Consider the following 47154-nt stretch of genomic DNA (forward strand, 5'->3'; position numbering starts at 1 on the left):
GGAAGCGCCGGACTCGGCGCCTGGCACGCAGCCCGCCAGCACACCGACAAGCTGGTGCTGATCGAGTCGGGGGCATTCGGCACGACATGTGCGCGGGTGGGATGCATGCCGTCGAAACTACTGATATCGGCAGCCGATGTAGCTCACCAAGCCAACGACGCCGAAGGCTTCGGTATCAAGGTCAGTGGTGTCAGCGTCGATGGCCGGGCGGTAATGGAACGCCTGAAACGTGAGCGCGACCGCTTCGTTGGCAGCGTGATGTCGTCAATGTCCCGCATCGAGGATGAAGATCGCATCCTGGGAGCGGCTCGCTTTGAAGATGCCACCACGCTGGTGGTGGGCGAGCACACGCGCATCAAGGCCAAGCGCATTGTCATTGCCACCGGCTCTCGCCCTTCCTGGCCCGATTTCCTCAATGGTGCAGGTGACCGACTGATCATCAATGACGACCTGTTCGAGTGGCAGGATCTGCCGGAGTCGGTGGTGGTCTTTGGTCCCGGCGTCATCGGGCTTGAGCTGGGCCAGGCGCTTCGTCATCTGGGCGTCAGGGTGCGCATGTTCGGCGTGGGTGGGGCGATTGGTCCGCTGGGTGACCCTGAGCTCAAGCAGGTAGCCGACAGAACCTTCAATGACGACTTCCCGCTGGATCCGGATGCCACGGTCAAACGCGTAGCGCGTGAGGGAGACCAGGTGGTGGTGACCTTCCACTGCCGCGACAGCGACACCGAAAAGAGCGAACGTTTCGACTACCTGCTGGCCGCCACGGGACGCAGACCGAATGTGGATCGCCTGGACCTTCACAAGACGGGGCTCGAGCTTAACGAGCGCGGTGTACCGCTGTTTGACCGGCTTACCATGCAGTGTCGCTTTGATGACGGCCAAGCGGCTCCCATCTTTATCGCCGGCGATGCCAATCAGGACCTGCCCTTGCTGCACGAGGCCTCCGATGAAGGACGTATCGCTGGAGACAATGCTGGTCGCTACCCGGAGATCCGAGCCGGACGGCGACGCACACCGTTGGCAGTTGTCTTTACCGATCCACAGATGGCAAGCGCGGGGATGGGCTACGCTGAACTGAAGCGTCGGGATGAACACCTGAGCAACGTGGCCATCGGAGAGGTCTCCTTTGAGGATCAGGGACGCTCCACGGTGATGCGTCAGAACCGGGGCAAGCTGCGGCTCTACGCTGAACACGGCACAGGAATTCTCCTCGGCGCGGAAATGTTCGGCCCTCGGGCGGAACACCTGGGCCACCTGCTGGCCTGGTCCATCGACCAACGACTGACCGTTGACCGTCTGCTGGAAATGCCTTTCTACCATCCGGTGGTGGAGGAAGGCCTGAGAACTGCGCTGAGGGATCTGAATGTCAGCCTGCGCAGAGGTCCAGCCATCACCGAGCGCTGTCTGGAATGCGGCCCCGGGGCTTGACGGTCAAGCACACAGGAGAGCGGCTATGCCACACAAGGCACCTCCATCTATCGTCCGCGACATCATGTCGAAGGACTGCTACCGCGTCAGCGGCCAGACGTCCATCTCTACCCTCGCGGAAGGACTGGCGCTGCATCGATTGCCAGGTGCACCGGTCGTGGATAGCGGCGATCACCTTGTCGGCTTCATTTCGGAGCAGGACGTACTCGGCAAGGTGATAGAAAGCCTGTATCTGGACCATGAAGCCCCACTGGTCAGTGAACTGATGCGCAACGAAGTCCTTTCAGTGTCACCCACCAAGAGCATCGTCGACCTGGCCCAGGAAATGCTCGGTGCTAAGCCCAAGGTCTACCCGGTGACCGAACAGGGCCGGCTCGTCGGCATCGTGACGCGTCGCGACGTGCTTAACGCGGTGCTATCGATGCGTCGTCATCAACGTAGCGCCTGACGCACTTGCTGACTGTCCTCTTCCCCTGCTGGGTCGCCCCTGTGGGGGAAGAGGGTTTTCAGTCTCCCAGCGCAGCCCCCTGAAAGATGGCGTGCCGCTTGCTCGGCCCTTCCTTTCTCCCCCAGACCTTCTCGCCCCGCCCTTGGCGCCAAACCAGCCCCTGATGCCTTGAGCAACGTCCTATGGCAGGACTCATCCCGGTCTATTATCCTGTCGTCCGGCTGTGCGCAGAAGGCTGCTCGCCCCTCGTCTCCCGCCATTCGCGCCAGGCCCTCGGTCATAAGCCCTTGGACATAAGCCCTGGGCCAGCCAACCTTGGTCTCTGTCGACCTGCCGTCGGCGCACGCCCGTGGCTCAGCTGGCGCAAAAAAAAACGCCCCATGGAAGCCATGGGGCGCAACGATCGATTTAGCAAACCAGATCAACACTGCTAACGACTGCCATCGCGCATGCTGTCTGTACCACATATGACAGTCGTCACCAGAAAAGTTCTCCTTTCACCAGAATTTTTTTTTCCTGCTTTCTGGCAAAACCAGCACAGAAGCGCACGAACGGACCTCACCCTCCCCTCCCACTGCGTACCCAGATCATGGCAGATGGCGACATCAACGCCGCTATGAAGTGCTTACCCGCCGACGCTCCTGGGGTGATCTCTACCGCTGCGACGGGCGGTTACCCATCGTTCGTATCGCGAGGCGCCAACACCAGCGCAGGTGGGCACTAACACAGGTGGGTATCAACGCAGGTGGGTATCAACGCAGGCGGGTATCAACGCAGGCGGGCAGAGACGCCCCCTGCGCCGTTTCGTTGCCAGCACTCAGAGCGGCGGCGGAATACAGCTCAGCGTTCACGTTGACGACACGGCACAAAGGCAGCTATGTTCCATTTATCGAACGTTCTATTTATCGAACGCTCTGCTTTTCGAGCGCCCAGGTGACGAACGCTTCGTTGAGCGAACACGTTAACGTCATAGTGAACCATCCATCGAGCGATCGCCTAATGGAACGCGCCCATGATTGACGACCACCTCCGCCTGGACCCCATACCGGAAGCCTCTATCGACGCTGAGGCCCTGGGTCGCCACCTTCAGCAGTTGCGGGAAACCCGAGGCTGGTCCTTGTCACGTCTCGCTAACGACGCAGGGATTGCTAAATCGAATCTGTGTCGTCTGGAGCAGGGAAACGGCAATCCCACGCTGGATACCCTCTGGCGACTGGCGGCACAGTTGGAGGTGCCTTTCGGCACGCTGATCAAGCCCGTCACTGCTGTACTCGACGACCAGGGCGTGCAGATCCAATTGATCGACCAGGGACACGACCGCCCCAGCGTCGATATCTACTGGATGCACCTGGACGCTCAGGTAGAACGCTGGAGTCTCGGTCACCCCAAAGGCGTTAGAGAGACCATCACCGTGATCTCGGGCAGCCTCTGCACCGGCGCAGAGGAGCTGACAAGGACGCTAGCACCCGGCGACAGCCACAGCTTTGCTGCAGACGGCCCTCACCTGTACGCCACCGAGGATCAAGCCTCTTCGGCAATCGTCACCATCGTCTACCCAACAAGGACTGTACCGACATGACGACCACCTCTCCCCCGTTGACCGCGAGCGCCTGGCTGGTCGGGGTACGCGAAGCCATTCCGCTGCTGGGTGGTTACATTCCCATCGCTATCTCCTTTGGGCTGGTGGCCGTACAGGCCGGGTTCACTACATGGGAAGCTGTCGCCATCTCGACGCTGATCTACGCCGGAGCGTCCCAGTTTGTCTTTGTCGGCATGGCAGCAGCAGGAGCTCCGCTGTGGCTGGTGGTCGGGATGACGCTGCTGATCAACCTGCGTCATGTGGTCTACGCACCCAATCTGGCGGCTCACATGTCTTCCAGCCGATGGTGGCCTGCGCTGATGCATGGCCTGACCGATCAAGTCTTTGCATTGGCATTGACACGCTTGCCACAGCTGGCCAGCGAGCAGCGGCTGGGCTGGTACAGCGGTGCGGCGCTGCTCGCCTGGTTCGCCTGGATTGCCGGAACTGCCGCTGGCGCGATAGGAGGAGAGTGGGTCGTCCAGCGCTGGCCATTGCTCGGCGAGGTAATGCCGTTCGCCTTGCCGGCTCTGTTTCTGGTTCTGGTAGCGCCCCGCATGAGCAACTTTCGCTGGGCCTGCGCCACCGTTGTTACCGTGCTTGCCGGTCTTGCCCTCGCCCTTGGCGGGATTGCCAATGCGGGTATCCCCTTGGCCGCCTTGACTGGCGCGCTGTGCTTCTACACCGTCAAGCATGCCCCCACCCGGAGACGCTGCGCATGAGCATGGAACTCTGGCTGGCAGTCGCCGCCACCACCGTCGGTACCCTGCTGATGCGCATGCTGCCGCTCATCTGGATGCGCAAACGTCTGTCGCGTTCAAGCGCTGAAGCGGGCGTCGATACGTTGCCACAGTGGCTGTCTGTACTGGGGCCTCTGATGATCGCTGCCGTGCTGGGTGTGTCGCTTGCACCGAGCCAGAACACCCTGGCTGGTTGGACCGCTACCCTGCTGGGAGTCCTGGCGACCTTGATCACCTGGCGTCGGACTCGATCCCTTGGCTGGCCAGTCGCCATGGGCGTCGCGACCTATGGCGCAACGTTACTGTTGTCGGGGCTATAACGCGGTCGGCCAAGCAGTGCACTGCCTTGACGCCAACCCTATCTCTTCTTCCTAACCATGACTAATGCTTAAGCATGAATCACTTCATTTATCTAATACTTTAGCAGCACAGCCAAAGCGTGAGTCACAACATCGCCACCGATGACGTTTGCAACGTTTACGCGTGATTTTTCCCTGATATGCTATAAATAGCTGACATATCAAAAGAAAAGCCCTTCAGGCCTGCGCCCTGCCGCCGATACCTCGGAAGCATCCCCTTTTCGCTTCCGAGGCTTTCCCATGGTTATGGCAAGAAGAACAAGCGCGCTGCGATATGCGCTCAACAGCCACACCGCCTGCATCACCTTTCTCCCGAACGGCACCATCCTCGACGCCAGCGCCCACTTTCTCAGCACGGTTGGCTATCGGCTCGAGCAGGTCAAAGGGCAGCATCACCGCATGTTATGTCCTGACAGTGTGGTGTCATCGCCTTCCTATCAGGCGTTCTGGCAAGCACTGGCCAACGGCAAGCCTGCCAGCGGTACCTTCGAGCGCATCGATGCCGACGGTAATACGCTCTGGCTAGAGGCAAGCTACCTGCCCATCAAGAACCGCCGGGGTAAGGTGAAGCGCATTCTCAAGATCGCCAGCAACGTCACTCGGCAACGGCTTTCAGCGGCCGGCCAAAGTGCCATTCTCGACGCCCTGGATGGCTCCATGGCGATGATCGAATTCACTCCCGATGGCTATATCACCAACGCCAACACCAACTTCCTGTCGGCAATGGGTTACACGCTCGAGGAGATTCAAGGCCAGCATCACCGCATGTTCTGTGACGACGCCTTTTACCTTGAATACCCACACTTCTGGCAGGAGCTAAGCAGCAACCACTACAAACAGGGAAGGTTCCAGCGGTTCACTGCCACGGGGCAGCCCATCTGGCTGGAGGCCACCTACAACCCTGTGACCGATGCAGCAGGCAGGGTATGTCGCATCATCAAATTCGCCACCGATATTACCCGAGCGGTGGCAACCGAGGATGCTGCGAGAGCTGCTGCACAAGCGGCTCGCGTCACGGCGGAGCAGACCGAGTCGATTGCCGCAGGAGGGCTTGAGCAGCTCCAGCAAGCGGTAGCCGCTGCCCGGCAGGCCAGCGCGGATATCAAGGCAACCCAGGCCATCGTGACCGCTTTAGAGGAACATACGCGGGCGATCAATGCCATTACGGCATCTATTTCCTCCATCGCACATCAAACCAACCTGCTGGCCCTTAACGCCGCCGTGGAAGCCGCAAGAGCAGGCGACCACGGGAAGGGGTTTGCCGTGGTCGCCCAGGAAGTTCGCTCACTGTCCCAGGGGTCTACCCAGGCGGCATCGAGAATCGCCGACGTACTCCACGAAAACAACGAGCGGATACGCCTCGCCAGCAAGAAGATGACCGAGATCGTCAGCGTAAGTGAATCGAGTCAAGCGAGCGTCAGCGACGCCCAGCAGGTCATTGAGGAGATCATGGAGGGTGCTCGTCGCATTTCCACTGCGGTAAGTGCGCTCTAACCATCATAGAACCTGGCGAAGCGGCCTTGAGCCCTTTGCCGGGCATTCGGTCAGCGATCCCGTCAGGCGTCCCCTCAGTAAAAGGGACCCTCAGGGACCACATCCTGCATGCTGGAACAGGACAGCATGTCGGCAACATCGGCGGCAAGATCGACGACAAAGGCGACTCTCGCGTCAGCCACATAGCGACCAGGCGGTCGCGATGATGATAGGCCGAAGCCGGCATGCCCCGTCTTTTTCTTGCAGGCTTAAGCAACTGAGTTTACTATCGAAACCGCCTTGCGGGTGTAGCTCAATGGTAGAGCAGAAGCTTCCCAAGCTTAAGACGAGGGTTCGATTCCCTTCACCCGCTCCAGCGCCCTCGTCTTCCCGGTCCTCTCGCACCACCTCTTACCTTGTTTAACCAACACCTCGCCATTGGCAAGAAGCAGCGCGTCAGTTACGACGACTCCGCAGTGTCTACCGAACGCCTTTCAGGCTTATTGAGTCATCAATGTACCCTCGCCCAGGTAGCTGTGATATCGCCAACCTTCCTGGCATGCATAATCTTTCCCAGCATCACCTCGCAACGAATGGCAGTTCCTTGAGCCAAATAATAGTGAAGGCCCCATCATTCCCCCCGTATCGATGCCTGCCACTCGACTAGCATATTCAAGGAATGTGCTGGCCGCCCCCTGCCGTTATATGCTTGTTCTCCCAAAATCAGTCTCTTAATATTCAATAACACCAATGTTCAACAACACCTTTTCTCGGCGACGTTGAATGACGACCTATCGGAAGGGGAAAGATATGAGTGATCAAAACATAAAAGAAGCCAGATCACATCTTCGTGAACGCGTACAGGCTCTCGTGCTTGATGCGATGCATCGCCATGGCTGGAGTCAGGCAGAACTGGCTCGCAAGGCAAACATGCCAAGAAATTGCATCAGCCTTTATGCCAGAGGAAAGTCTATACCCAGTAGTGAGTATGCAACACGTCTGGCAAAGGTTCTTGCGGTAACACCGGGCGAACTCACCGGCATTACACAGGCTGATGAAAAAGCGCCGCACGCCGAATGGATTGATATACGAAACACAGAGAATGGCTATTACTTGCTATCCTTTCAGAAAGAGCTGACCGCCTCACAGCTGACTCAGTTTCTGGAACTGATCGACAAGATCGATCAGAAAAAAGGGGCGACATGACACATGTAGCCCCTGGCGCGTTATCCTGTAACCCCTATAAGGGATAGTTCTCCCATGGAAGCTGAAAATGCGGCCCATCCTTGAGACTCTTCCAGTCCCCTCCCCACTCAACGGGTACGCCCAGCCGCGAGGAAGAGGCTTTCATTGCATCAGCAATCACTCGATAGTCGGGCCACTCCCAAGAGGCGCGGCCATCCTTGAGTGCCACAAGATCTACAGCATGCCCGGTAAGATGCCGGCTATTGAGCGTCTTCGTCACCCCCAATGCCAATAACGCCCGCTGTCTCTCCAGCGATCGAACCCCTTCATTCACAAAGAAATCGATCTCGCTTAGCGTAATGCAGCGGTACACCAACGCTTGCAGGTCAGGATGAACGCCAACAAGGTTGTCGACACTCCGCTTGCCAAGCGAAAAACCTGAAGGCCTATCGTGCTGCCCAGCGTTGTAGTCACTACTTCCTTTGCTATTTCTTCTGTTTCGCTCTAATGTCGTCATCATGACACCACCTGCTATCACCGTATCATCTACATACAACAAACTCATTCAAGATCACCTTTTTAGCATTACCGCACCACTCGAACATTATCACCTCATCAATCACTGCGCTGTGTGCCGTCGGCTTCAAACATGTCACCAGGAAGTCCTCGATCACACGGCATCAGTACGTTAGTCCTAGATTGACCGTCGACGGTCACCATGGCTTACCATGCAAACTACTTTACGACCATACGCTCGATCAGATGAATCGCCCACCGGCCGATAAAGGAAGGACCGACTCTTCCTAACATCACCGCCACAGCGATTTCTGTCCAATTCTTGAGATAGAAGTAATCACTTAATCCTATACTTACGACTACTAACAGGATCCCACCGCAGACTTCCGTTGCAACAAGAGGCACATTTAACTTGGTCATGTCTCTTTTGCGAAAGCTATCCAACCATCTGACGATGGAACCAAGCGCTACCGCGCCGCTGGTATAAAGCAGCATCACCGCATCATGAGTTCCATCCATTTTGATATTCCTGAGGTTCGTCCAACCTAGATGCCTCAGACGTGCAGCGGGCAGCCATCACCTGCCAGGTGGCGACTGCCCCTCCGTCTAGTCAATGAACATCCTCTACGACCGCCAGTTTCCTGACCCTTCCCGACATATCCTTGATCTCGATGGATCCTGTGATAGCAGCCGAGGTAGTTGGCGAAAAGCGCCCGAACCTGACATGCCCTGCTCCCGATGATAGGAGCGCGATATCCTGGTCTGGATAGGCATCATCTGTGCTCGTTGCCCTGATACCCACCCAGCGCTTATCAGCCCCCGTAGAAAACGCCTCAAGCTGATTGACTGCCTGCCCTTTTCCAGCACCATTTATTAGCTTAAGCACTGGCCCTGCTTCGACTGAGAATAGAATATTACGGGAAGACAACGACCACCCGTTTACCTCTGAGCGTGTCAGCGAGACATCCCCGGGCCCCTGCTCCAGAGCATTTCCCTGGACAGCTGAGTCCACAACGCCTTCCGTTACCACGTTGGTAATGACATTATCTCTAGACGCCATCGTGTCCACCGATATACCCGATCGAACACACACGATGTTCGACAGGACATTACATTCCCCGCCCTGCAGCTGAATGCCGCGATTTTGGTCGAGATCAGGCCGAAAGTCATCGCCAAGTCTACTCAACACCACCACATCAGATAGAGTACTGTAACTTGTCGTCATTAACAGTGCACAATACTCCTTCATTGCCTTGCCATTGGTGCTGTTAGCCCTGCTACCATCACACCTCCGCTGAAGAAAAAAGCAGTTAGAGATATTATTGTATTTGCTCATATGGTGTAGACCTGCTTGAGAGGCCTCCATCCAAATGCCATACTGCTCACAGGAATAATGCCCACCACGTATACTAAAGTTATTCGATGGCGTTATCAGGTCATGGAAGTGAATTCCCACATTAGCTGCAACCACTACTCCATCGATCCAATTATCTCCTTCACTCTGTCCGGATATTGAAAACCCAGTCTTCATCCGATAGACATCGACTTTAGAGAATACTACTCCTGTACTACTGCAGACATCTACGCCAATAGTGTTGGTATCGTAGTTGTCAATACTGGAGCGCTCTTTACCATATATAAAGACAGAACTAAGAATAGACTTATCGGCATTCTCCATCCGTATTGCCGTCTTCCATTCGTAATTATTCACACCCACTGAAGACGTATCAAACCCATGAAACTTCAGGTTTTGGAGGAAGAAGGCTGGGGGTTTCGGACCAGATTGGTCATGTGACACTAGCGTTAAGCCAGTATGAATGCCTCTCGACTTGGCAAGAAACCCTAGCTCCGAGATAACAGCAGTATCCCTTCCCTTATCTGTCGTTGTGCCTAGGGTAATCCCACCCTGCAAGAAAACAAGTTCGGTTGAACGTGACCCATCTCCTTTAAGAGAGACCACCTTGTTGATCAGCAGCGGCGCACTGACAAGGTAAACGCCACTGGGAAAGTACACCGTTTGCCCGATGCCCGCGGCCTCAATGGCCGCTGCAATGGCGGGACCATCATCGGTCACACCGTCAGCCACGGCTCCGTAGTCCTTCACATTGATGTACTCGTGAAATCTCTCGGCCAAGGTCCTTGGCACGCCGCCGTCAGGTGTAGTGACAGTTACGCTACCGATATCTCCTACCTCGACAGTCCCAGCGCTAGCTGCCCGCGCCGACGCTGGCGCCCTGACGGTATCACGAACAATAATCGGAGATCCTTCAGACAACAGTTTATCAATATGATGTGTAGCCATTTCCGTACGCTCCCGACATTCTCGCTAGCGCGAATGTCGTTTTCTCGCCGGTGCCAAGCGAGTTATTGCCAGGCCAGTTCAACCAGCACCACACCTTTCCATTTCCCGTTAGCTTCATAGGCCATGGTTAACGTCAAACTGGCAAGGTCGTGCTTCAGAGATATGCCCTCCAATACCCAATGACACTCTTCCCAACTGACAATGGCATACCGACTTCTTCACGATGATGATGTCGCATTGATGACGCGACACTCTGAAATGTATTATGCAAAATACACACTGTAAACCTCACCACCACTAACAGGGTAGCTACATCTATCCTTTACTTACCCAGGTGGCAGCACGCCAGTTAGCGAACAATCCATAAGTGCGATACCAAGCCGCAGATATACAAGCCTCTGAAAGGCAAAGGATATATTCATTCCACCTTGGCCATCATGATGACGTAAAGCCCTGAAGGTAAAGCACGCTGTACTTTTCAATGAGATAACACTCACCTACCACTGGGCTCGGCCAGGAGACAGCCACGTCAAGGCGATAAGTTGCTGAAAGTCCATGCATCTAAGATGACTTGTTGACGGGATGTGTTACATAGGAATTCGAACCATCGCCCATCAGAGCGATGTATGACGCGCAAGATGGTAGGCTGACTAGCCCACGTTGATAGCGCCACGTTACCTCACTTGGCCACCGCTTTTAGACTCCTTCCACCAAACGATATGTGCAGCTTGATGCGAACTTGTATGCGACTGCAATGCTAACCCACAGCGCAGCGGGCCAGCGACAAGCTTGCTCCCTCCCCACACCTCTGGCCCGCTCTCACCGACAAGAATAGGGATTCATGACACTCTCACGCCCAGCCAATAGCTGTATTATACAAAATACAACTTCCACATATTTCCACATGACCACCTCACCTATACTTCAAGAATGGAGCGAATTTTACTGACATGGCGGCGAAGGTCTGCAGGACATTTGTCAGCCTATGGCCCCTTAGAAGAACTTGTGTGCACCAAGAGTTAGCGGCGGCGAATGCTGTCATGGAAGTTTGACGGACTTACCTAGACTTTCGAGACACTAGCCAGTGTGTCACTCCCAACGCAAGCACGACGGCAGCGGTTGCCAACACATACTGGGGAGTGACCGCATCGAAATCCATGACAATCACCTTTCTTGCAATTGCCATTAGCGCTGTCGCAATAACAAGCTGAATGGGAAGAACATCCGTACCCAGATAGAGGCGAATATTAATAAATATTTCTATCGCGATAAGCACTACCATAAAAGCGCCAAAAAGCCGAAAGATATCTCCGACCTCCAGCAGCAGTATCGGCGGAGACGATAGCTGTTGGTAGAGTACATAGACAACATCAATAATGCCCCAGAGGATGACAAACACCATTAGCACAGCGAGGATCTTGACACCGAAGCGAATGATACGATGCAGCGCACTGATGAGGGGGTCCTCATGCTCCTTAGGCAGCTCATCATGAATCAATTGTTGGCGCTTATCCGCAACATCCTTCTGGGAGGTATCGCCTGGCGTCGTGGTCATAGTTCACCTCTGAACCGCATTGCGGGGCTTGGGGAAACGGTGCCGATGATATTGCCGATGATAGTGCCAATAGCGCTGGCGATGTCGGTGGCCGTTTATCGTGGCGGTAGCGCGGCGCACGTATGATCAATAGGAACGTAGTCTGTTTGGCCTGGGCCTACCGTCAAAGGTATCAACGTGACTGCCTGAGACGTTTCCCCATACCCGCCACTGGCCAGAGGTTTGCTGTATGCCGCCTCAACGGGAGCGCTGGGTGAAACGCTCTTCCAACACCAATCCGAGCCATATCCCCAATATCATGAACAGGAGGGCGACGACCGCGCCGGGTGAACCGGCCGGGAGTGCGATCAGTAGCTGCAGGTCATTTCCTCCTAACGCCAGCGCAGCGCCGACCCCCATCCCCACCCCGGCGACAAGGTGTTTCATCCAGCGCGCCACCATGAAGGGCTCAGGCTCCTTGCGTCCACGACGCGGCGCTGCAGCCATCATTCCCGCCACGATCAACAGGCTGATCAACACTCGTGAGACGCTTGGCCAGTCAATGGGCATATGTTCCATCAATGGCCTCTGGGCGATATCGCGAATCAGTTGACTGGGTGACCAATGGGGTTCGAGCGCGCCGAGTACGCCACCAATAGCGCCAAACACCACCACGCCAGCATAGATACGGCGATGACCAGGAGAAAGGCGCCAGATCGCAAGCAGTGATAGCGCGACGACCCCCATCACCGCCCACCAGGCAGGCGCGAAGGTCATGTTCAGAGTGGTATAGGAGATGTCGCGGGATAGCCAATACAACAGCCACCATCCCAGGACCCAGCCGGCAATAGTGGCCAGCATATGCCACTGGCCTCTGGCCAGCGCCGACAGGGTCGAGATCGAGCAGCCATGATTGACCGCTGCTGCCAGGCCGAACAAGCCTCCTCCCAGGACGAAGGGCCAACCGGCGGCATGCCGCATCAACACGTCACCCAGGGGAAAATGCACCAACCATGGACTGATCATCCAGAACCAGGCGCCACAGCCCAGAATGGTCAGTAGCAGTCCAGGGCGCCACATGCGCAGGCCTTGTACCGCTCGGACCATACATAGCCCAGTTCGCTGGGCCAGCCAACCGAGCAGCACTGCCAGTACCAGCGTTACCCCTAAGACCATCAGCACCCCTCGTTGTCTCGGTATCCCCACCACGGATGCGACAGAGGCAACCTTGAGTCATCCATCAGGCAGGCCGTCTCCCGTGATGCCGCCGCTCTTAGCCAACGCATGTGCCCTGCGTAGGATCATTCATTCATCATGTAACAATATGCAATCCACGATGGGTGTACCACAGTCCCCCAGCGCGTAGGCGCGTCACGGGACATTCACGCCAAGATATGAGAGGCTGTCCCAGCGTCGCTCGCTTCCACCACTCTTGCGCAGCTCCACCATGACCTTGTCCTTGTTTCTCCTCGTTTTTGCCGTCTGCTTGGTTATCTTTCTGGCGGTGCTTGCGGTACTGATGTTATCGGGTACACCGCGATATAGGACGGAACCCCGCCACTTGCTGGACCTGTTCGACCGTGCCCTGGACAGCACAGTCAGCGAAGATGAGTGGAACGCGGTCATCCTCTATCCGATTCGCCACGACGAGTATCTGGAAGGCATCCGACGGCGGGCCCGCCACCTGGTTGAAGAGCACGGTCGGTTTGGGCGCGTCAGTCGAGGCAAGTCGCTGCTGGATCCTGCTGGGCATGAGGACCTGCGAGCATTGCGGGACCACCTGGCCGCTCACACGCGTCTGCAGGAACGCCGCCAGCAGCCGTAAGCCAGGATCGTAGCGAAAGACGGGTGTGCGATGAGAATTGTGCACCGATGAGTTATGATAGCCCCTTCATGAGCCTAGGCGGGAGGCATGGGATGAGCAGCGCCATCAGGCGAATTCCCCTGGATACCGCGACGCAACACCATTCTCACGACTACCACCAGATCGTTATCGCCCTGGCCGGTCGTGCTGACTTCGATATCGAGGGCCTTGGCGGCACCATAGAGCCATTCTGTGGTTGCATCGTTCCTGCCAACCATCTGCACTACTACGCTGGCACTGGCAACAACCGCCAACTGATCGTCGACCTCCCCCATGACGCCCTCGCCTTGACCGGCCATCATCACGAGCTATCGCGCCTGTTCGACGCACCGCGCTTCTTTACGCTGGACGCACCGCTGAGACGCTACCTGGATTTCCTGGTGGCAGAGCTTGACCATCTGGCCGAAGAAGGCCCGGTGCCAGCGCTCCACCAAGAGCGACTTGCCACGACCTTTCTCGGCTCTCTTCATGCGCGCTTAGCGGCTGACTGCGGAACCAATGCCCAGCACCGACGCATCGACCTGCGCGCCCTCGACCGCTACATCGATGATCACCTGGCAAGGCGCTTCAAGGTCGCTGATCTGGCGGCCTTCGCCTGTCTCAGCGAAACCCACTTCACCGAGCGTTTCCGCGCCCAGACAGGGTTATCTCCCTGGCAATATGTCATGCGCCGACGCCTTCAGGCCTCGCAACGGCTGTTGCTGCGAAGCCGCCTGCCTCTTTCCGAGATTGCAGCCCTCACGGGTTTTGCCCATCAAAGCGCCCTGTCACGTGCCTACCGCAAGCACTTTGGCCACCCGCCCAGCCAAGCACGACGCCACCTGAGCGGCGCTGCCGCGTTGAATCACGCTCACCTCTCTGCCAACACGGCTCAACCTGCCAAAACTGCACAACAAGGCTAGGGTTAAGACACAAGGACCGGGGATTTAGCAAATCCTTCGGTGGATATGGCAAGCATGAAAGATGTCTGCCACCTAGGCTTGCCACCATGCCCAAGTTTCGCGACTCGGTTCGCGATTCGCTCTTCCCGCCCCCTGGCGGTTCACTCTTTGGGGACTGACATGCTCAACGCCAACAACATGCTCGACAACGCCACCTGGCAGCAGGATCTGGACACCCTCTTTACCCGTATCAGCGACCATTACGTGGTCGCGGAAGACGCTTATGTGGGTGAGCTGATCGCGCTGATCGATGGCAAGGACGAGCACATCGAGCGCGTCGCACAGAAGACAGCGTCACTCGTCCGCGAGGTCCGCGAGATGGATACCGCGGTAGATACCATCGACGAGCTGCTGCAGCAGTACAGCCTGGACACCCATGAAGGCCTCATGCTGATGTGTCTGGCTGAAGCCATGCTGCGCATCCCCGACAAGGAAACAGCGGACGCGCTGATCGAAGATCGTCTGGGTCCCGCGGACTGGAAAGCGCACCTCGGCAAGAGCGAGTCGTGGATGGTCAATGCCTCTACCTGGGGGCTTCTGATGACCGGGCGCGTGGTCAGCCTGGACAAGCCCAAAGACGGCAAGCCCAGCGGCTTTATCAACAAGATGGTCAATCGCATGGGTGAGCCGGTGATTCGCCGAGCCATGGTTGAGGCGATGAAGGTCATGGGCAAGCAGTTTGTCCTCGGCCGCGACATCGACGAAGCGCTCAAGCGCTCCAAGCCGCTGTTCGACAAGGGCTACACCTATTCCTATGACATGCTGGGTGAGGCCGCTCGTACTCGCCGTGATGCCGGCCGCTACTACGAAGACTACGCCACCGCCATCCGTCAGGTCGGCAAGACCAGCCGCCAGCTGGCTGACAAGACCCCAGCACCGTCTGTGTCCATCAAGCTTTCGGCGCTGCACCCCCGCTACGAATTCGGCCGTCGCGAGCAAGTGCTGAACGAGCTCGTCGGCACCGTCAAGGAACTCGTGGCACTTGCCCGCGAGAACGACGTCGCCGTTACCATCGATGCCGAGGAAGTCGACCGCCTGGAGCTCTCCCTGGAGGTCTTCCGCGCCGTCTACGAAAGCGACGTTTGCAAGGGCTGGGGCCATTTCGGACTGGTCGTACAGGCATACTCCAAGCGCGCCTTGCCGGTCCTTCACTACCTCAACCGTCTGGCCGACTTCCAGGGCGACGAAATCCCCCTGCGTCTGGTCAAGGGCGCCTACTGGGATACTGAAATCAAGGAATCCCAGCAGCTGGGAGTCGACGGCTACCCGGTCTATACGCGCAAGGCCTCCACTGACGTGGCCTATCTCGCCTGCGCCCGCTTCCTGCTGTCGGACGCCACCAAGGGCCGCATCTTTCCCCAGTTCGCGACCCACAATGCCCACACCATCTCCACCATTCTGGAGCAGGCCAACCACACGCGCAGACCGTTTGAATTCCAGCGCCTGCATGGCATGGGTGAAGCGCTATACGATGCCGCACTTCAGCGCGCGCCCGAAGGCACCTACTGCCGCATCTATGCGCCGGTAGGGGCACACAAGGACCTGCTGCCCTACCTGGTCCGCCGGCTGCTGGAAAACGGTGCCAACTCATCCTTCGTGCACCAGCTCGTCGACCCGAAGGTGCCGGTGGAGTCTCTTTGCGTACACCCCATCGAGACCCTGCGTCAGTACAAGACCATCGCCAACCCGCAGATCCCTCTGCCGCGTGACATCTACGGTGCCCATCGCCCCAACTCCAAGGGCGTCAACCTGACCATCAACAGTCAGTACCAGCCGCTGATGGAGGCCATGTCCGCGCACATGGACACCACCTACAAGGCCCAGCCCCTGCTGGCCTTCGACATTGCCGAGGACGCCGCACAGACGCATCAGGTCACCAGCCCCTATGACCGCAGCAAGACCGTCGGCAGCGTGCAGTGGACCACCCGCGAACAAGCGGAGAAAGCCATTGATGCTGCCTGGGCAGCCTTCCCCGACTGGGAAGCCACCCCCGTCAAGCAGCGCGCCGATATCCTGCGTCGCTTCGCCGACCTGATGGAAGAGCACCTGGCGGAACTGATGGCGCTATGTTCTCGCGAAGGGGGCAAGCTGCTGACCGATGGCGTGGATGAAATCCGCGAGGCCGTCGACTTCTGTCGTTACTACGCCGTTCGCGCCGAAGAGCTGTTTGCCGAGCCTACTGATCTGCCCGGCCCAACCGGCGAGTCCAACCGCCTGCACATGGGTGGCAAGGGGGTATTCGCCGCCATCAGCCCCTGGAACTTCCCTGTCGCCATCTTCTGTGGGCAGCTGGTGGCTACCGCCGTTGCGGGCAATACGGTACTGGCCAAGCCAGCGGAGCAGACGTCGATTGTGGCCCATCGCGTGGTCGAGCTGCTCTATCAGGCCGGCATGCCCCGCCACGTCGTCCAGCTATTGCCGGGTGATGGACCTACCGTGGGTAGCGTGCTGACCAGTGATCCTCGCATCACCGGGGTGGTGTTCACCGGTGGAACAGACACAGCACAGATCATTAATCGTGCCCTGGCCGAGCGTGAGAACGCTGCACTGCCTACCCTGGTGGCAGAGACCGGGGGAATGAATGCCATGATCGTGGACTCTACCGCCCTGCCAGAGCAGGTCGTTGCGGACGTGATTCACTCTGCCTTCCAGAGTGCCGGTCAGCGCTGCTCGGCACTGCGCGTTCTCTACCTGCAGGACGACGTTGCCGACCGCGTGCTGGAAATCCTTGATGGCGCCATGGCAGAGCTGCACGTCGGCGACCCCCGTGACCTGGGTACTGACGTAGGCCCGGTGATCGACGAGGATGCGTCTCGCAACCTTCAGGCACACATCGACAAGCTCAAGAGCGAGGGACGCCTGATCAGTGAGACGCCGCTGAAGCCTGAGCACACCCGCAATGGGACCTTTATCGCCCCCGCCGCCTTCAACATCGACAGCATCGATGCCCTGGAGCGCGAGCAGTTCGGGCCGGTATTGCACGTAGTGCGCTGGAAGTCCAAGGACCTCGACAAGGTCATTGCCTCCATCAATGGCCGTGGCTACGGGCTGACCTTTGGTGTTCACAGCCGCAACGAATCCTTTGCCGCTGAAATAGCGCGGAAAATGCGAGTTGGTAACGTCTACATCAATCGCAATATCATTGGCGCAGTCGTAGGCGTTCAGCCCTTCGGCGGGCAAGGTCTGTCCGGCACAGGCCCCAAGGCCGGTGGGCCGCACTACCTGCTGCGCTTCGCGACCGAAAAGACGGTAACGAACAACACTGCAGCGCTGGGAGGCAATGCGTCGCTGCTGGCACTGGGAGACGAATGACCGGTCGGCCACGGCCGCTGGCATCGGTGGTCTTCTCCGTTACCCCGGGGAAGGCCACCACACCGCAGGGACGCGAACGACCACCGCGCCCACTGAAGGGGTCATCGGTCTTGCTATAAAGACGGTGACGAGAGAACGCCATTCACCCACGACAAAAACCACAAGGAACGCACCCCATGGTCGAAAATAACGCCACGATTGGCATTACGTTCGCGCTCTACCTGATACTGATGCTGGTCATCGGCATCATCGCCTACAAGCGCACCACCAACCTGTCAGACTACATTCTTGGCGGCCGCTCCCTGGGTCCCTGGACATCGGCCATCTCGGCGGGTGCCTCGGACATGTCGGGCTGGCTGTTGCTGGGTCTTCCCGGCGCCGCTTACGTCAGCGGACTGTCTGCATCCTGGATTGCCGTCGGCCTGCTGATCGGCACCTGGCTGAATTGGCTCATCGTCGCACGTCGCATGCGCATCTATACCTTCAAGGCCAGTGATGCGCTGACCCTGCCGGACTTCTTTGCCAAACGCTTCCGCGAGAAGGCGCCTCTGCTGCGGGTCATCTCGGCGGTGTTCATCCTGCTGTTCTTCCTGTTCTATACCAGTTCTGGTCTGGTGGCAGGCGGCAAGCTGTTCGAGACCGTATTTGGTTTCGACTACACCATCGCGGTCACCGTCGGCACCCTCGCGATCATCTCCTACACCTTCTTTGGTGGCTTCCTGGCGGTATCCTGGACGGACCTTATCCAGGGCCTGATGATGGCCGCCGCGCTGCTGATCGTTCCGGTCATCGCCTTGACTGAGCTGGGCGGGCTCGGTGCCAGCGGCCAGCAGATCCTGGCAGAGAACCCCGACATGCTGAGCTGGTTCGTCGATGCTTCCACCGGCGAAACTCTCAGTGCCATCGGCATCATCAGCTCCTTGGCCTGGGGTCTTGGCTACTTCGGTCAGCCCCACATTCTGGCGCGCTTTGCCGCCATTCGCTCCGAAGCGGACATTCCCACTGCACGCCGCATCGCCGTCACCTGGTCAGGACTGTGCCTGGTCTGCGCCATGGCCGTGGGCCTGCTGGGCCTGGTCTACATGACCCGTGACCTGGGTGACGGTGAGACCATCTTCATGGTGATGGTCAACGCCATCTTCCACCCTCTGGTCGCAGGCGTTCTGCTGGCAGCCATTCTGGCGGCGGTGATGTCCACCGCGGATTCGCAGCTGCTGGTGTCCTCCTCTGCCCTGACCGACGACTTCTACAAGGCGCTGTTCCGCCCCGATGCCAGCCAATCAGAGCTGGTCTGGGTGGGACGCCTGGCTGTCGTGGGTATCGCCATCGTCGCCTACCTGCTGGCCATGAACCCTGACTCCACCGTACTGGGTCTGGTGTCTTATGCCTGGGCAGGTTTCGGTGCCGCCTTCGGTCCTGCCCTGATCATGTCGCTGTACTGGCGCCGCATGAACCAGTGGGGCGCCCTGGCCGGCATCGTGGTCGGCGGCGTCACCGTCGTGGCTTGGGCTGAACTGTCAGGTGGCCTGTTTGATCTGTATGAAATCGTACCGGGCGTGATCTTTGCCTACATCGCCATCGTGGTGGTCAGTCTTGCCACTCAGGAGCCTAGCCGCGAGATCACCGAAGAGTTCGATACACTGGAAGATGCATAAGCGCTGAATGACAGCCGTCACGCAGAAGGCCGCCCAGATGGGCGGCCTTCTGCATATGGGACGGCCTTCTCATATGGGGCGGTATTTGGCCTGTCACTAGTCACTGGTCACTGCTCACTGCGCCTCGGCCGTTGCATCACTCGGATGCCGTTATATCACGCCAATGGAGCGGGCCAACAACAAGGTGACGAAGGTCGCCAGGGCCAAGGGGTACCAGGGCGCGGCGCTCGCTCTCCGCAGCCACATGAGCATGCGAGACGCGCCGACAGTGGGCGCTGTGACCAACGGGTAGCACAATGGCAGTGCCAAGCCGACGCCGACTACCCAAAGCCCTAGCCCCACCATCAACACACGAGCAGGCAGTGTCAGGCCACTGATCAGCCAGGGCTCCAGCAGCAGCCACACCGCCAACAAGGCGGAGGCGCCCAGCGCCAAGGCTGCCATCCCCCAAGGCACGTTGGAGACGCCCAGCAACCGGCTTCGGTTACGTCTGATCACAATGCCGCCCCCGCCATTGGTAGATGATTACCTCACAGTGAAGACGATTTCCGTCCGTTCAGCGAGGTTTCGCGTGGACCACCCGTTGCCATTGCCCAGGTGTCCCCTGCTAGCCTGAGGCGTCGTCCACGGCAATTGACCGCCCCGTGTTGGCTTTCTCACTGCTGTCCCCTGGCCTTCCAGTCCTTGGCCTTCTGGCACCTGGACTTCTGGCACCTGGACTTCTGGCCTCTAGCGTTTGCCCCTCGGGCCGTCGCTCCTGCGCCGTGGACTCAGCTTTTGTCTCGTGGCACTCCGCTGTTTGGCCCGTCACACACCCCAAATGTGCAAAAAAGTTGTACAGATTTGATTCAGTGACACGGCACCAGCTCGTTAGTTCCATAGTTTTTCGCTAGTTATCCCTATCGACTCGATTATTTATTTCTACAAGACATTTAGAAACACTGTTCGTAAACTGTGCCCTGTACAACATAGCTTCACCTTTCGAAGCCATAGGATCATCAAGGAGGTCCACCATGAAAATGACACGACTGATGGGAACCGCTGCTCTTCTCGCCACCACTGCTTTTGCTGCGCAGTCCGCCATGGCCTACCAGGCTGGTGACTTCTATGTGCGCGGTGGCTTTGAGAAGGCCGATCCCACTTCAGACAATGGTGACATCGCTGGTCAGGACATTGATGTCTCCGAAGAGAATGGATTTGCCTATGGCGCAGGTTACCTGTTCCACGACAAGTTCGGCGTCGAGCTGAACGGCTCCGAAGCCATGGAGCATGATATTGCTGTCGGCGGCGGCAACATTGGTAGCGTGGACCGCACCCCGGTCAACCTGATGCTCAACTACTACCCGCTGGGTGGCGTCGAAAACGCCCGTGTTCACCCCTACGTTGGCGTGGGCATGAACTACACCCACTTCTCGGACGAGAGCTTCAACGCCGAATTGGATAGCTCCTATGGCGCAGCCGCACAGGTTGGTCTTGACCTGAGCGTCACTGACAACCTGCTGGTGGGCACCTACGCACGCTACGCTGACGTCGACTCCGATATCGAAGTGAATGGCAGCGACGTCGGCGAAGCCGAAATCGATCCGATGACCATCGGTGCAGGCGTCACCTACCGCTTCTAACCAGAAGTAATTGAAAGACAGCGTCTGATTTCCATAGATCGCTGACACCACGGCGCCTGGCTTTCCAGGCGCCGTTTTCGTTGGCCAATCCATTGGCATGAACCGAAAGAGGTATTGAGGCAGGTCAATAACTGCATTCTCACTACAGCATAGACTGGCTCACATCGGGTCCGCCCATTCGCCAGTACGCAAGGAGAACTGCATGCGCCATCCCCTGGTCACTACCGCACTGATTGCCACCCTTGGCTCCGCTGCCCTCGTCAGCACACAAGCGCTTGCCGACTATGGCAAGGGCGACTTCTATACCCGCGTCGGTGTGGCCAAGGTCAAGCCTGACTCCGACAACGGTTCCTTGATGGGCGGCACCATGGACACCGATGTCCATGACGACAACGGTTTTGCCTTCACCCTCGGCTACCGCTTCCACGACAAGTTTGGCGTCGAACTGCTGGCCGCCGAGCCCTTCGAGCACGACGTGGACCTGAACGTGGGTGGCAACGATATTGGCGCGAGCGTCGAGCATCTGCCGCCGACTCTGACCGTGCAATACTATCCCTTCGGTGGCACCGCTTCCCGTGTCCAGCCCTATGCCGGCATCGGCGTCAACTACACCCACTTCTCTGATGAAGACATCGACCTTCAGGGTGCTGACCTGGACCTGGAAGAGTCCTGGGGCTGGGCTGGCCAGGCGGGCCTGGATCTGCTGATCGACGATCACTGGGCGGCCAACATGGCGGTGTGGTACCTGGATATCGACAGCGACGTCGATCTCAATGGCGAGGATATCGGCGAGATCGAGGTGGACCCCTACGTGATCATGGCCGGCATCAGCTACCGCTTCTGATCCAGAGCACGTCCGCATACATGCAGCGCCCGCACCTGCCAGGCAGGCGCGGGCGCTGTGCTGTCAATGCCAGTGGCTGAGCCTGGGTGAGGCTCGAGCGAGGCAGCGGCTCTAGCGTGGATGGTGGCGAGAAAGTCCCAACCTCCCCAGGGTGGCATCATCGAGGTGCTCGACGGCCTCCACCGCTGCCAGCGCCTGGTGGTAGCCCTCGCTCAGGAAGTCACGACCGGCCAGCAGGTGCTCGAGGTACTCGCGGGCGGGCTTGAGCCCCTCCCCCTGGCGCTCGGCGCTGGCGATATACACCCAGGCATCGATCACCCCCTCGGCGGTCTGCAGTGGCAAGCGCTGGCGCGTGTATTCATGGGGATAGCCTTCGAAGGGATCCATGGACGCGATCTGCTCAGGCACCATCAGCTCGAACAGGGCCCCTTCAACGCGCTTGCCAGCGGCGGGCACCACATTGGCGTGGGCGATCCCCGGTACTTTCGAGGCCTTGTTGAAACGCAGTGCGTATTCCTCAAGGGTCGCAGGCAGCACGCGTCGCGTTTCTCCGATACGGGCGTCGACCCGTGCAAGGTTCATGTTACTGCCGTAGGCAAAGTACCAGGGCACGTTACGCTCCTTATCATCTTCGCGTGAGTGTTCATGACAGCGTCGGCTGACCTACTGCACACTCTCTAGACCACTACCTAAAACACTATCTAGAACAGTATCCGCATCACGGTGCGCACCGGCGATACGCGCTCTGCCGAGGCTGGTGCGGTCTCAGTTCTCGGTGATCAAACGGTCAATGTCTTCCACCACCTTGCGCAGCAACACGCGATCCTGAGCGCTGGCCCCTTCCTGAATCAGATAGGCATCTACCGCAGGAGCGACATCACAGCTGGCGGGCAGCGCTGCCTGTTGATCTACCAGCACCTCAAGGCGTGCAATGAACACAAAGCGCAGCCATTGGGGCAGTGACATGGTGTCGATACAAAACGGCTGCTGACTGTTGAATGCCGCCGGCTCAGGCTTGTCCATGCGCCACATGTTGGCGGCCTTCATGGTGGCCTGAAGCTCCCTCAGGGCTGCGGCAAGATCATCATGTACAGTGGGTTCGGTCGGCATGCAGCCTCCCTGTCGTTAAAAATGAATAAGGATGGGGCTCTGAAGCCAACGGACCGACCCGCCCTAGCCGGGCGAGAGTGCGTCATCCGCAGGCAGCACCTTGCGTAGAAAATCGCGGGTCCGCGGATCCTGGGGCGATGTAAACAGCACCGAGGGTGGCCCCTGCTCGATAATGCGCCCACCTTCCATGAACACCACACGATCGGCCACGTCCCTCGCGAATGCCATCTCGTGGGTCACCACCAGCATGGTCTGTCGCTCCCGGGCCAGCTGCTTCATCAGTGCGAGCACTTCATCTACCCATTCAGGGTCCAGTGACGAGGTCGGTTCATCGAACAGAATGACCTCTGCCTGGGCGGCCATGGCACGGCCAATACCCACGCGCTGCTGCTGCCCTCCAGAAAGCGATGCCGGATAGGCATCCGCCTTGTCCGCCATGCCGATGCGCTCGAGAATCTCGCGGGCACGGGCGTGGGCCTTGGCCTTGGGCCAGCGGTTGACGACAATCAAGCCCTCCGCGATGTTCTCCAGGGCAGTCTTGTTGGCGAACAGCGCGTAGTTCTGAAAGACGAAGGCAGTCCTGCGTCGAACTTCCAGGATGGAGGACTTGCTGGCAGATGCCAGGTCCAGGCTCAGCGAGCCCAGGGTAAGGCGTCCGCCATCAGGCCGCTCAAGAAAGTTGAGGCATCGCAGCAAGGTCGACTTGCCGGTACCGGACGGCCCGATGACCACGATAATCTCGCCCTGCTCGATGTTCAGGTCGATGCCATCAAGCACTCGCGTATCACCGAAGCGCTTGCTTAGCTGTTCTATCTTGATCATCGCCGATAGGCCTCATTGAGTCGGTATTCGAGACGTCGCTGCAGCCACGCCAGCGCCTCCACGATGGCCCAATAAATCAGCGCGACGGTGATAAAGGCTTCGAAGTAGAGAAAACTGCCCGCCGCCTCTTTCTGGGTGGCTCCCATCAGCTCGGTAACGCCGAGGGTAAACGCCAGCGAGGTCGCCTTGATCATGTCGATGAAATAGTTCATCAACGTCGGCACGGCGATGCGAGTTGCCTGGGGCAACACGATCCGACGCATCAGCTGTCCATTGGTCATGCCTATCGACAGCGCGGCTTCGGTCTGGCTGCGGTCGACGCCGACAATGGCGGCACGTATGGACTCTGCCATATACGCGGAAAAATGCAGGGTCAGCCCCATGATGGTCGCGGTAATGCCATCAATAGCGGTTAGAAAGGACAGCGCTTGGGGCAGCCCGTAATAGAACAGGAAAAGCTGCACCAGCAGCGGCGTACCTCGAAAGAACGAGATAAACCACAGCGTCAATCCATTGAGCACCGGTATCTTGAGGACCCGAACCACCGCCAGCAGACTGGCAAGGGCCAGGGCCAGCACCATTCCAGCCAATGCCATGCCTAGCGTCAGCGGCAGATAGCTCAACAGAATGGGCACCAGCCCAAGCATGTAATCGAGATCGAGGAGCTTCATGTGCTGGCCACCCTCACTCAGGGCGTGGTGATGTCGGCATCAAACCAGCGCTGTGAAATCTCGCCCAGAGTGCCATTGTCACGCAGGGTCTCGAGCGCCTGATCCACCTGATCCCGCAGTGCCTCGTCTTCCTGGCGGAAGGGAAGCGCATTGCGAATCTCGGAAAACGGCTTGCCGGCGAGGGCCAACGGCAGCGGTTTCTCCTTGATCACCTGGGTCGCACTGACGCGGTCCATGACAAAGGCATCAACACGCCCGAGCGCGGTGTCCTGCTCGATATTGCTTTCGTAGGTGCGAATGTCCACCTCGTCAGCGAAAGGGAGCTCACGCAACAGCTGCTCGTAATTGGACCCCAGGTTGACGGCGACCGTCTTGCCTGCCAGGTCCTCGACACCGGTCACCTCGTCATTACCTTCCCGGGTAACCACCTGGGCGCCATCGTAGACATAGGGCGACGTGAACAGATACTTCTGTTCGCGCTCCTCAGTGATGGTGATCTGGTTGGCGATGGTGTCGATACGGCCCGACTCCAGCATGCCAAAGAGGCCTGAGAAATTGGCAGTGACAAACTCAACCTCAACGCCCATTTCGTCGGCCACCGCCTCCATGACGTCGACCTCGAATCCCTTCAGGGTGTCCTGTTCGACAAAGGTGAAGGGGAAATAACCACCCGACATGCCCACCTTGAGCGGATCAGCGTAGGCATTGCTGGCGAGACCGAGAGCACCAGCGATAGCGAGAGATGCGGCCAGTTGGCGAACCATGGACGACTCCTTCAAGACAGTAATGGACAGCAAAGGGAGAGACAGTTGGAGGCAACCTGAACAATTTCAACCAACGGCCCACCCTCGCCTCAGCATAATTTGGAATAAACGACCCCCATTATATTCCATTTAGATAGCAGACGCAGTGGAAAAGCTGCCTAGCAGCCATAGCTCGCGGCTATGACCAGGAGACAACAGCCCTCCTGGCAACGCCTATCGCCTGGTCGGTCCTGCCTACAGCATGGATCTGGGACATCACAGCGGCGGAGCTAAACGTGAAGAGACACCTGATGGGGCCTCGGGCAGCAGTGGTTAGGCGGCAAGAGCAGCCCCATCGCTATCACGATCAACAGCGACAGCAACAGGCATGACACCCACAGGGACCAGCGACGCTTTCATGCACAGAAGCCCTGCATGTCCCTGTGGATAACCGCTGAACAGACTGGCACAGCGCGCTACTGGCGGCCTTTAGCGGCACCTGGTCAAAAAATCGCCAGCGAATCGTGCCACCACGTATTCCATAGCGGTAAATTTAGCGGTCAGACGGCTGACAGACCTGCCGCTGCACGATAGAGTGCACGCTGATCTTCCGGAGCGACCATGCAAGCGATCCACTCTCTTCACGACTTCTTCCGCCTCACCGGTGCCGACGTGCATCTTTACCATATGGGGCGTCGCGTACATCCTTGCTCGCTGGACACCCTGGCTGACTTCGAGGCCGGCGATGTGCCCTGGCCAGAACCCTGGCAAGGCAAGGCCAGGCTGGCCATGGTCTTCCGCCTTGGCGACATGCAGGACCCACTGATCTGGTTTCTGGCCCTTCCGCTGGATGAGCAAGGCTTGTTGGATGCGGCTCAACGGGATGCTTTTCTGGAGCGCCTGCTATCGACCCTGGGGCGAAGCGCCGAGCAGCTAGAGGCATCGGCCGAGGACGAGATTGACAACCTGATGAAGGACAATCCGCTGGCCTTCACGCCGTCACTGGCTTTCCAGGCAGTCTTGCACGCCCGCGCCAGCGCCGAGCTCGAGCGCCCCGCCAGCGAACACCTCGAGCCCGTCGAGGCCTTCTTCGCCGGACAGGCCGGCCATGATTGGCAGGCACTGGGACTGCAAGGCCTTGCCGACTACGTGGTGCGACTGTCCACCGACACCGAGCGTCAACTGCGCCATGCAATCCCGCAGCTGCACAGCGAAGTACTGACATCGCTATGCTACTGTCTGGAACATGTCGCCATTGATGAGGCCGTGGCAGACAGCCTGCGGCAACGGGGCGAGCAAGCTGCCCGTGACGGCGATATCGAGACCTACTGCGCCTGCATCAGGGCCGTCGGTGGAGGTTCCCGTCGCGTTGCTGCCGACTGGTTCGATCAACTACTGGCCGACCGTCATGCCTGCGGTCCCGATGCGCTGGCGGCCATGGCCGCACGCGGATGGCAACATCTAGAGGACGCCGAACGCCTGCCCCGCTTTCTCGAGCGACTGGCAGCCAACGAGGAAGCTGACTTTATGGCACTCGCCAGGGACCTGGCACAGATCCCGCGGCTACGCCTGCCGGTGCTGATGACCCTGCGCCAGGCACCTGAGGGCTCAGCGACTGCCAGCCGCCTGGCAATCGTCAAGGGACGCCAGGGTCATTGAGCTGCCCACTGGTGTGTTCGGGTTACCCCTACAAGGAGACGATATGAAGGACCTGCCCTTTCAGGCACAAGCGGTTGTCGGTCGTCGCGAGATGGTGATCCTGCCGGACCTGCACCTGCATCTGTGTGCCAAGGTGGATACCGGCGCACGCACATCCGCCTTGCATGCCGAGGACATCGAGTCCTTCGAGGAAGACGATATTCTGTGGGTCAGCTTCGTCAGTCGCGCGGGCGGGCCTGATAGCCCGGCGCATCAATACCGCATGCACTTGCATGACAGGCGCAAGGTCACCAGCTCCAATGGTCACGCTGAGTGGCGCTACTTCGTGCGCACACGCATGCAGATGGGGGACCTGGAGTTTCCCGTCGAGCTGTCGCTGACCGACAGGCGCAATATGCGCCACCCCATGCTTCTGGGACGCCGTGCCCTTCGCCGCCTGCTGGTGGCACCGGGTGCCACTTTCCTTCACGGCGAACCCTGACGGTTCCACCGCCCCAGCTCTGGAGACTCGCACATGCACATCGCACTGCTGTCCCGCAATCGCAATCTCTACTCCACCCGTCGTCTGGTGGAAGCCGCCGAACAGCGCGGCCACACAGCACGCGTCGTGGATACCCTGCGCTGCTACATGAGCATCGCCTCGCACCACCCCTCCATTCATTACAAGGGGGAAGAGCTGGAGCCCTTCGACGCCGTCATCCCCCGGATCGGCTCGTCGGTCACCTTTTATGGATGTGCGGTCCTGCGACAGTTCGAGATGATGAACGTCACCGTTCTCAACGACAGCGTCGGGATCACTCGCTCACGCGACAAGCTACGCTCGTTGCAGCTGTTGTCCCGCAAGGGGATCGGCCTGCCGGTGACTGGCTTTGCCCACTCGCCAGACGACATTCCCGACCTGATCACCATGGTCAAGGGCGCTCCACTGGTCATCAAGCTGCTGGAAGGAACCCAGGGAATTGGTGTGGTCCTGGCGGAGACCAACCAGGCCGCTGAATCGGTGATTCAGGCCTTCATGGGAATGAAGGCCAATATCATGGTGCAGGAGTACATCAAGGAAGCCAGGGGCGCCGACATCCGCTGCTTTGTGATCGGCGACAAGGTGGTGGCGGCCATGAAGCGTCAGGCCGCCGAAGGTGAGTTCCGTTCCAACCTGCACCGTGGCGGCAGTGCCAGCGTCATCCGCATCACACCGGAAGAGCGTTCCACCGCGATCCGTGCTGCCAAGTCCATGGGCCTGCGCGTCGCTGGGGTAGATCTGCTGCGGTCCAACCACGGTCCCGTGGTCATGGAGGTGAACTCCTCTCCGGGCCTGCAAGGCATCGAGACGGCAACCGGCAAGGACATCGCCGGCCTGGTCATTGAACACCTCGAGAAGAGCGCCACCGCACGACCGAGGACACGGGCACCCGCCAAACCGAAAGGCTGAGGACGTCACGCCGATGACGACCTGAACGCCGCGCACCACAAGGGCGACCGCATCAGCGGTCGCCCTTGTGTTATCCGCTTCCCAGATCCCGGGTAGCCGAAAGCATGATCACCTTGATCACGCGAGGACGCCCAGGCTACCTATTTCGCCCGACTTCGCCGTCCCTAAAGGCGACATTTCCGCAAATAGTCGACGCTATATCTTACAAAGATAGACGAAGGTCGCAGTCAATTGCGCAGCGCGGCAAGAATCATAAATATTTGACAGATTAGGGGTGGCAAAACTCGTGTCAGAGCCCCACAATTTGCGTCACCGGAGGAGGTGACGCGCATGTTTCTCGATAATCGCCAGGTGGCGATGGACAGCCTGCTGGAAGCCCTGGCAGACAGCATTGACTATTTCCAGGACAACCTCGAGCGCCTGCGGCCGTCGCTGCGCGACGCGCTGGAGCCCCATTTCGAGACGCGTAAGAAGACCATGCGCGAGCTACAGAGCCTGGCCCGCGAACACCTGGATCTTCTGCCTCGCGATGCCGACGTGGAACGCGACGACTACATGTGGTTATGGAGTCGCCTCAAGAGCTTTGTCGGCAACGATTCTCAGGTCCTGATCAACGAACTGCTGGAGCAGGAGCGCGTGCTCATGCAGTCCCTGTCGACGCTGTTCACCCATCCCCTGCCGGCCCCCATCGAGCCGGTGCTGGACAGCATCTGGAAAGGTTGTCGCGCACTGATTCGCGAGCTCTACGACCTGCAGAAGTCGACAACCCCACGCCGTCAGACTGGACGCAAGCCCAACCGCGCAGGCTCTCGTCCGGGCAAGCGCTGATCGCTCAGCGCTTGTCCCCCATGGCGGATGTCCCGTCATGCACCAGCGCGTATCTTAGCGCCCAGCTGGCGCTGACTCCTCGGCCTGGTCGACGGGGTCGACATGAGCGTCAGCGTAGGAACTGGCAGAAGACGTTCGGCGAGAATCGACGCCAGACGTGTCTGCCGGCTCGCTGAGCAGTGCCGGCACTTCCTCGTCTGATATCCCGACTTCCAGCGCATCCTCGATGATGTCGTGGAGATCTCGAGCATCGGGTGACGCTTCCGGGGGAACGATACTCAGCGGCTCCAGGGGGCCCAGAAAACGAGGCTCCCGATCCCACAGGTAGAGGTCACCCAAGGTTGCCACCCGAGCCACCCACTCCCTGAGAATGAGCCACCAGGTATTTTCTCTCTCCGGTGCGGGACACCCCGCCACCTCAAGCCCCAGCGCATCGCCGATAAACAGCGCTCGCGGCAGGTGCCAGTCCTGGGTAATCAGCAGCGCGCGCTTGACCTCGAACACGTCACGCGCTCGGGCCAGCGTGTCGAAGGTGCTGAATCCGGCGTAATCCAGCGTCATGTCCACCTCACGGACACCCCGTTCCTTGAGGTCTCGCCACATCGTCACCGGCTCATTGTAATAGCGCGTCGAGTTGTCACCCGATACCAGCAGGTGCCGCAAGACCCCGTCATTCATCAACCGGGCCGCTGCAATCATCCGCCCCTCGAAATGAGGATTTCGCGCACCGCTACGGGTCCAGTGGGACGTGCCGAAGACAATTCCGACTTGATGGGGACGACACTCTGTCAGGCTGGGGGCGATCCGCTGGCGGGTGGACATGACCATCCAGGCGTTGGCCGCCACGAAGGCCAGCGCCAGCAGCAGTGCCAGGCTGCCAAGCACCAGCAATAGACGACGAAAGATGCTCAGCAGCGAATCGCGCATGGCAGTTCCAAGTAACAGCGGGAGCCCGGATCCGATCCAGCGCTGGGGCGAAGATCAGAACATGCCAAGTTCGAGCTTGGCTTCGTCGGTCATCATCTCACGACTCCAGGGGGGATCGAACACAATCTCGGTATGCACTTTCGAGATCTGAGGCGCCCCCAGAATCTTGTTGCGCGCATCCGCAGCAATCACGTCACCCATGCCACAGCCGGGCGCGGTCAGCGTCATGCGAATGGTCACGATTCGCTCACCGCTGATCAGCCGCTCTATGCGGCAACCATAGACCAACCCAAGATCCACAATATTGACCGGGATTTCAGGGTCGAAGCAGGTACGCAGCTGCTCCCACACGAAGGCCTCGATGGCGTCATCATCCGCCGCGGGATCCAGGGTCGGTCGCGGCAATGACTCGAGCCCTACCGCATCGAGGTTGGCGCCTTCAATGAGATACAGACGCCCTTCATAGGCGACACTGACCGTGCTGCCCTTGGCCTGCATCACCGAGACAACGCTGTCTTCGCTGAGCATCACTGTCTTGCCGAAGGGGATCGAGATGACGTCCACGTCTCGCTGCAGCGGCAACTGCTGCCCCTTGCTCAATTGAGCAATCTGATCGTACTCGCTCATGCACATCCTTAGCTGGCGATGCCAGTCACTCCGGTCGATGGACCTGGGCCGCGCGACGCACCCAGGTCCATGACCCTGTCAACGCAACATGCTGATGACGCGATCCAGGCTCTCGACCAGCACATCGATCTCTTCGGGGGTGTTGTAGGCAGCGAAGGAGGCGCGACAGGTCGCATCGACACCAAACTGCGCCAGCAACGGCTGCGCACAATGGTGCCCGGTGCGAATGGCGACACCCAACTGATCGATCAGCAGGCCGATATCCTGGCTATGCACACCGTCCACCACAAAGGACAGCACTCCGGCCTTGTCAGGGGCCGTCCCCAGGATGCGCAGACCGTCAATGGCCCCCACACTGAGGGTGGCATGCTCCAGCAAGCGCTGCTCCCAGGCACCAATGTGCTCAAGACCAATGCCGTTGACCCACTCGATCGCCTTGCCAAGGGCAATGACCTCGGCAATCGCGGGAGTCCCCGCTTCGAACTTGTGGGGTATCGCTGCAAAGGTGGTCGGGGCGTCGAAGGATACGGTAGCGATCATCTCACCACCGCCCTGCCAGGGTGGCATGGTTTCAAGCAACGACTCACGGCCATAGAGCACACCCGCACCGGTTGGCCCGTACACCTTATGCCCGGAAAACGCGTAGAAGTCAGCGTCGATCGCCTGAACGTCGATGGGCTGGTGCGGTGCCGCCTGAGCGCCATCCACCAGAATCAAGGCACCGTGGTCATGGGCCACGCGCGCCATGTCGGCGACGGGGTTGACCGTCCCCAACGCGTTGGACACGTGATTGACCGCCACTAGTCGCGTGCGCTCACCGATCAGGTCCTGATACGCCTGCTGGTCGAGCACACCACGCTCATCGACCGGAATCACCTTGATGGTGAAACCTTTTTCGGCAGACAGCAGCTGCCAGGGCACGATGTTGGAGTGGTGCTCGAGCTGGGACACCAGCACTTCATCACCAGGTCCCAGGTTCGCCCGACCCCAGCTCTGGGCAACCAGGTTGATCGCCTCGGTCGTGCCGCGAGTGAACACCACCTGACGCGTGCTGGGCGCATTGATGAAGGCTCGGACCGTTTCTCGGCTGCCTTCATAGGCGGCAGTCGCCTCGTCCGCCAGGGTGTGCAAGCCCCGATGGATATTGGCGTTGATCTGGCGATAGTAGTGATCAAAGGTCTCGATCACCTGCCGCGGCGTCTGGCTGGTCGCCGCATTGTCCAGATACACCAGTGGCTTGCCGTGAACCTCCCGATCAAGGATCGGGAAGTCACTGCGGACACGGGCCACATCGAGCAACAGATCGCTGAAGTGGGTCATGCTCAGTCCTCGTTGAGGGCGACGGCAGCCTCGACCAGACCAGCCAGATGGAAGCGCTCGGGCAGCTTGCCGGCGACGGTCAGCTCGACCCGCTCCGCCACGGCATCCAGGTCGACCTGATCCATGACTTCACCGGCGAAGGCCAGGGTCAGCAGGCCTCGCGCGGTCGCCTGGTCCAAACCACGGGTACGCAGGGCGAACACGGCCTCTTCATCCAACTGGCCGGTCGTCGCGCCGTGGGAGCACTTGACGTCATCCGCGTAGATTTCCAGCTCAGGCTTGGTGTCGATCTGGGCGCGATCGGACAGCAGCAGGTTGGCGTTACTCTGATCCGCCTCGATCTTCTGGCTGTCGCGCTTGACGATCACCTTGCCGTTGAACACGCCATGCGCACGGTCGTCGAGGATGCCCTTGTAGTTCTCGTGGGAGAAGGTGTGGGGTGCGTTATGGTTGGCCAGCGTGTGGTTGTCCACATGCTGACGATTCTGACCATAGAACAGCCCATTGAAGGTGACTTCCGCACCCTGGCCATTGAGGTCACTGATCAGGTCGTTGCGCACCAGACCACCACCCAGCGTCAGGTTGAAGGAGGTGAACTGGGCATCGCGACACTGCTCGACGTGGATGCTGGCCACGTGCAGGTCCTGCTCCGGCGACTCCACCAACTTGTAATGGGTCAGGTGGGCGCCACGATCCAGCATCACTTCTTCCACCAGGTTGGTGAAGTTGGCAGCGCCCTCTTCACCCACGTGATGCTCGATCACGGTGGCCTGGCTGCGACTGGCCGCTTCGATGAGGATGCGCGGATGGCTCATCACCGCCGCCTGGTTGGCCCGGGACAGGAACTGCAGCACGATGGGTTTTTCCACCACCGTACCCGGCGCCAGACGCACCAGCGCACCTTCCTCGAAGAACGCGGTATTCAGCGCGGAAAAGGCCGAGAACTCCACGCCTGTCAGCCGCCCTAGGGGACCGCCGACAGCTTCATGGTTCTCCTCGAGCGCCTGGGACAGCGGCTGCACCTGAACACCGCCGGGCAGTTCGGTCAGGTCCGACAAGGCACTGGAAAAGACACCATCAACGAAGGTCAGTCGATGAGCATCCATTGGCAGCGTCAGCGCCGCTGCGCTGGCAGGCGAAAACTCCGCATCCTCTGCCAGCTGGAAGTCACCGCGACTGATGGCACGAACGTCGGTGTACTTCCACTCTTCGACGCGGCGATCGGGAAACCCCATCGCTTCGAAGCGGGCAGCGCCCGCCTGGCGCCGCGCGGCGATCCAGGTCGGCTCGCCGCTGCGACGTGCGCTGCGCTCGCTCAGACGATCCAGAAAGCGCTGGACCTCACTTGCTCCCTGGCTTGCTGTCTGGTTCATGCAGCAGACTCCTCTACGACCCAGTCGTAGCCACGGCTTTCGAGTTCACGCGCCAGGTCGGCATTACCGCTCTTGACGATACGACCATCGACCAGCACGTGCACATGATCCGGCACGATGTAGTCCAGCAGGCGCTGGTAGTGGGTCACCAGCAGGATGCCGCGATCTTCGCTGCGCAGCGAGTTGACGCCTTCGGCCACCACCTTCATAGCATCAATATCGAGACCGGAGTCGATTTCATCCAGCATCGCCAGCTTCGGCTGCAATACCAGCATCTGCAGGATCTCGTTGCGCTTCTTCTCGCCACCGGAGAAGCCTTCATTTACCGCGCGCTGCAGGAAGCTGTTGTCCATCTTCATGAAGGACACCTTTTCCTTGATCAGCTTCATGAACTCGGGCGCGGGAATCTCGCCTTCTCCACGGGCTTCACGCTGAGCATTCAGCGCTGCCTTGAGCAGGTAGATGTTCTTGACTCCCGGAATCTCCACCGGGTACTGGAAACCGAGCAGCAGGCCCGCCTGAGCACGCTCCTCGATCTCCATCTCGAGCACATCGCGGCCTTCGAAGGTGATCGTTCCGGCGGTCACCTCATAGCCATCCTTGCCTGCAATCACCGCAGACAGGGTGGACTTGCCTGCGCCGTTGGGGCCCATGATGGCGTGCACTTCACCGGGCTGGATGGACAGAGTCAGACCCTTGAGGATTTCAGAGCCCTCGACGGTGACGTGGAGATCCTTGACTTCGAGCATGTTGACACCTTTGCAGTGCCCGCCGCTCCAGGCGACGGGGTGTAACTAACAGGGTTGGCGGAGGGCGCGGGCGATCAGCCCACCGCACCTTCCAGAGTCACGTTGAGCAGTGCTTCTGCCTCGACGGCGAATTCCATCGGCAGCTCCTGGAACACATCCTTGCAGAAGCCGTTGACGATCATGTTGACCGCGTCTTCTTCGGAGATGCCGCGGCTCTGGCAGTAGAACAGCTGGTCTTCACCAATCTTGGAGGTCGTGGCCTCGTGTTCCACGGTCGCCGTGGAATTACCGATTTCCTGGTAGGGGAAGGTATGGGCGCCACAGGTGTCGCCGATCAGCAGCGAGTCACACTGCGTGAAGTTACGCGCACCCTTGGCCCGCGGCCCCACCTTGACCAGACCGCGGTAGGACTGGTTGGAGCGGCCGGCAGAGATACCCTTGGAGACGATGGTGGACTTGCTGCCCTCGCCCAGGTGAATCATCTTGGTACCGGTATCGGCCTGCTGGCGACCGTTGGTCACCGCCACGGAATAGAACTCGCCGATGGAGTCCTTGCCGCGCAGCACGCAGGACGGATACTTCCAGGTAATGGCCGAGCCAGTTTCCACCTGGGTCCAGCTGATGTGCGAGCGATCACCGCGGCAATCACCGCGCTTGGTGACGAAGTTGTAGATGCCGCCCTTGCCATCTTCGTCGCCCGGGTACCAGTTCTGCACGGTGGAGTACTTGATGCTGGCGTCTTCAAGAGCCACCAGCTCGACCACTGCGGCGTGCAGCTGATTTTCGTCGCGCATCGGCGCCGTGCAGCCTTCCAGGTAGGACACCTGCGCCTTCTTCTCGCACACGATCAGGGTGCGCTCGAACTGGCCGGTGTTGGCGGCGTTGATACGGAAGTAGGTGGACAGCTCCATCGGACAGGTCACGCCCTCCGGCACGAACACGAAGGAGCCGTCGGTGAACACTGCCGAGTTCAGCGCCGCGAAGTAGTTGTCGCTGGTGGGCACGACGGTACCCAGATACTGCTTTACCAGCTCTGGATAGTCGCGAATCGCCTCGGAGATGGAACAGAAGATCACGCCCGCTTCGGCCAGCTTGTCCTTGAACGTGGTGGTCACGGACACGGAGTCAAAGACGGCATCGACCGCCACCCCGGCCAGTGCGGCACGCTCATGCAGCGGGATACCCAGCTTCTCGTAGGTCTCGAGCAGCTTGGGGTCGACTTCATCGAGGCTCTGGGGCTTGTCTTCTTCACGCTTCGGGGCACTGAAGTAGGAAATCGCCTGATAGTCGATCGGCGGATAGTCCAGATGTGCCCAGGACGGGGGCGTCATCTTCAACCACTGACGATAGGCATCCAGCCGCCATTCCAGCATCCATGCCGGCTCACCCTTCTTGTTGGAGATGAACGCGATGGTATCTTCGTCGAGTCCCGGCGGGATCGTGTCGCTCTCGATGTCGGTCACGAATCCTTCTTTATATTCGCGACGGACGAGCTGTTCCATTTCCTGACTTGCCATGATGTGTCCCCTCCCGGACGGTTCGGTCGGCGGGCGTCACCCGCCCAGGGTAATGAAGTCGATGAGACGCTGGTCAGGCTTCCGCCGCCAGGCTAACGCTTTGAATCGGCAGGCGAACCGGCATTTTCAGCGGAGAGCTGTCTGCCAGATGCGCCAAGGTGATACTGTCCAGAAGCTCGCGTATGGCCAGCGACACCCGCTGCCAGTTGTCGGCTACGCCGCAGGTTGATGCCAGATCGCAGTCGCCCTCGGCATGGCTGCATTCGGTGACGGCGACGGGGCCTTCAATGGCAGAAATGATGTCGCTCACCGTGATCTCGGAGGCGGCACGAGCCAGTTGGTAGCCTCCCTGGGCCCCTCTGCGCGACACCAGCAGCCCCGCTTTCACCAGCATCTTCAGCGTCTTGCTCACCGTAGGGTGAGGCAGCTGCACCGCGTCGGCGAGCTCTCCCGCGGCGTGCGGCTCGCGCGGATGGCGCGCAATCTGCGCCATTACCACTGCCGCATAGTCTGTCATGCGAGACAGCTTCAGCATTCGCCTCTCCTCGGGGAGCTCCCCTCTTCGTCGGTGCAGAGTTCAGCCCCTGCTTCGATTGGGGACCATTTTAGTCCTGTATAAACCCGATGTGAAGAGCCGAGCCGCTCTATACCACGCTATTGACCCGATAGCCGCCAGGATCTCGACATGATCGACGCAGATGAATACAAAAACACAATCATTCTCATTCACTAAAACAATGACGCTTAGCCATCTTGTACGACCTGTGCAGCAAGACATGCATCAGATCCATCAATTCCCTTCATTGCATATCGTCATTCATGATCAAACCAAATAGATAGAGCATTCTGCTAAGCTTGTGCCCAATCAACGGCCAGTGAACGAAGGCCCTCGCCCTGAGCGGGCGAGTTGACTGCCCGTGGGCTGAAAGCACGCCGCCCTCTTACAGCGCGACGTGACCGACGCTGCGCGGCTCAACAGGAGCAACTGCCTTGGAATTGATTCAATACGCGATAGCGAACGCCGACTTGCTGCTATCCAGAACGCTTGAGCATATCTCTTTGGTGGGTGTGGCCGTAGGCATCGCCACCCTGACCGGCGTTCCTATTGGCATCGCGATCACCCGCAACGAGAGGGTCGCACAAGCGGTGCTCTATGCTGCGTCCATCATTGTCACCATCCCCTCCATTGCGCTCTTTGGCATCATGATTCCGGTGCTGTCGCTGATCGGTCAGGGGATCGGCTATCTGCCGGCCGTGATCGCCGTACTGCTCTACTCCCAGCTTCCGATCATTCGCAACACCTATACCGCCATCAATAACGTCGACCCAGCCCTGCGCGAGGCTGCCCGCGGCATCGGCATGAGCCACCGTCAGCGTCTGCGAATGGTCGAGATACCGCTGGCGGTGCCGGTGATCATGGCGGGAGTTCGCACCGCCGTCGTCCTTAACATCGGCGTCATGGCGATTGCTGCCTATATCGGTGCAGGAGGGCTTGGCACCTTTATCAGTCGAGGGATCTCCCAGTCCGACCCGCGCCAGCTGATCATTGGCTCCATTGCGGTCAGCCTGCTGGCCATCATCGTCGACTATGGCCTGCTGGCGATCCAGAAGCGCTTTACGCCCAAGGGTATGGAAGGCGCCGCCAGCGCTGCCTGATGTCCCCCACAACCTGATTCCCCAATAAAAAGAGCGGGCACCGTCATCCAACCAGCATGTTGAATGACCCATCGCCCGCGTCTGCCGACTAGCCACAAGGACTTTCTGATGATTCGTCTGGAAAATCTGACCAAGGTCTTCGATACGCCCAAGGGCGCCGTCGTCGCCGCTGACCACATCAACATGGAGGTTCCCACCGGCGAAATCTGCATCCTCCTGGGTCCGTCCGGGTGCGGCAAGACCACCACCCTGAAGATGATCAACCGGATCGTGAAACCCTCCTCCGGCAGGGTCTTCATCAACGGTGACGATACCACCAACATGAACACCCAGGACCTGCGCCGCAACATCGGCTACGTGATCCAGCAGATCGGTCTGTTTCCCAACATGACCATCGAAGAGAACATCGCGGTGGTACCCAAGCTTCTGGGTTGGGACAAGAGCCGCTACAAGGAGCGTGCGCGGGAGCTGATGCACATGATCGCGCTGGAGCCGGATGCCTTCCTCAAGCGCTTTCCTTCTGAACTGTCTGGCGGCCAGCAACAGCGAATCGGCGTTGCCCGTGCGCTGGCAGCAGATCCCCCGGTCATGCTGATGGACGAACCCTTCGGCGCCATCGATCCGATCAATCGTGCGGTGATTCAGGATGAGTTCCTTAAAATGCAGCAGGAACTCAACAAGACCATCATGTTCGTCAGCCACGATATCGACGAAGCCATCAAGATGGGCGATCGCGTCGCCGTCTTCCGCGAGGGCAAGCTGGTGCAGTACTCCACCCCGGATGACCTGCTGGCCGCGCCCAAGAATGCCTTCGTCGAATCCTTCCTGGGGGAAGACCGCGCGCTGAAACGACTCAACCTGGTCAAGGTGTCCGAGGTGGTCAGCGACGAGATCGGCACGGTGAAGCCGGAAGATACGCTGTCCACAGCGCTGGAGCGCATCGATGACTTCGGCTACCAGAACTCCATTCTGATGATCAACGACAAGCGCCAGCCGGTCGGCTTGATCAGCCGCTCCCTGGCCAGAACCACCAAGGGCTATTGCCGCGATCACTTCCAGAACGTGCCTGCCACGGTCAGCCTGGATGATGACCTGCGCAAGGTGGCTTCACTGATGTTTGCCCAGGACATTACCTGGTTGCCCTGCGTCGATGAAGAAGGACGCGTGTGTGGCCAGATCACCCAACGGGCCATGACCCACCACCTGGGCGCACGCTTTCGCACCAAGCAGCGCGAAACAGTAACCGCAGAGCCAAAGGAGTGAGTGGATGCTGATTCGTAGCCTGACCAGCGCCGGCATCATACTCGGCCTGATCCTTGTCTTCCTGCTCGGCGTCTGGGCCCAGTCCAGCGGCGCCATCGATGACTTTCTGTGGTACTTGCCGGACGTCCAGTACCTGGCAGCCCAGCACCTGTGGTTGACGTTCCTCTCGGGGGGCCTCGCGATTCTGGTCGCCATTCCGCTGGGCATCTGGCTATCACGCCCGAGCATGAGTCGTGCCGCCGAGTCATTGATGCAGGTCCTCAACGTCGGCACGACCATTCCCACCCTGGCGGTGCTGGCGCTGTCCATGAGCTTTCTTGGCATTGGTACCGTACCCGCGGTGTTTGGCCTGTTCGTGGCCACCCTGCTGCCGATCACGCGCAACACCTATGCCGGACTCAAGGGCGTTTCCCCGGCCCTGAAGGAAGCCGCTGCCGGTATTGGCATGTCGCCGGTCCAGCGCCTGTTCAAGGTCGAGCTGCCCAATGCCCTGTACGTGATCTTTGCGGGTATCAGAACCGCCCTGACGATCAACGTTGGCACCGTGCCCCTGGCCTTTCTGATCGGTGCAGGCGGCCTGGGCGAGCTGATCTTCACCGGCATCGATCTGTACGATCCGATCATGATGCTGTCTGGCGCCATTCCCACGGCCATGCTGGCCATTGTGGTGGATGCCTTGATAGCGGGGATCGCCTTCGTGATCGTGCCACGCGGCGTCAATCCGGCGCGCGCTTGATGCAGCGTCGTCCCTTGTCCCCCATTGACTCCCCTCACAAGACCTCAACTGGAGCATGCAGCATGAAGACATTGATGACCGCACTGACTGGCCTGGCCCTCGTCTCCACGAGTGCCGCCGTGAGCGCCAACGACGTGGTGGTTGGCGGCAAGAACTTTACCGAGCAACAGCTGCTGGCCAGCATGACCACCCAGTACCTGGACGGACTGGGCTATGACGTCGACAAGCGCGCAGGCATGGGCTCAGCCGTGCTGCGCCAGGCGCAGGAAAACGGCCAGGTGGACCTTTACTGGGAATACACCGGCACCTCGCTGATCAACTACAACGATGTGACCGAATCTCTCAGCGCTGAGGAAACCTATCAGCGCGTCAAGTCGCTGGACGCCGAGAAGGGGCTGGTGTGGCTGGAGCCCTCCGCCGCCAACAATACCTATGCCCTGGCCATGCGCGCAGACAGCGTGGAAGAAACGGGTATCACCAGCCTGTCCGAGCTGGCCAATGCGATCAACGACGGTCAGGAACTGAGCTTTGCCATGAACGCCGAGTTCTATGCCCGCGAAGACGGTTGGCGGCCGCTGCAGCAAGCCTACGATTTTCGCGTCGCTCGTAACGCCGTGAAACGCATGGACTCCGGCCTGGTCTACCAGGCACTGCGTGACGCCCAGGTCGACGTTGGCCTGGTCTTCGCTACCGATGGCCGCATCCCCGCCTTTGACTTCCAGGTGCTGGAAGACGACCAGGGCTTCTTCCCTGCCTACGCGTTGACCCCGGTCGTGCGTCAGCAAACCCTCGACGCCAACCCTGAGCTGGCCGACCAGATGAACGCGCTTTCAGCGCTGCTGGACGACGACACCATGGCCAGCCTCAACGCCCGAGTGGACGTCGAGCGCGAGACCATCGAGGACGTCGCCGAATCCTTCCTCGAGGACAACGACCTGCTGTGACCCTTCAAGGCCCCCGTTCGGGGGCCTTGTTCCTACCTCACCAGCGTGCAGTGAGCGCTCTCCCCCTGCGGCTCCCCCAGTTCGACAAAGGACCTCCCCATGAGCACTTCCCGGGACGTCATCCACTGGATCCTCACGTCTCCTCTGGACCACCTAGATGACGCTCAGTGCCGCCATGCCAAGCGCTGCCTGCTGGACCTTCTCGGCGTCGCCGCCGGCGCCACCGACACGGCCCTGGCCGAACACGCCCGCCGCTATGTCAGGGTGCAGCACGCAGGTGATCGCCCCTTGCTGTTCTCCTCGTCGACGGCGTCGGCCACCGGCGTCGCCTTGCACGGCGCCTGGCTGATCGATGCACTCGACGCCCACGACGGCCAAGTGCTGACCAAGGGCCACGCCGGCGTCGCCATCCTGCCGGGATTGCTGGCGCTGCCCGAGATCGAGCAGGTCAACGGCAGGGCCTTTCTCGGCCTGCTGGCGATGGGCTACGAGATCGCCACCCGGGCCGGCATCGCGCTGCACGCCTCGAGTCCCGACTATCACACCTCGGGGGCCTGGAACGCGCTGGGCGTGGCAGCGGTGACGGCGCGCCTCAAGGGCCTCGCCCCGGCCCAGCTGGAACACGCCCTCGGCATCGCCGAATTCTATGGTCCGCGTAGCCAGATGATGCGCTGCATCGATCACCCGACCATGCTCAAGGATGGCTCCGGCTGGGGCGCCCAGGCAGGCGTCGCGGCCACCCTGCTGGCCGAGGACGGCTTCACCGGCGCCCCGGCGGTGACCCTGTGTGCCGAGCAGCACGCCGCGGTATGGGGCGATCTGGGACGACGCGACTACCTGTCGGAGCAGTACTTCAAGGCCTATCCGGTGTGCCGCTGGGCCCAGCCGGCGGTGGAGGCGGTACTCGCCATACCCGCCGCCGAACGCCAGGTGAACAATATCGAACGCATCGAGATCACCACCTTCCACGAGGCCAGGCGCCTGCACACCATCGCCCCGACCACCACCGAACAGGCCCAGTACAGCCTGCCCTGGTCGGTGGCCTGCGCCCTCGATCGCGGCACCATCGACGTCGCCGCCATCAGTCGGGATCTCGGCGACGATGCTCTGGTGGCGCTGTCACGGCGGGTGACGATCACCGAATGCGATGACTACAACGCACGCTTCCCGGCCGAGCGCTGGGCCAGCGTCACGCTGTATCTACGCGATGGTCGCCGTATCCAGAGCCCCGCCATGGAAGCCCGCGGCAACCCCCACAATCCGCTGAGCGATGACGAGATCTCTGCCAAGTTTCAGGCCCTGGCGAGCCCGGTACTGGGCGCCCGTGCCAGCGAGATCGAGAAGGTCGTCGCCACCCTGGAAACACGCCCCATCGGCGAGTTGTTGAGAGTGCTGGGACAACCTTGAACGTGCGAGTCCAAGGCCTCGAACATGACGGGAGGTGACAAGGGCAGTAAAAGTGCCAAGGATAGGCAGACGACATCGCTACCCGAGGATTCGACATGCCTTTCGCCCCCTCCGACGTCATCTTGATCACCGGCGGCTCCCGCGGTATCGGCCGTGCCACCGCCCTGGCCTGCGCCCGTGCCGGTGCGCGGGTCGCCTTCAGCTATCGCAGCGATGACGCCGCCGCCCGGGACACCCTGGAAGCCTGTCAGGCACTGACCGGTGAAGACGGCGCCATGGCCGTCAAGGCCGACGTGGTCGACGAGGCTCAGGTGATGGCACTGTTCACCAGTACGCGACAACGCCTGGGCCCGATCACCGGGGTGGTCAACAACGCCGGTATCGTGGCGCCCTCCATGCCACTGGCGGATATGGCAGTGGAGCGCCTGCGTCAGGTGGTCGACACCAATGTGCTGGGCGCCCTGCTGGTCGCCCGGGAAGCCGCGCGCGCGCTGGTCGACAAGGGTGCCCTGGTCAATGTCAGTTCCATGGCCTCGCGCCTGGGTTCGCCCAACGAGTACGTCGACTACGCCGCCAGCAAGGGCGCACTGGATACACTGACCATCGGCTTGAGCAAGGAACTGGGCCCCCGTGGCATTCGCGTCAATGCCGTACGCCCCGGCTTGATCGAGACCGATATCCATGCCCGGGCAGGCCGACCGGAGCGGCTGGCCGAACTCGGGCCCGGCTGTCCGTTGGGGCGTGCCGGTCGACCGGAAGAGGTCGCCGAGGCCATCGTCTGGCTGCTGTCCGACGCGGCCTCCTATGTGACGGGGACCTTTATTGATCCCGCCGGAGGACGCTAGGGCTTGTCTGAAAAGTGCCTGCGCTCGGTAATACGGCGTTAAAAATCGGATCAAAATGCTCATTTACACCACGTAAACTGCGCTTTCTCACCGATTTTTGCCTTGTCTCACCTTCGCTCGTCGACTTTTCGGACAGAGCCTAGGGCTTGCACGAAAAGTGCCTGAGCTCGTCGGGACTTGACCCAGGTCGCCTCGCCGTCTGTCGTGTTGACGTATAGAAGATGGTGCTGTCAGGCACTTTTTGCCCCGGGCGGTCCGGGGCCTCACACGGAGCCTCCTCCATGGACACTCGCTTCTATCTTCTTATCGTCGCGGTCCTCGTCGGGCTGGGCGTCATCCACTGGATCGGCTTTCGCCTGCTCAAGCGCAAGCTGCAACCGCCCCAGCAAAGCGATACCCCCCGCGACGCCACGCCCGGGCTTTCCAGAGACAACAGCGATAGTCGTGACGAACGTTGATCCGCCGAGCGAATTACGGCACCTTGTGGCGCCCTGCCCCCACCCTCAGGAATCCCAGCCATGCAGCATCAGGCCAAGCAGCACCAGGAACAGCTACAGGTCGCCTGCGCCCAGATCAACACGCGCCTCGGTGACGTCGAGGCCAATCTCGCCCATCACCTCGACGTGATCCACGACGCTCGCCGTCGTGGCGTGGAATTGCTGGTCTTTCCCGAACTCTCATTGACCGGTTACGGCCTGGGCCCAAGGGTGCTGGAGGTGGCCATGCCATCGGAGGACCCACGGCTGATCCAGCTGGCCAAGGCGGCCGCCGGCATGCAGGTCATCGTCGGCTTCGTCGAGGAAGCCAGCCCCGGTGAGATCTACAATGCCCTGGCCATTTTACAGGACGGTCGAGTGGCCGCCGTGCATCGCAAGCTCAACCTGCCCACCTATGGCGGTCTTGAGGAAGGCAAGTGGTTCAGCCACGGCAGCCGCCTGACGGAAGTTCCGGTTCGTCCGGGATGGAGCACCACCTCGATGATCTGCGCCGACCTGTGGAACCCAGCGCTGGTTCACGCTGCCCTGCTGGCACGGCCTGCCGTCCTCTGCGCGCCGATCAACTCCGCATCCGGCATCGTCTCCGAGGACTTCTCCAATGAAGACAACTGGGTGCTGAATGTGCGTTTCTACGCCATGACCTACGGCACACCGGTATTGATGGCCAATCGATACGGAGCAGAGGGTGACAGTCACTTCTGGGGAGGGTCGCGGATTCTCGGGCCCCGCGGCGACACCTTGGCCGAGGCGGAGGATCGCGAAATGCTGATTCACGCCGAACTGTCGCGCACCGCCATCGCCCGTGCGCGCTTCGAGCTGCCCACCCTGCGAGATGCGGACAGCCCCTTGATACGTGAGTTGATGGCAGGCTATCGCTAGCAAAACACGGGGTCAGGCTGCCGCGAAAACGCGCGCCAGAAATGCTAGAATCGCCTTTCACTTTCTGAACATCGGCGCGCCCCTCTACATGAACACAGCTTCTCGCCCTCGCCTGTCCACTCCCCCTCTGAGCATGCTCGTCATGGGCGTTTCGGGCTCAGGCAAATCCCACATCGGGCGTTTGCTGGCCGAGCGGACGGGAGCCAAGTTCATCGACGGCGATGACTACCACAGCCGCGACAACATCGCCAAGATGTCCCGGGGCGAACCACTGAACGACGAAGATCGCCAGGGCTGGCTCGACACCCTGGCCGGCCTGTATCGCGAACATCGTCAGACCGGCCAGCCCCTGGTGATCGGCTGCTCGGCCCTGAAGCGACAGTACCGAGACCTGCTGCGCGCCGGCGCCGCGGACCTGAAGATCCTGTACCTTCACGGCAGTCAGGAACTGCTGCTATCGCGCCTCAACAGCCGCGGGCAGCACTTCTTTGCTGGTGAGCATATGCTGCGAAACCAGCTGGCCACGCTGGAGATGCCAGGTGACGACGAAGCGATTCGTTGCGACATCGAGAGCACCCCTGACGCCATCATCGACCGCTTTATCTCGGAACTGGCGACATCGCCGGATGCAGCGCGCTGAAAAAGATGACCAGCGGTGTGGAAAACGCTGACTTCTCCTACCCTTTCCTGCATGAGCATACTTTCTCGCCAATGCAGCAGTAATGAACGCCTTACACTCTGTCACTTAGTCGTCATGTTTCGTCTCATCCCTACGCTGATCGTCAGCCATGTCGTTAACCGTCAGCTTTGTCACTGACCGTCAGCTTTGTCACCGACCGTCAGCTTTGTCACCGACAAGGGGGTTGTGAGGCGTTTTTCCCGTTGATATGTCCACCACTACCTCGGCTCTCGCAGTCGATCGTCGAACAAGGAGAATCCCATGTCCGATCCGATGGTAGGCAAGACGTTTGAGTTCAGCTGTGACGGCAAGACCTGGGGCGTGGTCTTCGAAAACGCTACGCGCATGCGTCATCGCCTGCATGGCTCGCCCACCACATCGCAGCCAAGCGACACCAGCTGCGCCTATCTCGCAACACCCGTGGATGATCACCGAATCTTTGTCTATGGCTTGGAGGACAAAGGTCTGGCACTACGTTACGTCCTCGACTTCAACAGCATGACCTTTATTGGCCACGGAGCCTTCGCCGACCCACGCGCCGACTACCGCGGCGAGTTCCGTCCGTCCTGAAGGGCTGCCAGCTTCTGCCTCTCGTTGGTGCCGTTGGAACTATGCCGCCCAATGGCCGGCTAAGCGACAGAGTTGTCCGTCTACAGCGGTCCCTCAAAGACTATCCGTCAGTCGCCATCCACTAGAAACAAAAAGACCGGCTCCATGGGAGCCGGTCTTTTCCTGACGATAGTCATCCGCCAAGGCAATTCGTCAGGGCAATTCGTCAGGGCAGGTCGTCAGAGCAGGTCGTCAGAGCAGGTCGTCAGAGCAGTTTATCAGGGCAATCGCACCGGGGGAGCTGACGAGCACCACTCCCCCCGCGTTACGTCAGCCGATGACGCTCCGCCAGTGCGATCAATCCCGCCAGGGTCGCGCTGTCGCTGTCTACCTCATCCACCGCGATAGCGTGGCGTTCCAGCGCCTGGCGATACAGCGGGTTGAGCCCCGAGGACCCCACCAGCACGACACCGGCCTGCTGCTCGATCAGATGCTCGCGCTGGGCAAGCACCTCAGCACCAATCAACACCCCGGAGAGAAAACTGCCCACCTGAGAAGCCTGCAGGCCCGCGTACAGGTGGCGGCTGCGGCCTTCGAACAGCGCGTGCATCAGCCCAGCGGGATGTTCCGCTGCTGCCAACCCTTGGGCAAAGCCGTCAGCATCGAAGGCATCGCCGCTGTTGTCGGCCGTTCTCGACGGCTCTCCCGGCAGCGTGTGGAAGCGCACGGCGTGATAGAGCTCGCCGGTCATCATGGTCGAAAAATCCACCAAGCGATCGCCTTCCAGTCTGGCCCACTTGCTGTGGGTGCCTGGCAGGCAGCACACACCGCTACTGAGTCCTTTCAGGGCGAAGGCACCAAACGCCTGAATTTCCTCGCCCCGCATCACATCCACGTGATCGTCTCGCACCACCTTGAGACCGGGCACGATCCAGGCGTTGTCGAGCCCCGGCGCGGGCACCACATTGTCGGCCAGATCCAGCGCCGAACGGGGGACCTCCAGCTGCGGTGCTTCGCTCCAGCCCCGCGCCGATCCGACCATACCGGACAGATACACCGGCACCTTGCTGCCCTCACGCCAGGCACCCACCTGGGCTTCACAGTAATGGGGGAATTCGGCTGTCGTCAGCGAGCGCAGCCCCGCATCGGAACGTACGCTCTCCAGACACTCTCCGCTCTGCCGATCGACCAGAAAGGCACGGAAGTTACTGGTTCCCCAATCAATCGCAATCAGGCGCTCGCTCATGCCCCGGCTCCTGCACTGGCGTTACCGGCCAGGCTCTGCCATTCGTCCACCAGCTCACGGGCGATCTTGCCGACCTCGTCCGCGCTGCGGCCTGGCTTGTACAGATTGCTGCCGAAACCAAACCCGGCCACGCCCACGGCATGCCACTCCGCCATGTTGGAACGCTCGATACCACCGACGGCCAGCACCGGCAGGTGCTTGGGCAGAATGGCGCTGATGTCCTTCAAGTACCCCGTCCCAAGACGTGCGGCGGGGAACAGCTTGAGCGCAACGGCACCGGCGCGCGCGGCAGCCAGCGCTTCCGTCGGCGTCATGCAGCCGATCATCGGAGCAAGACCCCGCTCAGCACCCAGCGTGACCAGCGAAGGATCGGTGTTCGGCGTGATCATCAGCGGTGCGCCAAGTGACGCCAGCTTGGCCGTGTCGTCCGCTTCCAGCACGGTACCGGCGCCGATCAGCACGTTCTCAGGGCTACAGGCAACGGCACGCTCGATGCTGTCCCAGGGCTGCGGTGAATTCAGTGGAATCTCGATCAGGCGAAAGCCTGCGTCCACTAGAGCACCACAGACCGGCTCGATCTCATCGGGCGTAATACCACGCAGGATGGCCACCAGCGGCATCTCCTTCATGGCAGCATCAAGCACAGCGCGCTGGGCATCATTCATGTCAGCAGTCCTCATCGAGTCGACAACGGAGAAATAACGGTTTCACATGATACGACGAAGGGCGGCCAAGGCCGCCCTCTCAGGTCAATCAATCGACCAGCCACATGGCCATCTCGGGCCACATCAGCAGCGCGGCCAGCACACACAATTGCAGTGCGATGAACGGCAGCAGTGACACAAAGATGTCTTTCAGGCTGATCTCCGGCGGCGC

Annotated in this window: 47 protein-coding genes and 1 tRNA gene (1 of these 48 cut by a window edge); 28 read left to right on the top strand and 20 right to left on the bottom strand. The window is 59.9% G+C overall.

Going from position 1 to position 47154, the window contains the following annotated elements:
- The 8 genes from KUV45_RS17665 to KUV45_RS17700 all read left to right on the top strand — a co-directional run.
- Positions 1–1428 carry the 3' portion of a dihydrolipoyl dehydrogenase gene (locus KUV45_RS17665; RefSeq protein WP_222163655.1) on the top strand. It extends 39 nt beyond the left edge of the window, so the window shows 1428 of its 1467 coding nt (coding positions 40–1467); its start codon lies beyond the left edge, outside the window; it ends in the stop codon at positions 1426–1428.
- Between the two features lie 25 nt (positions 1429–1453).
- Positions 1454–1876, top strand: a complete 423-nt coding sequence (locus KUV45_RS17670) for a CBS domain-containing protein (protein WP_206943543.1) — start codon at positions 1454–1456, stop codon at positions 1874–1876.
- A gap of 1012 nt (positions 1877–2888) precedes the next feature.
- Complete coding sequence (locus KUV45_RS17675; RefSeq protein WP_222163656.1) at positions 2889–3455, top strand: helix-turn-helix domain-containing protein; 567 nt, start codon at positions 2889–2891, stop codon at positions 3453–3455.
- On the top strand, positions 3452–4177 hold the full coding sequence (locus tag KUV45_RS17680) for an AzlC family ABC transporter permease (RefSeq protein WP_222163657.1): 726 nt from the start codon (positions 3452–3454) through the stop codon (positions 4175–4177). Before KUV45_RS17675 ends, KUV45_RS17680 begins: the two co-directional genes overlap by 4 nt.
- Positions 4174–4515 carry an AzlD domain-containing protein gene (locus KUV45_RS17685; protein ID WP_222163658.1) on the top strand — a complete coding sequence of 114 codons (342 nt, stop codon included), beginning with the start codon at positions 4174–4176 and terminating at the stop codon, positions 4513–4515. The genes KUV45_RS17680 and KUV45_RS17685 overlap by 4 nt, the downstream gene beginning before the upstream one ends.
- Positions 4516–4800: 285 nt before the next feature.
- The gene (locus KUV45_RS20410; protein ID WP_308126722.1) at positions 4801–6048 is read left to right on the top strand and encodes a PAS domain-containing methyl-accepting chemotaxis protein; all 1248 of its coding nucleotides are present in this window, start codon (positions 4801–4803) and stop codon (positions 6046–6048) included.
- A 281-nt stretch (positions 6049–6329) separates the two neighbouring features.
- Positions 6330–6403: transfer RNA gene (locus KUV45_RS17695), tRNA-Gly, on the top strand.
- A 434-nt stretch (positions 6404–6837) separates the two neighbouring features.
- The gene (locus tag KUV45_RS17700; protein ID WP_222163660.1) at positions 6838–7233 is read left to right on the top strand and encodes a helix-turn-helix domain-containing protein; all 396 of its coding nucleotides are present in this window, start codon (positions 6838–6840) and stop codon (positions 7231–7233) included.
- A 34-nt stretch (positions 7234–7267) separates the two neighbouring features.
- On the opposite strand, the gene KUV45_RS17705 is transcribed toward KUV45_RS17700, so the two are convergent.
- From KUV45_RS17705 to KUV45_RS17725, 5 genes are all read right to left on the bottom strand, one after another.
- A complete protein-coding gene (locus KUV45_RS17705) occupies positions 7268–7777 on the bottom strand; it encodes a M15 family metallopeptidase (protein WP_224852055.1) in 510 nt (169 codons plus the stop codon).
- A gap of 170 nt (positions 7778–7947) precedes the next feature.
- Positions 7948–8247: a hypothetical protein gene (locus KUV45_RS17710; RefSeq protein ID WP_222163661.1), complete on the bottom strand. Its 300-nt coding sequence runs from the start codon at positions 8245–8247 to the stop codon at positions 7948–7950.
- A gap of 91 nt (positions 8248–8338) precedes the next feature.
- Positions 8339–10030, bottom strand: a complete 1692-nt coding sequence (locus KUV45_RS17715; protein WP_222163662.1) for a glycosyl hydrolase family 28-related protein — start codon at positions 10028–10030, stop codon at positions 8339–8341.
- Between the two features lie 1057 nt (positions 10031–11087).
- On the bottom strand, positions 11088–11585 hold the full coding sequence (locus KUV45_RS17720) for a phosphate-starvation-inducible PsiE family protein (RefSeq protein ID WP_206943550.1): 498 nt from the start codon (positions 11583–11585) through the stop codon (positions 11088–11090).
- 237 nt (positions 11586–11822) lie between these two features.
- On the bottom strand, positions 11823–12740 hold the full coding sequence (locus KUV45_RS17725; protein WP_222163663.1) for a YeeE/YedE thiosulfate transporter family protein: 918 nt from the start codon (positions 12738–12740) through the stop codon (positions 11823–11825).
- Positions 12741–13125: 385 nt separating this feature from the next.
- On the opposite strand from KUV45_RS17725, the gene KUV45_RS17730 reads away from it, so the two are divergent.
- The 4 genes from KUV45_RS17730 (at position 13126) to putP (ending at position 19336) form a co-directional block, all read left to right on the top strand.
- On the top strand, positions 13126–13389 hold the full coding sequence (locus tag KUV45_RS17730) for a hypothetical protein (RefSeq protein WP_308126723.1): 264 nt from the start codon (positions 13126–13128) through the stop codon (positions 13387–13389).
- Between the two features lie 92 nt (positions 13390–13481).
- Entirely contained in the window at positions 13482–14330 is an 849-nt protein-coding gene (locus KUV45_RS17735) for an AraC family transcriptional regulator (RefSeq protein WP_206943552.1), read from the top strand.
- Positions 14331–14489: 159 nt separating this feature from the next.
- A complete protein-coding gene (putA, locus tag KUV45_RS17740) occupies positions 14490–17681 on the top strand; it encodes a bifunctional proline dehydrogenase/L-glutamate gamma-semialdehyde dehydrogenase PutA (RefSeq protein ID WP_222163664.1) in 3192 nt (1063 codons plus the stop codon).
- A gap of 176 nt (positions 17682–17857) precedes the next feature.
- Positions 17858–19336 carry a sodium/proline symporter PutP gene (putP, locus tag KUV45_RS17745; RefSeq protein ID WP_222163665.1) on the top strand — a complete coding sequence of 493 codons (1479 nt, stop codon included), beginning with the start codon at positions 17858–17860 and terminating at the stop codon, positions 19334–19336.
- Positions 19337–19486: 150 nt separating this feature from the next.
- On the opposite strand, the gene KUV45_RS17750 is transcribed toward putP, so the two are convergent.
- Complete coding sequence (locus tag KUV45_RS17750) at positions 19487–19834, bottom strand: hypothetical protein (protein ID WP_222163666.1); 348 nt, start codon at positions 19832–19834, stop codon at positions 19487–19489.
- 515 nt (positions 19835–20349) lie between these two features.
- On the opposite strand from KUV45_RS17750, the gene KUV45_RS17755 reads away from it, so the two are divergent.
- Positions 20350–20958, top strand: a complete 609-nt coding sequence (locus tag KUV45_RS17755; RefSeq protein ID WP_206943560.1) for an OmpW family protein — start codon at positions 20350–20352, stop codon at positions 20956–20958.
- 202 nt (positions 20959–21160) lie between these two features.
- Positions 21161–21802 (top strand): OmpW family protein, encoded by a 642-nt coding sequence (locus tag KUV45_RS17760; RefSeq protein ID WP_206943562.1) that lies wholly within the window; start codon positions 21161–21163, stop codon positions 21800–21802.
- A 111-nt stretch (positions 21803–21913) separates the two neighbouring features.
- Here KUV45_RS17760 and KUV45_RS17765 read toward each other — a convergent pair whose 3' ends face one another.
- From KUV45_RS17765 to KUV45_RS17785, 5 genes are all read right to left on the bottom strand, one after another.
- Complete coding sequence (locus tag KUV45_RS17765; protein ID WP_222163667.1) at positions 21914–22414, bottom strand: gamma-glutamylcyclotransferase family protein; 501 nt, start codon at positions 22412–22414, stop codon at positions 21914–21916.
- Positions 22415–22567: 153 nt separating this feature from the next.
- Positions 22568–22912, bottom strand: a complete 345-nt coding sequence (locus KUV45_RS17770) for a YqcC family protein (protein ID WP_222163668.1) — start codon at positions 22910–22912, stop codon at positions 22568–22570.
- A 63-nt stretch (positions 22913–22975) separates the two neighbouring features.
- On the bottom strand, positions 22976–23734 hold the full coding sequence (locus KUV45_RS17775) for an amino acid ABC transporter ATP-binding protein (protein WP_222163669.1): 759 nt from the start codon (positions 23732–23734) through the stop codon (positions 22976–22978).
- Complete coding sequence (locus KUV45_RS17780) at positions 23731–24405, bottom strand: amino acid ABC transporter permease (RefSeq protein ID WP_206943566.1); 675 nt, start codon at positions 24403–24405, stop codon at positions 23731–23733. Before KUV45_RS17780 ends, KUV45_RS17775 begins: the two co-directional genes overlap by 4 nt.
- Positions 24406–24422: 17 nt before the next feature.
- Complete coding sequence (locus KUV45_RS17785; protein ID WP_206943567.1) at positions 24423–25169, bottom strand: amino acid ABC transporter substrate-binding protein; 747 nt, start codon at positions 25167–25169, stop codon at positions 24423–24425.
- Between the two features lie 600 nt (positions 25170–25769).
- Between KUV45_RS17785 and KUV45_RS17790 the strand changes: the two genes are divergently transcribed.
- From KUV45_RS17790 to KUV45_RS17805, 4 genes are all read left to right on the top strand, one after another.
- Complete coding sequence (locus KUV45_RS17790; protein ID WP_206943568.1) at positions 25770–26807, top strand: DUF3549 family protein; 1038 nt, start codon at positions 25770–25772, stop codon at positions 26805–26807.
- A gap of 43 nt (positions 26808–26850) precedes the next feature.
- The gene (locus tag KUV45_RS17795) at positions 26851–27288 is read left to right on the top strand and encodes an ATP-dependent zinc protease (protein WP_206943569.1); all 438 of its coding nucleotides are present in this window, start codon (positions 26851–26853) and stop codon (positions 27286–27288) included.
- Between the two features lie 33 nt (positions 27289–27321).
- Positions 27322–28236 carry a 30S ribosomal protein S6--L-glutamate ligase gene (gene rimK / locus KUV45_RS17800; RefSeq protein ID WP_206943570.1) on the top strand — a complete coding sequence of 305 codons (915 nt, stop codon included), beginning with the start codon at positions 27322–27324 and terminating at the stop codon, positions 28234–28236.
- A 330-nt stretch (positions 28237–28566) separates the two neighbouring features.
- On the top strand, positions 28567–29064 hold the full coding sequence (locus KUV45_RS17805) for a hypothetical protein (protein ID WP_206943572.1): 498 nt from the start codon (positions 28567–28569) through the stop codon (positions 29062–29064).
- A 54-nt stretch (positions 29065–29118) separates the two neighbouring features.
- Here the strand turns inward: KUV45_RS17805 and KUV45_RS17810 are convergent, their stop codons facing one another.
- The 7 genes from KUV45_RS17810 to KUV45_RS17840 form a co-directional block, all read right to left on the bottom strand.
- Complete coding sequence (locus KUV45_RS17810; protein ID WP_222163670.1) at positions 29119–29991, bottom strand: vancomycin high temperature exclusion protein; 873 nt, start codon at positions 29989–29991, stop codon at positions 29119–29121.
- A gap of 54 nt (positions 29992–30045) precedes the next feature.
- Positions 30046–30618 (bottom strand): putative Fe-S cluster assembly protein SufT, encoded by a 573-nt coding sequence (gene sufT / locus KUV45_RS17815; RefSeq protein ID WP_222163671.1) that lies wholly within the window; start codon positions 30616–30618, stop codon positions 30046–30048.
- Between the two features lie 78 nt (positions 30619–30696).
- On the bottom strand, positions 30697–31938 hold the full coding sequence (locus tag KUV45_RS17820) for a cysteine desulfurase (RefSeq protein WP_206943578.1): 1242 nt from the start codon (positions 31936–31938) through the stop codon (positions 30697–30699).
- Between the two features lie 2 nt (positions 31939–31940).
- Positions 31941–33311, bottom strand: a complete 1371-nt coding sequence (gene sufD, locus KUV45_RS17825) for a Fe-S cluster assembly protein SufD (RefSeq protein WP_222163672.1) — start codon at positions 33309–33311, stop codon at positions 31941–31943.
- Positions 33308–34060 (bottom strand): Fe-S cluster assembly ATPase SufC, encoded by a 753-nt coding sequence (gene sufC / locus KUV45_RS17830; protein WP_206943582.1) that lies wholly within the window; start codon positions 34058–34060, stop codon positions 33308–33310. Before sufC ends, sufD begins: the two co-directional genes overlap by 4 nt.
- A 74-nt stretch (positions 34061–34134) precedes the next feature.
- Positions 34135–35577 (bottom strand): Fe-S cluster assembly protein SufB, encoded by a 1443-nt coding sequence (gene sufB, locus KUV45_RS17835; protein WP_206943584.1) that lies wholly within the window; start codon positions 35575–35577, stop codon positions 34135–34137.
- Between the two features lie 73 nt (positions 35578–35650).
- Positions 35651–36112 (bottom strand): SUF system Fe-S cluster assembly regulator, encoded by a 462-nt coding sequence (locus KUV45_RS17840; protein WP_206943587.1) that lies wholly within the window; start codon positions 36110–36112, stop codon positions 35651–35653.
- A 455-nt stretch (positions 36113–36567) separates the two neighbouring features.
- Here KUV45_RS17840 and KUV45_RS17845 point away from each other — a divergent pair, with 455 nt between their 5' ends.
- The 10 genes from KUV45_RS17845 to KUV45_RS17890 all read left to right on the top strand — a co-directional run bounded on the left by KUV45_RS17845 (position 36568) and on the right by KUV45_RS17890 (position 45053).
- A complete protein-coding gene (locus tag KUV45_RS17845) occupies positions 36568–37233 on the top strand; it encodes an ABC transporter permease (protein ID WP_206943589.1) in 666 nt (221 codons plus the stop codon).
- 108 nt (positions 37234–37341) lie between these two features.
- Positions 37342–38496, top strand: coding sequence for an ABC transporter ATP-binding protein (locus tag KUV45_RS17850; RefSeq protein WP_222163673.1), 1155 nt, complete (start codon positions 37342–37344; stop codon positions 38494–38496).
- A 4-nt stretch (positions 38497–38500) separates the two neighbouring features.
- A complete protein-coding gene (locus KUV45_RS17855; protein WP_206943593.1) occupies positions 38501–39232 on the top strand; it encodes an ABC transporter permease in 732 nt (243 codons plus the stop codon).
- A 62-nt stretch (positions 39233–39294) separates the two neighbouring features.
- Complete coding sequence (locus KUV45_RS17860; RefSeq protein WP_222163674.1) at positions 39295–40176, top strand: glycine betaine ABC transporter substrate-binding protein; 882 nt, start codon at positions 39295–39297, stop codon at positions 40174–40176.
- A gap of 99 nt (positions 40177–40275) precedes the next feature.
- On the top strand, positions 40276–41583 hold the full coding sequence (locus tag KUV45_RS17865) for an MmgE/PrpD family protein (protein WP_222163675.1): 1308 nt from the start codon (positions 40276–40278) through the stop codon (positions 41581–41583).
- A gap of 95 nt (positions 41584–41678) precedes the next feature.
- Positions 41679–42428, top strand: coding sequence for an SDR family oxidoreductase (locus tag KUV45_RS17870; protein WP_222163676.1), 750 nt, complete (start codon positions 41679–41681; stop codon positions 42426–42428).
- Between the two features lie 281 nt (positions 42429–42709).
- Positions 42710–42886, top strand: a complete 177-nt coding sequence (locus tag KUV45_RS17875) for a hypothetical protein (protein ID WP_222163677.1) — start codon at positions 42710–42712, stop codon at positions 42884–42886.
- Positions 42887–42946: 60 nt separating this feature from the next.
- Positions 42947–43804 (top strand): nitrilase-related carbon-nitrogen hydrolase, encoded by an 858-nt coding sequence (locus KUV45_RS17880; RefSeq protein ID WP_206943603.1) that lies wholly within the window; start codon positions 42947–42949, stop codon positions 43802–43804.
- An 88-nt stretch (positions 43805–43892) separates the two neighbouring features.
- Complete coding sequence (locus KUV45_RS17885; protein ID WP_206943604.1) at positions 43893–44444, top strand: gluconokinase; 552 nt, start codon at positions 43893–43895, stop codon at positions 44442–44444.
- Between the two features lie 300 nt (positions 44445–44744).
- Positions 44745–45053: a hypothetical protein gene (locus KUV45_RS17890; RefSeq protein WP_206943606.1), complete on the top strand. Its 309-nt coding sequence runs from the start codon at positions 44745–44747 to the stop codon at positions 45051–45053.
- Positions 45054–45357: 304 nt separating this feature from the next.
- On the opposite strand, the gene KUV45_RS17895 is transcribed toward KUV45_RS17890, so the two are convergent.
- Both KUV45_RS17895 and KUV45_RS17900 read right to left on the bottom strand, forming a co-directional pair.
- Positions 45358–46278, bottom strand: coding sequence for a 2-dehydro-3-deoxygalactonokinase (locus KUV45_RS17895; protein ID WP_222163678.1), 921 nt, complete (start codon positions 46276–46278; stop codon positions 45358–45360).
- Complete coding sequence (locus KUV45_RS17900; RefSeq protein WP_222163679.1) at positions 46275–46943, bottom strand: 2-dehydro-3-deoxy-6-phosphogalactonate aldolase; 669 nt, start codon at positions 46941–46943, stop codon at positions 46275–46277. Before KUV45_RS17900 ends, KUV45_RS17895 begins: the two co-directional genes overlap by 4 nt.
- Positions 46944–47154 lie beyond the last annotated feature (211 nt).

Source organism: Halomonas sp. DP3Y7-2 (assembly GCF_019800795.1).
In the GTDB taxonomy this organism is placed as follows: Bacteria; Pseudomonadota; Gammaproteobacteria; order Pseudomonadales; family Halomonadaceae; genus Halomonas; species Halomonas litopenaei_A.

Bases quoted from the DNA above. Each gene is read 5' to 3' on its own strand.
- KUV45_RS17670 (WP_206943543.1), top strand. From the start codon at position 1,454: ATGCCACACAAGGCACCTCCATCTATCGTCCGCGACATCATGTCGAAG.
- KUV45_RS17675 (WP_222163656.1), top strand. From the start codon at position 2,889: ATGATTGACGACCACCTCCGCCTGGACCCCATACCGGAAGCCTCTATC.
- KUV45_RS17680 (WP_222163657.1), top strand. From the start codon at position 3,452: ATGACGACCACCTCTCCCCCGTTGACCGCGAGCGCCTGGCTGGTCGGG.
- KUV45_RS17685 (WP_222163658.1), top strand. From the start codon at position 4,174: ATGAGCATGGAACTCTGGCTGGCAGTCGCCGCCACCACCGTCGGTACC.
- KUV45_RS20410 (WP_308126722.1), top strand. From the start codon at position 4,801: ATGGCAAGAAGAACAAGCGCGCTGCGATATGCGCTCAACAGCCACACC.
- KUV45_RS17700 (WP_222163660.1), top strand. From the start codon at position 6,838: ATGAGTGATCAAAACATAAAAGAAGCCAGATCACATCTTCGTGAACGC.
- KUV45_RS17705 (WP_224852055.1), bottom strand. From the start codon at position 7,777: ATGAGTTTGTTGTATGTAGATGATACGGTGATAGCAGGTGGTGTCATG.
- KUV45_RS17710 (WP_222163661.1), bottom strand. From the start codon at position 8,247: ATGGATGGAACTCATGATGCGGTGATGCTGCTTTATACCAGCGGCGCG.
- KUV45_RS17715 (WP_222163662.1), bottom strand. From the start codon at position 10,030: ATGGCTACACATCATATTGATAAACTGTTGTCTGAAGGATCTCCGATT.
- KUV45_RS17720 (WP_206943550.1), bottom strand. From the start codon at position 11,585: ATGACCACGACGCCAGGCGATACCTCCCAGAAGGATGTTGCGGATAAG.
- KUV45_RS17725 (WP_222163663.1), bottom strand. From the start codon at position 12,740: ATGGTCTTAGGGGTAACGCTGGTACTGGCAGTGCTGCTCGGTTGGCTG.
- KUV45_RS17735 (WP_206943552.1), top strand. From the start codon at position 13,482: ATGAGCAGCGCCATCAGGCGAATTCCCCTGGATACCGCGACGCAACAC.
- putA (WP_222163664.1), top strand. From the start codon at position 14,490: ATGCTCAACGCCAACAACATGCTCGACAACGCCACCTGGCAGCAGGAT.
- putP (WP_222163665.1), top strand. From the start codon at position 17,858: ATGGTCGAAAATAACGCCACGATTGGCATTACGTTCGCGCTCTACCTG.
- KUV45_RS17755 (WP_206943560.1), top strand. From the start codon at position 20,350: ATGAAAATGACACGACTGATGGGAACCGCTGCTCTTCTCGCCACCACT.
- KUV45_RS17760 (WP_206943562.1), top strand. From the start codon at position 21,161: ATGCGCCATCCCCTGGTCACTACCGCACTGATTGCCACCCTTGGCTCC.
- KUV45_RS17770 (WP_222163668.1), bottom strand. From the start codon at position 22,912: ATGCCGACCGAACCCACTGTACATGATGATCTTGCCGCAGCCCTGAGG.
- KUV45_RS17775 (WP_222163669.1), bottom strand. From the start codon at position 23,734: ATGATCAAGATAGAACAGCTAAGCAAGCGCTTCGGTGATACGCGAGTG.
- KUV45_RS17780 (WP_206943566.1), bottom strand. From the start codon at position 24,405: ATGAAGCTCCTCGATCTCGATTACATGCTTGGGCTGGTGCCCATTCTG.
- KUV45_RS17785 (WP_206943567.1), bottom strand. From the start codon at position 25,169: ATGGTTCGCCAACTGGCCGCATCTCTCGCTATCGCTGGTGCTCTCGGT.
- KUV45_RS17790 (WP_206943568.1), top strand. From the start codon at position 25,770: ATGCAAGCGATCCACTCTCTTCACGACTTCTTCCGCCTCACCGGTGCC.
- KUV45_RS17795 (WP_206943569.1), top strand. From the start codon at position 26,851: ATGAAGGACCTGCCCTTTCAGGCACAAGCGGTTGTCGGTCGTCGCGAG.
- rimK (WP_206943570.1), top strand. From the start codon at position 27,322: ATGCACATCGCACTGCTGTCCCGCAATCGCAATCTCTACTCCACCCGT.
- KUV45_RS17805 (WP_206943572.1), top strand. From the start codon at position 28,567: ATGTTTCTCGATAATCGCCAGGTGGCGATGGACAGCCTGCTGGAAGCC.
- KUV45_RS17810 (WP_222163670.1), bottom strand. From the start codon at position 29,991: ATGCGCGATTCGCTGCTGAGCATCTTTCGTCGTCTATTGCTGGTGCTT.
- sufT (WP_222163671.1), bottom strand. From the start codon at position 30,618: ATGAGCGAGTACGATCAGATTGCTCAATTGAGCAAGGGGCAGCAGTTG.
- KUV45_RS17820 (WP_206943578.1), bottom strand. From the start codon at position 31,938: ATGACCCACTTCAGCGATCTGTTGCTCGATGTGGCCCGTGTCCGCAGT.
- sufD (WP_222163672.1), bottom strand. From the start codon at position 33,311: ATGAACCAGACAGCAAGCCAGGGAGCAAGTGAGGTCCAGCGCTTTCTG.
- sufC (WP_206943582.1), bottom strand. From the start codon at position 34,060: ATGCTCGAAGTCAAGGATCTCCACGTCACCGTCGAGGGCTCTGAAATC.
- sufB (WP_206943584.1), bottom strand. From the start codon at position 35,577: ATGGCAAGTCAGGAAATGGAACAGCTCGTCCGTCGCGAATATAAAGAA.
- KUV45_RS17840 (WP_206943587.1), bottom strand. From the start codon at position 36,112: ATGCTGAAGCTGTCTCGCATGACAGACTATGCGGCAGTGGTAATGGCG.
- KUV45_RS17850 (WP_222163673.1), top strand. From the start codon at position 37,342: ATGATTCGTCTGGAAAATCTGACCAAGGTCTTCGATACGCCCAAGGGC.
- KUV45_RS17855 (WP_206943593.1), top strand. From the start codon at position 38,501: ATGCTGATTCGTAGCCTGACCAGCGCCGGCATCATACTCGGCCTGATC.
- KUV45_RS17860 (WP_222163674.1), top strand. From the start codon at position 39,295: ATGAAGACATTGATGACCGCACTGACTGGCCTGGCCCTCGTCTCCACG.
- KUV45_RS17865 (WP_222163675.1), top strand. From the start codon at position 40,276: ATGAGCACTTCCCGGGACGTCATCCACTGGATCCTCACGTCTCCTCTG.
- KUV45_RS17870 (WP_222163676.1), top strand. From the start codon at position 41,679: ATGCCTTTCGCCCCCTCCGACGTCATCTTGATCACCGGCGGCTCCCGC.
- KUV45_RS17875 (WP_222163677.1), top strand. From the start codon at position 42,710: ATGGACACTCGCTTCTATCTTCTTATCGTCGCGGTCCTCGTCGGGCTG.
- KUV45_RS17880 (WP_206943603.1), top strand. From the start codon at position 42,947: ATGCAGCATCAGGCCAAGCAGCACCAGGAACAGCTACAGGTCGCCTGC.
- KUV45_RS17885 (WP_206943604.1), top strand. From the start codon at position 43,893: ATGAACACAGCTTCTCGCCCTCGCCTGTCCACTCCCCCTCTGAGCATG.
- KUV45_RS17890 (WP_206943606.1), top strand. From the start codon at position 44,745: ATGTCCGATCCGATGGTAGGCAAGACGTTTGAGTTCAGCTGTGACGGC.
- KUV45_RS17895 (WP_222163678.1), bottom strand. From the start codon at position 46,278: ATGAGCGAGCGCCTGATTGCGATTGATTGGGGAACCAGTAACTTCCGT.
- KUV45_RS17900 (WP_222163679.1), bottom strand. From the start codon at position 46,943: ATGAATGATGCCCAGCGCGCTGTGCTTGATGCTGCCATGAAGGAGATG.